The organism is Alteromonas sp. ABH2_165 (genome assembly GCF_056159945.1).
This window is the reverse complement of sequence record NZ_JBSWWF010000001.1, coordinates 115,343-173,013: the sequence shown is the minus strand read 5'-3', so window position 1 is coordinate 173,013 and position 57,671 is coordinate 115,343. Positions and strand designations below refer to the sequence as shown.

The following is a 57,671-nucleotide window of genomic DNA, read 5'->3' as shown; positions in this document are numbered from 1 at the left end:
TATCAGGTAAACGCTTTTTTGCTAGGCTCTTTCTTCCGTACTGACCTGTAAGGCTTCGAGTTGCTTTTTTCCAGAAGCGATATCCGTCATGTCATATACCATGACACTGATAAAATCCGTTTTTCCGTTAGCAGAGGTCAATGGCGCTAAAGTTACGTTTTGATACATATAAAGCTCATTGCCTGTAATCGGCCGATAGTTGTGAAACTTGAATAAATAGGGGCGTTGCTCCCAGGTCATGAACGCCCGCGTATTGAGTTCGAACACGGGTTTGCACTTTTTAGTAAACCACTTCTCTTCAACGTTAGGAAAAATGCTAAAAAGGGTTTTATCACGCACCTCACTGGGAAGCAGGCCGCTGTGACTTTCCATAAAACCGTTCCAAACCTGTATGCGGAAATGCTTATCAAGCACCACAATGCCCACATCTACACTCTGGAGCATATCCATCATCCAGTGGAACGACTGCATTTGCTCTAATTCGGTATCCTGCATTACATGTCCTCTAGTAAATGCGCCAGTTTGGCATTCATAGTCTGCATGGAGTCTTCAGTAAACAGGATTAGCAAGTCACATCGCACGTTGTATCCTTCTAGACCGTAGCTTAGCTCGATTGCCAAGGTACGTTTCCACTTGACCTGGTTCGTTTTTATGATTTCACTGATGGCCCTGTGCTGACCCAGAACAATGGGTTGGCCCTGTGCAAAAGTCACGTCCATCTGTTGTGCTAATCCGGTGAGGCAGGTACCTATAAGAATACTGGCCGCGTCCATGAGTAATTCCAGTTGCAGTTGATCGTCCACTTCTTCCTGTACATCGAGAATTTTCGCAACGTCACCAAAGCTAGAATCGCTAAGAATACAAAGTACTTCTCCGCGGATCCCAGAGCCAATAAAACCTTGGCATACCGCTGTTACTTGCTCTTGGGAATCGATATCAGACAACATCATGCGCATCTCAGAGGCTTCTATCAGATTCACATTGGGTATAGGCAGGTGAACAAAAACATTCATGGTACGGGCCAGGTGATCACCCGCACGTCCCATGGCAATGTTGGTGATTTCCTGATAACAATCGCGGATGTCGGGATCTAATTCAACCGTCTCTTCAACGGGCGCTTCACTTTCCATCAACTGATGTTTAATCAGCACTTGTTCAAGAGTAGTAGGATCAACGGGTTTGCGAATAAATTCAACGGCACCGAGCTTGGTTACGCGCTCGTGAGCTTCAGGCTGTACATCCCCTGAAATAACGACCACCTTAGTCTGCAAATTTTCATCGCGAATGGCCTGTAAGGTTTCGTAGCCATCCATCACTGGCATGTTAAGGTCGAGTAGAAGCAGTTGCCCTTTGCCTTGCCGTAAAAGTTCTACGGCTTCTTTGCCGTGTTTGGCAAAGTGAATCGCCACTTCCCAGTCTGGTGGCAAACACTTGGCAACCTGCTTTCGTGCAACCATTGAGTCGTCACAAACCAATACCGATATCATGTGAAAAGGTAACCTTCCTATAGCCGTTACAGAGATGAATGCCGCTTAAAATAAACACAAAACGCTGCAAAAATACGCAGTAATCTAATGAATATACGGTGTCCGTTAACCTATTAACTAATAGCAGGATTCCAGAAAAAAGCCATTGCACTTATGTTTAAATCTGCAGAACTTTCGCCCTTAAACGAACCAGGATAATTCAGGAAATCGAGGAAAACAGTAATGGTAAAATAATCGCCGTCATTATACCGTTCAAACACAATCCTAATGTAGCCAGTGCACCGGTTCGCTCGCTCATTTGCAGCGCTTTCGCCGTTCCTACTGCGTGGCAAACCGCTCCGAGCGCCATCCCCTGAGCCTGTGGCAAAGTAACATTTAACAGCTTATACATAACTGGCGCGATTACCGCACCAACGATACCGGTAGCAATGACGAAAACCGCAGCGAGTGCTGGAATGCCGCCAATATGCGCGGTCGCTTCCATAGCGAGTGGTGTGGTTATCGATTTTGCCAGCATAGTCATTTGCAATGCAGTAGGCGCATCGAAGTACCATACAGTGAACCAAGCGGTAAGCGGAGCAATAACACCGGCAATAAAAACAGAGGCAACTAACCGCCAACCAAGTTCACGTATTTTTTCCCACTGCGCATACATCGGGATAGCCAGCGCGACGGTTGCCGGTCCAAGCAGCCAATGTACTAGTCCGGCGAATTGCTGATACCCCCTCGCACTGGTTCCAGACACCATTAACATCGCGCCCACGAGAACGGCTGTTACCAAAACCGGGTTTGCGAGAGGATTACCTTTCGTTCGACGTCCAATATTTAACGCTAGCAGATAAGCGATTACCGTAAGTGATATCCATAATCCTCCCTGCCAGGAAAACGATAACTCCGTCAGGCTTACAATGGATTTTGCCCAGTCATCAAAGGCTTCTGTAATCGTCACGAATCATCCCTTACCACAACAGATTGCAAGATTTTTTGTGCAATCCAAGCCGCAATTCCAAGACTAACTGCCGTACTGACAATGATAGCTAGCGCAATACCGGTGATATTTTCACTGATCTCTTGCCAATACACACCCACACCCAAAACTGCCGGCACAAACAGCATTGCCATGTGCTTGAGAATAGGCTTACCTCCAGCAAGCAACAACATAGGGGTCTTACGACGAAAAAATTGCCATGCTAACAACATCAGTAAGCCCATCAATGTGCCCGGTAGCGGAATTGAGGCCACGCGAACCAGTATTTCTCCAGAGAAATAGAAAACGCAGATAAGGCTGAAACCCATCAAAAAACGAAAGAGAAGAGACATGTGAGCCCAAGAACGAAATAGAGAGCCCAGTGTATCTGAGAGCAGGCTTGGGGCTCAACCGACCATGGTCTTATAAGTGCATACCAAAAGCTGCTATTTCTGATATATTTATCATCACTCAACGTAATAACAGGGAAGTTATGCGGACTGCAGCGTTTTATAACGATATTAAGGACAGTATACGCCCGGGCGATCTCATCGCTTTTGGCGGCAATAGCCTGTTCTCCAAATGGGCTAAGCTCACGACACGCTCCAATGTAACTCACGTTGGGGCTATCACACACTGTCACACATGCCCAAATACCAATAGCCTCTTGCATCATGATGTTTTCGAAGCCACAGTGAGAAACAAAAAACGGGGAGTGATGGTCACCCCTCTTCATAAAAGACTGGATGAGTATGAAGGTGACATTTGGTGGCTACCGCTCCACCGTTCACCTCGTTCGCGCTTTTTAAACGCTTTACACGCCATGCAAGATTTCATCGATTCTGAAAGCGGCAGAAATTACGATATATGGCAACTTTTCGCCTCTACTGTAGATTTCTTTGACAACCACCCCTGGCTTTGGCGATTAACTCGCAATCTCAAATGTGAGCATGAGTGGTTCTGCTCAGAACTAATTGCCGAACTGTACAATCGTACTGGCGTAATAAAGCAGGTATGTGCAGCGGAAACCACACCGGTTGACTTGTGTAGATTTAAAATTTTCCAGCATGGGTACGTGCAGTTGAAAGGGGAAGAAAAAGAAATACGAAGGTTTAATTCGTATTTGCCCGATAACTGGGGGCAATGGCTCACCGAAGATGATGAGCCCGTTGATGAGCTTATTCGCTAATTAGAAAGCGCTGTCCTGGTGGACTTTAATAAACATCTGCGTTTCAGCTTTGCTGTAATCGATTTTGTATTCTTTGCCGTTCAACGTTTGAATAAACACCAATGTTTTTTCATCGCCAAAGATATCACCGGAAGTAAGATCAACCAATTCCATATCCATCATTTTAGCTTCGCGCTTGTTATCAGGGATTTTTCCCTCATAGCGCTTAATACCTTTGTGAGTGACAATCACCGGTGGATTGTCGTCGCCGTTCACGACAAGCAGGTCAAATTTTCTAACTTTATGTATCAGCGTATTACGACCGCTTACCAGGTAAGGCTTCTCAGTCATTATTGTCTCCGTGCTGGCAGGATAATTTAAACTAAAAGAAAGATAGCAAACAAAACAGATGCTTGCACTACAACACCCTTATTATTCGCAGGGTTTTGTTCATACGGTCAGGATTTCAGATATACCTTATCTGGTGCATCCCACTTAAGCCAATCCCTACCTGTAAGATTTTTCATCACTTTTTTACAGCTCTCGTCAGGGGCTTTCGCCATATTGCATTCTGCGACTTTATCTAAGTCTACTCTAAATAAAATTTGTTGTAGCTTGGCCAGCAAATTTAAGTCAGAAACATTCTGCGCCATAGGTAAGGTAACGGTAACGCGATTAGGTTTTGCACACGCAGATGGTGTGGTTTCTGGGGTACTGCCGTTGCAGCCGCCACTTGCCAGAAGAAAAGACCAAATTGATGATGGTTCCCGGGTATTTTGCAGTTCAACTCTGAAAAAATTGTGCCCGATATTAACTGACTGAAACATAGTTGGCTTATCAAGAGGCGCTACCTGATCAGCTTGCGCAGTATGATTTTCACCGAAATCTAAACCCAAAGTCAGACGTAACTCAGTTACCCGGTCGAGTAACGCCTCATTGATATCCAGCATGATGTGATCGCGGTTTTGCTTATCGTCACAGGCGTTCTGAAAATGCATAAAAGCCACATCTTTCGATTGCCAGTCATTCACTTTAAAATCCAACGGGATCCAACGCCCTTCGACTTTCACTTCCGGATTACTCAAATAGAACGCCAGATAGTTTACTTTCCAGGATGTTTTATCAACTGTTACCTCATAGGCACAATCTTCACCTCGGGTTAAGTCGGTAAATGTAACAGGGATATCGCCGGGAGCACGATCATTGCCAAAAAAGCCGCAGCCAGAAAGCAACGCGATAGCCGGAACAAAGCAACACCATTTCAAGTTCATAGGTATCAAATTCAACTGGGTAAAAAACTAAAGTAAGTGTGAGGCGCGTGACAGGTTACAGTCAATACAGCCTAGACTAACGGGGCAAAGAATCAGTTACTTGGAGAATCATGCTGTAATCCGCACCGCCATTTCATCAGGCGGCAGCCCACGCCACTGCCATGCAACGGCAATAACAGGTATATCAACGTTAGGGAAAATATCCGTTGGCGTGCGCATAGCAGACAACGGGCCGAGAATAAGAATGAGCAATGCCAGCACAACAAACGTGTAGGGCTTACTCAAAGCGATGCGGACGAGCGCGAGCATAGATTTATCTTATTTGTGAATAATGAAGTTTAATTTATCACCGGGGTGCACTAATGATTAGAGGCTATAACCTGCATAGACTTATTAGAAAAACAGATTAATCTGCTGGCTAATGCGAGAATTTCATTAATAGCGGAAGAGTCTTAAGAAGAGCGCTAGTGGTAACGGCATAAAGAAATGCTGTTTATTTACTCGCCGATTGAACGGTGATGTATGAATTCAGGGATGACTTTGGCGAAGAAGATGCATATACTACGCGGCAATCTTAGCTTGCCGCCCGGCAGGCCAGTTCGGAAGGCCCTATAGCTCAGTTGGTTAGAGCACACGACTCATAATCGTTAGGTCCCTGGTTCGAGTCCAGGTGGGGCCACCATTTCCTCGCTACATTTCTCTTAAATACAACCGCTGTACAGATCATTAGATTCATTTGTTCCATACAGATGGACATAAAGGCAACCACCGGAAGACAAAATCGGTTTGAATTGATTGATGACCCCCACTCTTTTGTAACCCAGCATCAACATTCACATTCTAAAAATCAGTATAAATTGTTCTCAAAATAAACATGCCCCAGATTCGCAGTTCATGAGCAACGAAGGTAATCTAACTGCAGGTTCAAACTGATTTTAGAAACACTAATGACAACAACACCATACAATCTGGTTGCCCGCATTCTGCACTGGACAATCGCAATATTAATCTTCTGGGCAATCGGTCTCGGCTTGATTGCCGAAGATATGCCGAACTCACCGGATAAAATTGAGTTATTTGTACTGCACAAATCTGCGGGCTTTACCGTTCTGGTACTGGCGGTTATTCGCCTGTTCTGGCGCTTGATGCATCCACCAGCGCCGCTAGGGCTCCCTCCTCTGCAAGAAAAAATGGCAGCAGCCGGACACTGGGGCTTGTACCTCTTGATGCTGGCCGTGCCGCTTAGTGGCTGGCTATTAAATTCTACCGCGGGTTATCCGTTTGCCTGGTTCAATTTAATTTCAATTCCCCATATTCCCGGGTTGGAAGGCGAAAGCCGGGATCTATATTCGTCACTGCATGTTTACCTGTTCTACGGAATCGCATTAATGGTGGCGGGCCATGTCGCGATGTTGGTGGTTCATAAGCTTTTTGATGGCGTTAATCTGCTGCCGCGCATGCTCCCTGGCAAGGTATTTGTTGGCGCAAGCCAACTGACGATCACGCTGGCGTTATTACTTGGCTTTACCTTCTACAAGGCGGAAAAAGCCACGCCGGAATTCACCGATTCACCGCAAGCGGCTGCACAATTACCTGCTGATTCTGAAGCAGAAGCTGATGCGACTCAGAGCGCGATCGAGACCGGTAGCCCCCTTTGGCAACTGGTCGCCAGTCCGGATAATTTCGCATTCACCAACAGCTACGCAGGCCAGCCATTTGTCGGTGCTATCCGCGAGTTTACACCTGAGATTTACTTCGACCCGGCTAACCCTGCAGATGGCATTATCGACGTGACCATTAATACGCAGAGTATTACCACCAATAATAAAGACTGGGACGGCACCATCAAAGGCGGCCAATGGTTCTCTACTGACGCTTTCCCTCAAGCGCATTATATTAGCCGTGATATTCGCGCTGAAGACGGCAAGTTTGTGGCTAACGGCGAACTCACGCTAAAAGGTATTACTAAACCAATCGCAGTCACTTTCGACTGGCAGGAAGATAACAGCACTGCGCAATTTGTTGGCTCAGCGACAATAGACAGACGTGAATTCGAAATAGGCAGCGGCAGCTGGGCTACCAACGACAGCGTCGCTTTCGAAGTTGTATTGGATATTGATTTGCAGTTGAGGAAACAAAATTAAACTGCAAGCAGGTTGCCAAATAGCAGTTTAATTCACGAGGCGGTCAGATATGCTTGTTAACCAATTTTTCGAGCATATCTTCCGCTTCTTCAACGCTTATCTTTATCCCCCACTTCAGCGACAACCATCCAGTACAGCACTAACATCACTACTACGAATACTACCGTAAATATCATTCCTAACACCGTGCCACCGCTTGCTTGGGCAGGTGCTGCCACTAATAAGGTTAAAATAAGTAGATACAGTTTCATGCGACACCCCATGTTTGTTTCCACGCGCTTCCTTTTTACAGATGGAAGGCTTGGTAGTTGACGGTATTCACAATATCCCGATTACATGCTTTCAAACAGATACAAACCAAAGGCACTTTTATATAACAGATAATAATCACAGCTGTTATAGTTTAATTCGCATCTGCATGAGGGGTGATAGGTGGCAAAGTACGAAACCTTAGCGAGTCAAATTAAGCAGCAAATTGAACATGGGATCTGGCAGGAGAATGAGAAACTGCCATCCTTACGCAAGCAAGCGCAAATCAGTGGCTATAGCTTGATGACAGTGCTGCATGCTTATCAGCTTCTTGAGAGCCAGGGCCTTATCAGTTCCCGGGAACGCTCCGGTTTTATCGTTACCGCCCCCACGCGCCCTTCTTCGATGAACAACGTGCAAGCGGCTGACGCAGTAAGTATTAATGACTTTGTGTATGAGGTACTCCAGGCTTCCCGAGATCCACACATGTTCAGCCTCGGATTTGCCTATCCCGATCCCACGCTGTACCCCAGGCAGCAACTTAACAAATCCATCGCCGCTGCCGCGCAGCAAATATCACGTACCAGTGCCATGGATAACTTTCCGCCGGGTAACGAAGAGTTAAGAAAAATTATCGCCAAACGGTATGCTGCCAGAGGCATGAATATATCACCCGACGAAGTAGTCATTACAGCAGGCGCATTAGAGGCCCTTAGTCTTAGCCTTCAATCCTGTACCCGGCCAGGTGACTGGGTTGTCATTGAATCACCGGCTTTTTATGGGGCGATGCAGGCACTGGAGCGTCTGGGCTTAAAAGCAATAACCGTTACCGTATCCCCCCAGAGCGGGTTAGATATTGCAGCGTTGGAACGCGCTCTTCAGAATCACCCGGTAAAAGCCTGCTGGTTAATGAGCAGCTTTCAGAATCCGGTGGGCTATTCACTAACCGACGATCAAAAAAAGCATGTTGCACGCCTTTTGCAACACTACGATGTAGCTTTAATTGAAGACGACGTTTATGCAGAGCTTTATGCTGATCCCCACCCGCCTTTGCCAATAAAGCATTTCGTGGATACTGGAACCGCCATGCTCTGTTCATCATTTTCAAAATCGTTAGTTGCTGGTTACCGAATAGGCTGGGTGGCAGCGGGTAAGGCGTGTTTGAATATTCAGAAACAACAGCTGATGAGTACCCTGGCCACCAGCGTCCCGGTGCAATTTGCGCTGGTTGATTACCTGTCGACAAAGAACTATGAGTTACACTTAAAACAGTTAAGGAAAGCGCTGATCATTAGAAAGAAGGCAATGACCGCTTATCTGAATGAACGACTTCAGGGCGTTGCCACCATTCATGCTGATAAAGGCGGCTACTTTCTGTGGATTGAATGTCAGCCTCATATTGATGCAATGGCGATTTACAATAAGGCATTGCAGCTACATATTACAATTGCGCCGGGTAAACTGTTTAGTCTGAGTGATACATTTTCTCATTGCTTCAGAGTGAACGCTTCGTATGAATTAACCCCAACCCGTCGCGCGCTTCTTGAAAAGCTAACCCGCTATATTGTTGACCTGTCGCAACAGAAAGCGTAAGCAGAGAACGCAACACTACAATCGCGCTAAATCAATTCCCTGTTCACGGTGTTATCATGCCAGGCAAAATGCAGCGGAAACAACCGACTGGCGAACCAATGTAGTAAAAGACTTTACGGCGCCACTGGTTTCGTTTTTCCTGCTCAACAGCATTGGCCATTCACCAATAGCATCTGCTATGAGGCGTTCGTCAAGACTATGAGCTAGGCTCGGCCAGTAACCCACGTCCAGTTCATCTGCCAGAATGGCAGCAGATTGCTGTTGAGGTGGCATTTCTCTTAACCTGACTTCAACATCGGGAACTTGCTGATGAAATGCGGTCAGATTATTCATTAACTGCCCGGTCATTGCTCCATACCCGGCAAATCCAATACGCACAGTACCGGTTTCTCCTTTAACGGACCGGCGCACCGTTTTTAAAGTATGGTCAGCCTGCTTAAGCGTCCGGTAGGCCTCCGGAAGAAATAGTCGCCCCGCTTCCGTTAGGGTAACCCTGCGACTCGTACGGGTAAAAAGCGGGCCGCCAATTTCATTTTCAAGCGCCTTGATCTGCATACTTAACGCCGGCTGAACAATGTGCAGCCTCGTGGCTGCGCGCCCGAAATGCCCCTCTTCAGCCACCGCGATAAAATAACGTAAATGACGTAGTTCCATAAGCCGTATTATCAGTATTTATGATTAATCCATCATATTAATATATTTTTTTGAATCAATAAAAAGTGCGATGCTCGTCTGGTGGCGTTACCTGACTGTAACCCCGAAAGAATGTTTTTAAATCGGAGAGTAAAAATGAATCAAACATTACAGCCAGCTGACCAGCTTGAAATAGCGAATTTAATGACCGGATGGATTTACCGAGATATCGCTGACTGGCAGGCTCTGGCAGCCCTATTTCATTCAGACGGCGAAATTGAAATAACCTGGTATGAAGGCAATTACACTGGCTTTATCGAGGGTTCGAAAAAGATGGGCGGTTCAGCGCTGAAAACGAATCATCTGGTCGCATCACCGATCATCACCAGTAATGGCAATCGTGCCCTGGTAGAAACAAAAGCCATGATTTCAGCAGATAACATCGAACTAAACCTCGGCAGTAATACGCATAATCGTTTCATAGACCGTGTTGAGAAACGTAACGGCGTATGGGGCATTGTTAAAAGACAAAGCATTTACGACATGAGTTGGTTTACTTTCCCCGCAGGCATGAAGGAGCTTGATGAACATAAATTAGGCCGCCATCCTCGCGAGTATGCGTCTTTAGCTTATTTACTCGCAGAGAGTGGTTTTCCGTTAAGCCGCGAATTTGCCACGCGAGGAAGCAAACAGGAACAAGAGATAAAGCAGTCAGGTTTAGCCTGGCTTCATGAATCCAGTTAACTCCATACCCCGTCAATTATCTATACGACTCTCGCAAACCAGCGGCATGCCGAAAATGAGAGTGATTGTGCCGAAAATGAGAGTTTAATTTAACGTAAATCAAGTTAAATTTTTGTTGCTAACGATTTACAGCCACTCGACTAATCAGTGGCTACCTGAACTAAACAAGTAAGGTGATATTCATGCAACAACAACCGAGTTTTGATTACGACATCATTCAGATTGGCTATGGCCCGGTAAGTAAAGTTTCTGCGCTCCTGTTAGAGCGCCTTGGGTGGAAAGTCGGCATTTTCGAGCGGTGGGGAGAAGTGTACCCGCTGCCCCGTGCAGTTTGTATAGACCATGAAATCTACCGGATGATGCACGCAGCAGGATTAGGTCCGCTTGTTGATAAAGTGACTCGCCCTGCCCCGCTCTACCGATGGTACAACGCCGACTGGCAGGAACTGCTTTGCCTGAACTGGCCAAATGGATCTGTTTCAGGGGGGGCAGAAGTAAACTTCGTGCATCAGCCCTCATTCGAGCGTGAACTGGATAAAGAAATCAAACGTCGCAGCAATATTTATCTGCATTTCGAACACGAATGCACAGGCGTTAGCCAGCATGCTGACCGAGCAGTGGTAGATGTACTCGATACGGTTTCCGGTGAATCCCGCAGCGTGTCAGCAAAGTATGTTCTGGGCATTGATGGCGCTAACAGCTTTGTACGCGAAAGTCTGGGTATTTCCCGAACTGATCTGGGCTTTGAAGCAGATTGGTTAGTGGTCGATTATATACTGTCTGAAGGATTAACCGCTAAAGACTTAGGCCTCATCGAATGTGGGCAGTATTGCAACCCTAAGCGTCCTACCACCATTGTACCAGGTGGTGCTGAAAATGGCCGTGAACTACGTCGCTGGGAGTTTATGCGCCTGCCTCACGAAACCCGGGAAGAAATGGTACAGGAAGCGAAGGTACAGCAATTGCTGGGAGACTGGATCAAACCTGAGCAGGGCGAGTTGGTTCGCCACGCCCTTTATACATTTCGCTCGCTGATCACGGACAAGTGGCGCGATAACCGCATTATTCTTGCTGGTGATGCCGCGCATCTGATGCCACCGTTTATGGGTCAGGGGATGTGCGCGGGATTACGGGATGTCTGGAACCTGAGCTGGAAACTCGACAAGGTCCTGCGTGGTGCAGCAAGCGATGCACTGCTCGACTCCTATGAACTGGAACGCAAGCCCCATGTTACTGAAGTGGTAAAACTCTCAATGTTCCTGGGATCTATTATCTGCATGCCAGATGAGCAGGATGCAGCGAAACGTGACGCCGAATTTTTATCAGTTACCCCGCCGCAAATGGCACCTTTTCCACAGTTAACTGATGGTCTGCTGGCCTTAGATAAGCAGGGGACTCCTATGCGCTGTGCAGGTTTATTATCGCCACATGGAACGGTTCGCCACCAGCGACGCACCCAAAGGCTCGACAATTTTGTACCAGCACAGCAGTTTACTTTACTACTGGGGAATGGACTTACCGCATCAGTGCTAAGTGAGCAAAGCCTTCAGATGTTGCAACACCTGGCGGTGAATATTGTGCAGGTTGAAGATAAGCACACCGCTTCCGATGACGGGTTTGCTGATACCCAGGGCCAACTGCTCAGTTTCATGCAAAATAATGGTGTAAATGCCCTGCTCGTTCGGCCTGACCATTATGTTTATGGTGGTGCCCAGGCAAGCGCTGATCTGAACTATCTGATTGCGCACTGTTTTGAAGCGCTGGAGCAATCGTTGCAAGTTCCCGCAGCAGTAGCCTGATGAGGAGCGATAACATGAACAGAACCTGGTCAGAATACGGCATTCATTCAATTAATCACTTTGCCCTAGCGGTTCCCGACATCAGTACCGTAAAGCATTTTACTGAAAATTTTGGTTTGACGCTTACTCAGCAAGGCCACTACTGGACTTTGTCAGCCAGCGATTCACATGAGTGGGCCCGCCTCACTGTAGGCCAATGCAAGAAGACATTGTATGTAAGCCTGAATTGCTATCCGCAGGATTTCGCCGGGTTGCAGGCCCAAATCCTCAACAATGGTGGTACAGCCCAGTCTCCCTGTGAAACCGGCCCACAGAATGGGTTCTGGTTTACCGATCCACATGGACAGTTGTTCCATTTACAAGCCGGTAATAAAACCATGCCGGACAGCAAGTCTCATCCGGTTATCGTGCCATCTGAGCCCGGTTTAGCGAATGCTCCTACCCGTGAAACAGTAACGCGGGTAAAACCAATTCGGCTCGCCCATCTGCTGCTTTTTACGCCCAGCGTAAATGCGTCTGTAACGTTTTTCGAAAAAGCACTGGGCCTGTTAGTGGCCGATCGCTCTGGTGATGGGGTTGCATTCATGTATGCCCGTTTTGGCTGCGATCACCATCTGATCGCACTCGCTAAAAGCACGGGGACAGGCTTACATCATTCTTCCTGGGATGTGGCAAACATTAATGATATCGGCGTGGGTGCCGAACATATGCGTCACAACGGCTATCCCAATCAGTGGGGCCTGGGTCGCCATGTTCTGGGCTCCAACTACTTCAATTACATTCAGGATGCTGACGGATTCTGGTGGGAGTACAACGTTGATATAGATTATGTGCCGGCTGGACTTACCTGGCCAAGCGGGGATTATGCACCTGAAGAGTCATTGTACCTGTGGGGACCGGAACTGCCGGTGAACTTTATCGAAAATACAGAAAATCCTTTGCCAGCAGAACAAACTGATTAAAAAGAAGAGAGCGCCTCACGCATAATGTGCAGGCTTCTCTTCATCGTTGCATTTACCACGCAACATCAAATTGCTTAACAATACACTTTTTCAGAGAAGATTATGAAATTAGCCCGAGTTCAGAAACAGAATTCCGATTATCTCGCAGTAGTGCGGGACAATGGTGTTATCTCTTTAGATGGCCTGAAAAACATCTTTCCTACCATGCAATCCATAATCAATGGCGGTGAACCAGCTCTTTCACGGATCCGTGATTATATAGCCGACAAGCCCAACACGGACAGCCTGGAAAATATCAGGCTACTGGCACCGATCACCCGACCCGGCAAAATACTCGCCATTGGTATGAATTATAAAAAGCACGAGGCAGAAGCAGCCAAACTGGGCATAGAGCGTCGTAGTCATCAAACCTGGTTTAACAAGCAAATTACCTGCATCACCGGGCCGTTTGATGATATTGATCCCGGCGTCACTGAGAAGCTCGACTACGAAGCTGAGTTGGCGCTGGTCATTGGCAGTCATTCAAAATACCTCACACGTGAAAATGCCATGGATGCAATCTTTGGCTACATGGTAATGAACGATGTGTCAGCCCGGGACTGGCAGGCTCACACCCCCACATTCACCATGGGTAAATCTTTTGATACACATGGCCCAATCGGCCCGTGGATAGTTACCAGTGACGAGCTTCCATCCCCGCAAATTCTTCAGTTACAATGTTTTGTAAACGGTGAGCGTCGACAACAAACCAATACCAGCGAGATGGTGCACAATATTGTTGATCAGCTAGTGTATCTTACTCAGGCTTTTTCACTGGAACCCGGCGATATTATTGCGACAGGTACCCCGGAGGGTGTGGGTGTTGCGATGGAGCCTCCGGTATTTCTGCAAGCCGGCGATGTTGTGCGTTGCGAAATAGAAGGTATCGGCGCCATTGAAAATACTGTGGTACCACCGCTCTCACGCTAAGCATTCCGAGGTTTTAATGATGTTACCTGCCACGCTTCAGGACGAATATGCAGTTGAGAAGCAAAAAGTTCTGCAGAGCTATTTTCAGGATTTACTGGACGTAATGGTTGAAAAGCTTGGGCTGCAACAGGCTAATGCCTGGTTTACACGGCACGGCGTGGCAACAACAGGCTTTCATGTGTCGGCCAGTCAGCTGACATTCAATGCCTATTTTAAAATACTTGCTGATATTGAAAGTGAGAATATGTACCCCGGAATTGGCTTACTACTGGGTAAAATGAAATCCGTACTGAATTTCGGTGTATATGGTTATGCCCTGCTATCAACATCGACTTACAGCCAGTTCACCGCTGTCGCAGACCGCATTTTCTATGCGATATATGAACACATAGCTATTGCCCACAAAGTGGTCGACAACTATTTGTATATCAGTTATTTGCCTGACAATGCGATCCGTGGTCCAGGCTATGTGGCTATAATGGAACAGGTGGTTATGTGCGGCATTTCGTTAATGCAATCGCAGCTGCCTCGCCACCTTTCCTGGCAGGATTGCCTTGTACATTGCAATTATAGTAAGCCCGCTCATTACCGTAAATTTAATGAGTTATTTGGCGGAGTCATTTGCTATGACAAACCGCTGATGCAATTGTGTGTGCCGGCCTCGTGGATGGATCTCCCCTTAACGTCAGGGGCGCCTTACATTGCCTCAATGTGTACGGAGCGATTCGAAGCGTTGTTAGGTGACTATGCCGAAGACATCAGCTATACCGGTCGCGTTAAACACATTTTATTGTCAGCGAATTTCAATCAGTTGCCTTCCATTTCGCAGATAAGCGCGCATTTTCACATGGCTGAGCGCACACTTCGTAAAAGACTCGCGGAGGAAGGTCAGTCATACCGTACTATTCTGATGCAGATAAGGCATGATCTTGCTAAGCGTTATCTTCTCAGCAGTGACTTGTCCATTCAGGAAATCGCCTTTTCACTGGGCTACACTCACCCACAGAATTTCTTTCGCGCGTTCCAGAAACTGGAGAACAAATCACCAGAAAAATTTCGCCAATCGGACAGGTTACACCAATCTGTTTAGCGCGGCAGACCGGAGGATTGTCGCTTAATAAGGGAAACGTTAACAATGCTGCGACACCGGGCAGCACTGCCATTGTTGATTCTGCCAAAAAGCATTTCCATTGCATTCTTCGCGATTTCTGCCAACGGAATGGAAATGGTTGTTAATAAGGGCCTATAAACGGCGCTGAAGGAAATATTATCAAACCCGACCACAGAAACTAGTTTGTTACTTGAGATGTGTCTGGACACGCATTTTGACGTGCCCACGTCACTTTTTCTAAAGTATCTCCCTGGCTAAACAGATTTATTTTAAGGTTGTTATTGTGCTTACTACATCGTAGCCAAACAAATTTCTGGCAAAACGCTGCCCTGGCCATTCCTACTTATCAGCACTGACCCGGTTTACAATCGCACCAATTTTCTCAACCTCGCATCGCACCACATCACCAGGTTGCAGGAAAATAGGCGGGTCCATTGCCACGCCGACCCCTTCTGGCGTACCAGTAGCAATCAAATCACCGGCTTCAAGGGTGAATGCCTGTGACAGGTAAGAAATTTGAGCGGCCACCGAATGAATCATCTGCGCCGTATTATTCGACTGACGCAACTCATCATTAACGTAACAGGCTAAATTCAGGTTTTGTGGGTCATCAATTTCATCTGCCGTGACAATCCACGGCCCTATCGGCCCATGTGTATCGAAGGACTTACCCATAGTGAAGGTAGGCGTGTGGAACTGCCAGTCACGGGCTGACACGTCATTCGCCACCAGATAACCAAATACGTAATCCAGCGCATCGTCTTCATTGACACCCTTAGCATTTTTGCCGATCACCAGACCCAGCTCCACTTCATAATCCAGCTTCTCTGTCACACCAGTTTCGATGTCATCATATGGGCCGGAAATACACGTGGTCTGCTTATTAAACCAGGTTTGATAAACCCGGCGTTCAACGCCCAGTTTGTCCGCTTCCTCTTCATGCTTTTTGAAATTCATGCCCACCGCGAGATATTTACCAGGACGTTCCACGGGTGCTAAAAGCTTTACCTCATCCAGCTTGAGGTCAGTTTTCCCGGTTTCTACCATGGTACGCAATAGGTCCAATGCCGCAGCACCGCCGTTGATAATGTCCAGCATGGTGGCAAACTGTGGCAGGAATGCCGGTATTGCAAACACGGCTTCGCCATGTACTACGCCAGGCATTACCTGCCCGTCTTTTTCAAATCGAATTAGTTTCATTTATATATCCTCAGGAACAATGCGCGCCTTTACGCAGGCGGCGTCATTGGTTTTTAACGTAAAATCGGGTTAATGCCAGCGTACTCAGTATTGCCAGTGAGGCCATCAGCACACACACTTCAGTACGACTGAACTGCATGGCGAACAGTGCGCCGCCTAGTAACGGCGCAAACGCACTCGCTACCCGCCCGGAGCCAATCACGAACCCCGTGCCAGAAGCCCGCATTTGTACCGGGAAAGTGCGCACGACAATGGCGTTTAATCCCACCATGCCGGCATACAGGGTAAATCCTGCAAATGCTGCAGCGGCGTGCAATAGCACCATCTGGTTGGCGAAGCTGAAGGTCACCACTGACAGTGCAAATAATGGCAACGCCACTAACGTCAGTGTTTTAACCGTTAAGCGGCGGGATAAATAGCCCAGCACGATACCGCCAAACACACCGGCTAAATCCCGGGAGACAGTGGTTTGTGCTGCGGCATCCTGGGCGAAACCAAGATCAACAATTAATTGAGGAGTCCAGCTCAGAAAGAAGTACACAGTCATCATGTAGAGGGAGTACAGCAATGTAATGTGTAACGTTACTGATAACTGAGCCGGACGAAACAGGTCGACTAGCGGAATTGCACTTACCCGTGCAGGCGGCGCAGGAAGTGCGTTCACTGTGGCAAAGCCACAGCGGGTCATGAATTGGTTGACCTTGTTAAGGCTACGTGTGGTGGGCTTGTTAATCAGCAGCGCGACAGGTTCTAACAACCAGATATACACCACCGGTAACATCAGCAAGGAACAGGCGCCACCAAACAGGAAAATGGTGCGCCAGTCATAGTGCGCCAGCAGATAACTGGCGATCACGCCGCCAAGTGTGCCGCCAATGGGAAAGCCTACCGCCATAAGGCCAATCACCAAATCGCGGTTCTTGCGGTTGGCATACTCAGCCCCCAACGGATTGACAATGCTGATCATGCCGCCAATCCCCAATCCCGTGAGTAACCGGTACAGCGCCAGCTCGGTGAGCGACGCACTGAAAGCACTGGCTACCATACCACCGGCCATCACCAGCAAACAGGTGAAGATCATCGGTCGACGCCCGTAGGCATCGGCTATGGGCGCCAGTACAAGGGAGCCAATAGCCATTCCCGCCAGCCCGGCGGACAATGCCAGCCCCAGTTCGGAACGGCTTAACTGCCACTCAGCCAGAAAGCCCGGCGCTGCATAGGTTACTGCCAGTACGTCAAAACCATCCAGGGCATACAGCAATATGCTAATGAAAATGGCGGTTTTCTGAAACCGGCTGAGTGGCGAGGCCAGCAAGACCTCGCGGGGATCAGATGGATTAACTATCATTGATACGCCCTCACTGGTGATCAAACTTCGTAGTTGTGTACAAAATCAGCGGGTGGATTTGGTCCCCACGAGTGCAGGGAATCTTCCAGCGGCCAGTTGGTGGGCTGCCATGCCGCGCTGTCTGCAATGTAATCCATGTCGCAGTAATATTCTAAGTAGCTGCCCCACGGGTCGCGTACATAGTAGAAAAAGTTAGAGCCAATGGAATGACGACCAAATCCCCAGCCCTGCTCGTAGCCTTGCAGCGCCATTTTACTGCCGCCCAGGCCCACATCGTCAGGCGTTGCCACTTCAAAACTGGCGTGATGAAAGCCAATGCCGGCAGACTTAGCAAACGCGATCACATGGTGATCACTGCCCCCATCACAGTGGGTAAAGGCCACCACATCCTCGGCACGATCAGAAAGGTGCATTCCCAGCACGTTTTCCACAAAGGCAACGGACTGGGTCACATCCGGACTAAACAACAGGCAATGACCAAGACGCAGCGGCTTCACCGGCCCGATTTGCGATTTAGGTGGCAGTACACCTTCATTCGTTCGGACTGTATTCCCCGGTGTGTTCATTTGCACGGCAGGCAGCGGGGTAAGCGGCTGTGGCCGTGCACATATACTCACGTTGTACTGAATACCGCACGGGTCGCGAAACCAGATCCCGTGTTCAATTTCACAGCAACCGGCACTTTCTAAGGGCACGTCCATCGCCTGCAGGCGTGCCTTTACAGCTTCTAATCCCGATTCTGTAGTTCCCAGTGCCACATACTGCAAACGCTTTTTGTCGCCACCGCTGATTAGTTTTAGTGCAGTTTCGTTAGTGTCTGCGCAGGTGAGATTGATCACGCCATCCAGCTTGTTAGACTGCAAACCAAAGGCATGATAGAACGCCAACGCGCTGTCTGTATCTGCCGGTGGCACCGACAGCGCCACATAGCGTAAATGCGTGACGCTCATACCGCCTCCTCGCGCAGCACATTGTTCACTGACGCACCGGTTACGGTTGCCATCACCTGAATAAAGCTATCGTCAATGTGGTCGCTTCGCCACGCCACATGGTGATCAGGACGAATAAGCACAAAACGCTTGCCATACAAAGCCTGAACACGCTCATCTTTTATCCGCAACACATCCAGCGGTACCGATACACTGTTAATGAAATCAGATTCTACGGACGTTAATTCATCCTGGCCGGTTTTGATCAGGGTAAAGGTATCGCCAAAGCAGTCCTGCAGTGCTAAATGCTCATTCAGCCACAGGTGCGGACTACGACTGCCCGGCACTGCTGATGGCGTGTACTCATTCCAGCTATCCTGAGGCTTAGTCTCGCCCGCAGAAACGACAATATCCGACTCAAAATAGCTGACGCCATAGGTAATGCCCGGAATATCAAATTCTTTCGACACATGTTCGGCCAGGGCAGCTTGCAGTGCATCCCGTGATTGCTGTCCCGCCGGGCTGTCTTCTTCAATGTTCTCAGGCACAGGTAAATTGCCAATACTTTCGGCCATGGCACGGGCGAACCGGGTATTGCGCTTGGCAATAGGCCGCCTTTCTTGTGCATAACTGGCAAGCAGGTTTTCACCTCCCCAGCCCTGGCACACCGCAGCAAGTTTCCAGCCCAGGTTCACCGCGTCGTCTACCGAGGTGTTATAGCCCTGCCCGCCGGTAGGCGTGAACAGGTGGGCGGCATCACCAACTAAAAACGCGTTCGGCCGCTGCTGACTGTTCGCCATTGCTTCTGCCACCAGTGCAAAACCGGCTGTCCATGCCTTCACACCGATAATAGAAAACAGGAAATCGTCGCCCATGGCAGCCTTCAGTGCTTTTGTTGCAAGAGCTTCGCTGGGTACTTCATCGCCCTTTAACTGCGTGTGCTGAACAAAATGATTGCGTTCGCGCAGTGCGCATAACAGTGCTCGTTGCTCTGTATTTATAGCCCAGTACTGCCAGGATGGCTGCGCCGTTTTGGTATAGAAATCATCAGAGGTAAAATAGGTCGCCATCATCTTGCCGCCGAAAAACGCACGATTGAGATCGCTCTGCCCCTCATAGCCAAAGCCCATGGCTTCCCTTACCAAGCTGCGAGGACCATCAGCACCCACAACGTAGGTAGCCTGAATTTCACGGCGCTCTGTTGTGTCGGCGTGTTGCACGACCACGGTTGAGATTTTACTGTTGAGATTGACCTGAATGGCCTCCCAGCCCCATAGTGTGGTTACTGAGGGATACTTCGCTAGCTGTTCCCGCATCACGCTTTCCACATCCATTTGCTGAACCCGCGCCAGCGGCTCTGCCGTAGGCCAGCGATGCAAATGGGCGTTACGCCAATCGTCGTTTTTTAGTTTTTTACCGCTCAGGCGAGTCAACTCTGTGCCGCTGTAGCGTGTCAGGTAAGTGATATCGTCAGGATACCCAGCCGGTAATGCCAGGCGCCGTACCTTGTTTGCAAAACCCAGGCGACGGTAATGCTCCATAGAGCGCGACGTGGTGGCATTAGCCTTTGGAAAAGATGGCGGAGTTGTTGCCAATTCAATAAGTACGGCACTCACACCTCGTCTGCCTAACTCGATAGCAGTGGTTAAACCCGCAGGGCCACCACCAATAATCACTACCGGTGTTTCAAGAAAGTCTGTCATCAACATCTCCCAAAATCTGCGATGGCGGCGTTTGCCCTCACCCTCGCAAGCTGAATTGGGACTGATAATAATTATGTAAAGCTAATGTAAAAAGATATCAATATATTCACACTGATACCGTTTAAGTATCGATCGTAAACTTTTCTTATAAGCAATTAAGCTTCCGGCTATACATCTTTACCAAAGTGATACCAAATAGGCATCAGTTACATTTAATTCACATCTTATTAACTGACAACCACCTATTTACACTGCGCAGCGAGAATCATACAAACCAACGCGGATTGCATATCCATATAAAATCAGGAGTCACCACCCGATGTTGAAGCGAAATTATTCCTCTGCCTTACCTTATAAACTGTCAGCGCTCTGTGTTGCTATGACGTGTTTTGCGCCGCTGGTAAATGCACAAACCGACGACGCCACCCCGCGTGAAATTGAACAGATAGTTGTTAACGCCCGCAAGAAAACCGAAAGCATTCAGGAAACCCCCGTTGCAGTAACAGCGATGTATGGTGGCAAACTTCAGGATGCGGGTATTGAAAACGTGCTTGATTTACAATCCCTGGCGCCGGGTATGCAGGTTTCCACTGCAGCAGGAACTGCGCGGATCTTCATTCGCGGTATTGGCCTGACAAACTTTGCTAATGGCGGTGAGGCCAGCGTAGCCTACCATGTCGACAATGCCGTAATTTCCCGCCCCTCAGCACAGATTTCCAGCTATTTTGACATCGCTCGTATAGAAGTATTGCGTGGTCCGCAGGGTAGTCTTTATGGGCGTAACGCCACGGGCGGTTCAGTGAACGTTTACACTAATCGTCCTGCTAACTACTTCGAAGGCTATATTAACGCCACACTAGGCAACTATCAGCAACGGGAACTGGAAGGTGCTATTAACCTGCCCCTCATCGGTGATGACTTACTGGGGCGCATTGCCTTTAAAACTGAAAAACGTGACGGATTTGGCCGCAACCTCACGGACGGCCGTGAACTGGATAATGCTGACAACACCAGTGTTCGCGCCAGCCTGAGTTATCTGGGTATTGATGATGTGGAGGTATTCCTTACCTATACTGACTTCGATGACAAGAGTACCAATGACTACCACATGCTTGGCGCGGCAAACCCTGCAGTAATTCCACCTGAAATTGCCATGGGCGGCACCATTGCCGATAATCCGCGGGACAATAATTCTGATGTGCCGCTGTATACGCCTAAAAACTATCAGTCCACCACGCTGGAAATCAGTTGGGACATTTCCAGCGATGTATCGCTTAAATCCGTTACCAACCTGTTCGATTTTGAACGCAATGCACAAACTGATTTAAACGGCACACCGGTGCCATTTTTCCGCAATGACATCAGTGAAACGTCGAAGCAAAAAAGCCAGGAGTTTCAGTTTAACTGGACAGGTGCACATCACTCTACTCTGATTGGCCTGTACTACTTTGATGAGGATATTGTTGCCGATACCTATATTTATGGTCCGCCTGCTTATTCTGAAATGCTGATGCGCCCGTTCATTGAGTTTTACGGTGAGCAAAGCAGTCAATCACAGGCAATTTTCTGGAATACCACCTGGGAACTGTCAGATGCCTGGTCGGTGACCACCGGCCTACGTTACAGCAAAGATGAAAAAGACGATGTTGGATTCACCCTGTTACCACCGGGCAACCAGCTAGATATCGATCGCGATGCTGACTGGAGCGCCTGGACGCCTACCCTGACAGCTGAGTATGAAGCGCGCCGCGACCTCTTTTTCTATGCCACAGCATCGCGGGGCTACAAAGCCGGGGTGATGAACATTGGCAGTGTCGGCCCGGTTGTTAACCCGGAATATATCTGGAACTACGAAGGGGGCATGAAAAGCCGCTGGTTAGATAATCAGGTACAGTTTAATGCCACGGTTTTTCACGCTGAAATTTCTGACCTGCAAGTACAGCGTCCGGTTGACGGCAACCTGATCACGGTAAATGCCGCCGAGGCCACCACTCAGGGGCTGGAGTTAGAAACCATCGCGTTTGTGTCAGACAGTATCAGTGTCAACCTGAACATGGCGTTGGTTGATGGCGAGTTTACCGACTTTGTTACCGCCAACACCACCTTCGCACCGGAAGAAGAAATTAACCTTAAAGGCAATCGCCTGCCAAACACGCCGGAAGTACAGCTTGATTTAGGCGTAAGGTACGACACTTCTTTAGGTGACTGGATGGTGAGCAGTTATGTGCAGGGTGTGTACACTAGTGAGCGTTGGTTTAATGAATTCCAGGAAGGCATTTCTTATCAGGACGCCACCACCGTCTTCAATGCCAATGTGTCGTTTACGTCACCAGACGACAAATGGAAAGTGAATGTCTGGGCGCGCAACCTTACCGACGAGTTTATCTATAGTCACATCAACGTGACATCCAGTGCCATCGGCCACATGCGTGCAGCAACATTTATGAATCCGCGCATGTTTGGCATTACCGTGGGCTATCATTTCTGATAGCCACACGTTGTTTTATTTTTCCTACACGCGTTAAAAGAGTTAACTATGAAAGTATTCCATAAGCTGGCAGCCGTCAGCAGTGTTGTTGGCCTGGTGATTTGTGCACCGGCCTGGGCTGACAAGCTCGTTTTTGCCGATGTTAACGTGATTGATGTAAAAAGCGGCACTGTGCTCGCTCACAGGGACGTTACTATCAACGACGGCATTATCGACAGTATCACCTCTCACAATGACGACCTTGCTTCAGTGGAAGGCACGGTAATCGACGGCGCCGGCCAATATCTCATGCCCGGCCTGATTGATGCCCACGCGCATTTATTGACCGATAACGGACAGATGCCTGCCCGGGGTGTGATGCTGGCAAACGGTGTCACCGGTTATCGGCAAATGAACGGTAGCGATGCGCTACTGAAACTTAAAGCCGAACATGCCTTGCCTGTTGACATGGCGCCAGAGATAATGGCCTTGCCGGGGTCGATTCTGAACGGTGGCTGGGTGCGCACACCCGAGCAAGCCGCTGCTGTGGTAAAAGATCAGCAAAGCAAAGGCGCCGACCTGATTAAGGTAGTTGATTTAGCGCCGGATGTGTACCGCGCCATGCTAGATACGGCTGAAGCAGCTCACATTGATGTTGCCGGCCACCTGCCCTCCACCATTTCTGTTAAGGAAGCAGCCAACCTGGGTATGGATGCCATTGAGCATCTTGGGCCGCGTAGCTCAGTACTATTAAGTTGCTCGGCCGATGAACAGGCAATCCGCGCCTATCTCAATCAACCCTCCACGCAAAAGCCCGCAGGCCCGCCTTCGCCGGCGATGCTGCGAGACATCATTTATAGCCCGATCCTGTTCTCAGATGAAAAAGAGATCACGGCGATGGCGAAAATCATTGCCAGTTTCGACCCGCAAAAATGTAGTCAAACTGCAGAATATCTGGCCGCAGAAGGCATGTGGCAGATACCAACACTGATTCGATTGAAAACCATGCAACTTGCCGACGATCCGCAGTTCACCGAACAGCCGGCACTCGCCGCAATGCCGCCGCCCATGGTTGCGCGCTGGCAGGAATTAGGCAAGCAGTTTGCCGACAAAATCACGCCTGAACAAAAGCAGACCTTGCGTGAATTTTTTAAATTACAACAACAGGTAACGCGTATTTTTGCCGAGGCCGGTGTGCAAATGGCGGCGGGTTCTGACGTCGGCGGCCAATGGGTTATTCCCGGAGTAAGTATGCATCAGGAGCTGGCACTATTAGCCGAAGCCGGCCTGAGCAATGCTACTATTATAAAAATGGCCACGCTGAACAGCGCACAGCTGACACATCATGATGATGTGGGTGAAATTGTAAAAGGTAAACGTGCCAATGTGCTGCTACTGGCCGCGAACCCACTGGAAAACCTGCATGCCCTGAAACAAATCAACGGCTTGTACTATCAGCAGCAATGGCTTTCTGCTGAGGCGGTGAAAAAACTCGTTCAACCAACACGATAATCTATACTCGAAACATTGCCTGTTAAGGATAATAAGCAAACAACATAACAGGAATTATTCATTAGGTAGTATTAATGAAGAGTAATCAACTCAGAGATTTACTGGCGGTTGCAGAACACGGGTCGCTGCGCGCAGCAGCCCGGGTGCTTGGTATTGCTCAGCCCGCCATTACCCGCAGTATTCGCGAACTGGAGCGCGACCTCGGGGTGGCGTTATTTGAGCGGCAAACTAAAGGGGTTGTGCCCACTGAAATGGGTAAGGTATTTATTCAGCGCGCGAAGGCTGCACAGAATGAACTGTCCCGAGCCAGAGAAGAAATAGCCTTATTGAAAGGTACCCAGGGCGGCAGTGTAACTGCTTGTTTATCTACCGCGCCTCAGCTCGCCCTGCTGCCCGATACGTTGTCGGCTTTCAAACAACGGTTTCCCGATGTCAGGCTTGATTTAACTGAGAGCCTGTTTCCTTCTGCGGAACCATTACTGCGAGACAGTAGCCTAGACTTTTACGTTGGCCCGCTTCCTGAAGCCCCCCTTTCCAGTGAGCTAGCTTACGAAACCCTGTTCTCTAATCATCGCGTCATTTTAGGGCGTGTTGACCATCCGAAAGCACACGCCACTTCTTTAGGCGAACTCGCCGACTGTGAATGGCTGACTACCTCTACCACAGTAAAAGCGGAACTGGAACTTAGCCCTGTTTTCGATATGTACGATTTACCACCCCCTAAAATCATGATGAAGGTGCGCTCTGCCCTGGGAATGATGATGGCCGTTGCGAGCAGCGATTTACTGATGATGTTACCTCATCAATGGGCAGAGCAAGACTGGCTGAAAGGCATCCTGCAGGAAATTAAAGTGAAAGAATACCTGCCAGGACCTGACGTATGTCTGGTGCACAGAGTCAACCTGCCCCTCACACCCGCAGCTGATTACTTCTGCGATCTGATACGCCGCGCCAGCAGTCAGTACCGTTAACCAAACAGGTAAATTTATGCAAACCAATACACTTACCTTGCGCCCGGAAGATCCTTACGTTTTAGCCGCTCTTGAAGCGGAGAAAACACTATTTGCGCACTACCATTTGAATGAAAAAACTACGGCGTTACTCGTTCCCGGGTTCCACGTTTCATTTCGTGTACAAACCTGGGGTGAAGGACCTCCTCTTATCGTAGTCCCGGGGAATACAGGAGATCTGTACCCACTCATTCCCTTACTCGCCGCGTTCAGTGGTCGTCAAATCATTGCCATTAACCGTCCTGGAGGTGGCCTGAGTGAAGGAATGAATCACTGTGAAGTGAATATTAACCGTTTCGCCCCACAGGTTATTGAGCGGGTTGTGGAACATTTTGGAATTGAACGGGCGGATTTATTGGCGCATTCCATGGGGGCGCATTGGGCAACGCTGTTTGCCCTTGCCCATCCGCAGCATGTGAAATCTCTCACGTTGCTGGGGAACCCGGGCAATATAGGCGCGGGTGCTCCGCCGTTTTTTCTGAAGATATTAGGAATGCCCGGCATTGGCAAAGCGATTACGAAGCGCCTTTTTCCCCATAACCCTGCAGAAGGGTTAAGGATCCTCAGTAAGATGGGTCACAAAGAAGAAGTATTGAAGGCGTTACCTGAAGCATTTATCCAGTGTGCCTTTCACTTTCGACGTTTACCTCATTACACCGTATCGCTGACGTCGTTAATCAGGAATATGCCTGACAACATTTCGTACCAGCAACTTTCCACGTTGCATATACCCGTTGCTCTGCTACTTGGTACAGAGGATAACTTTTTAACACAGGCGCAAGGCGAGCAGCTTATATCAGCCTGTCCCGCTGGCACGTTTTACCCTATTCCTTCTGCGGGTCATTTGCCATGGATAGAGTGTAACCAGCTTTGCCATGATGTAATTGAAGCGTTTATCAAAAATAGCTGAGATAAGGATACCGCCCGCGAACGCGGTGCGGCATTCAGCGCTAAAATTTACAGCGCTACTTCATTGATTGAGCGATATTTTCCACCAAAAAACAGCAGCGGACTTTCCTGCTGCCCTTCTCTGATATCAAGCACCTCGGCAATGAAGAGGTTGTGGTCACCCGCAGGATGAATATCAACAGTTTTAGCTACAATGTGTGCAAGATTCCCTTTTATGACTGGCGTTCCGTTTTCATCTTCGAAGGGCATCGGCAGGGTTTCATCTGGTCTGCCAGCGAAGAACAGGGCTTACGCATCTTGTTGCAAATGGGTCATAGTCAGCAAACTCTCAACCAGGTGTCTCCACTATTTCGCCGCTGTTACTTCTGCTTTCATTATCTGCCTAACGCCGAGATATCTACTATTTCGCTGATACAGAATATGCCTGATGCTATCGATGAGGCATTTTGCCGGCAGGTTGCTTCGAGAACACTGTTAATTCTGGGTAATAGCGATAACTTCCTGTCAGTGCCCAATGCAAGCACCTTTTTTAATCAGTTCGCTGACGGGCACATGAAGGTTTTTAAAGGTGCAGGACATTTGCCGTAGCTGGAGGATCCGCAACTGTGCGCTGATAACGTATCCGCATTTTTGAACCATTAACCCTCAGGCCAAACACGGAGCCCTTTCTCCCGTCACACGGTCTGGCCGCCGCTCCCCCCCGACATGAAGTTTAAAAGAGAGCCTCATCAGGCAGACAGCTCGATGTTTTGCAGTTTTTTAATCAGTAAATGTTTAAGCTCATCAGCCGGAAGTGCCTTGCTATAGTAGTACCCCTGATATTCCTGACCTTTCAACGAGCGTACAAATTCGAGTTGCTCTTCGGTTTCAATGCCCTCTGTTGTAACCTGAAGATTCAGGATCTGCGCCAATGCAATAACCGACTTCACGATAGCTGCATCCTGCTCGTTCACCACCGCCTCAGACATAAAGCTCTTATCAATTTTAAGTCTGTCGATAGGGAAACGTCGCAGTTGCGCCAGGTTTGAGTAACCCGTACCAAAATCATCAATGGATATCGATACACCAATATCACGAAGCTGAGACATCACTTCCTGGGCATATTTAGGGTCTTTAACCAGCGTACTTTCAGTTAATTCAAGTTCCAGCCTGCGGGGATTTAGTCCTGTATCTTCAAGTACCTGACGAACGCTTTCAATGAAACCGCGATGGCTTAATTGCATAGCGGAAATATTTACGGCTATCGGCAACGGCTTACCATTATCCTGCTCCCATTTCGCGGAAAATTGACATGCCGTTTTCAACACCCATTCACCAAGCGGTAAAATCAGGTTAGAGTCTTCAGCGAATGGAATAAGTTCGTCGGGCGTTACCACACCAAGCTCTTCGTCTTGCCAGCGGATAAGCGCCTCAACACCTGTGACCAAACCGGTTAATACATCCACTTTAGGCTGGTATGCCAGGTGAAGGCTGTCGTTAGCTAAAGCCAGACGCAAGCGTTCATCCATTTTTGCTCTGCGCTCAGTGCCGCTAGTCATATCTTGTTGATAAAACACATAACTGTTGCGCCCCGATTTTTTCGCTGCATACATGGCTGCATCGGCATAAACCATCAGTTCGTGCATGTGCTCTGCGTGTTCAGGATACATGCTCACGCCAACACTGCTCGACACATTTACCATCACATCTTCAATTTGAAACGGCTGCTGCAAGGTTTCGACAATACGGAATGCCAGACTTTCAGCGGTCTTTTTGGATGGATTTCCCTGAATGAGAACCATAAATTCATCACCACCCACTCGGGCGACAAGGTCGGTATCACGCACCGCTGCACTCAATCGCGCCGCAGATTGTTTGATGAGAATGTCGCCAACATGATGACCGAGCGAATCGTTTATTTTCTTGAAGTGATCAAGGTCGACAAAGAAAACACTAAAGGAATCGCAGCCCTCGCTGAGCAATTCGGTAATCTTCTCTTCAAAGAATAACCGGTTAGGTAATTTTGTTAGCGGGTCTCGATACACCATACCTTTAAGCTCGGTATTGGCTTCACTTAACGACGCCGCCAATTGTGCATTGGCCGAAGTGAGGTGTGTATCGTAAATAGAAAGCAGCAATGCACCAAGCATGATGATGACAGAAACCGTTGCCACATAAATCGCAAGCAGCGCGGGCGATAAGCCATCGGCATTGTTCATCATTGCATGTTCAGGATAAATGGTCGCAGCCATGCCGGTATAGTGCATACCGGTAATACCCAGCGCCATGACCAGCCCTGCGCCTGTGCGATACCACAACGATGGACGCTGCTTTGAAGTTGGGTTTAGTCTGAAAACCAGCCACAACGCGGCGCCAGATGCAGTAACGGCAATTAGCACGGAAAGCGCGAAGATAAACGGTCGATAACTGATTTCACCGTGAATTTGCATTGCCGCCATCCCGATGTAGTGCATCAGGCAAACACCCGCTCCCATGAGAGCAGCCCCGGAACATAAACGAGTCGCAGTTAACTTGCCGGTTTTCACCACCGTTAGTGCCAGTGCGGAAGACAGCACAGCAGCGCCAAAGGAGATAACGGTGAGAGGAATGTTGTAAGCAACGCCTGAAGACATGTCCATGGCTAGCATGCCCACGAAATGCATGGCCCAGATCCCGACGCCCATTGAAAAAGCACCACCTCCAAGCCACAACTTTGATGCCAAACCTTTCGTTGCTCTAAGGCGCCCCGCCATATCCAATGCGGTGAGTGAAGCGATAAACGCAACCCCCAGCGATAACGCCACGAGTCCAATATGATACTGTGCTTCCATTTCTTTGCCCTTTCGTTAGCAACTGTGCATGCCATTTCCTTCCAATTTTTTAAAAGACAGGAAGTATAGACAGTGACAAAACATCAGCCATAAATATTAGACTTAAGTCTAATTACCTGGATTTCATTTTAAAATCACTGCAATACAACGATGATATGAAAAGTTATACCTGTGAAAAAAGCGAGGGCTGACAAATGCACCAACAGTCTCGACTTAAGCACGTTCTGAATTTACTACAAACCCTCCTACCTACGAGTGTACAGCAAACAATTCAGACTGAATTATTCACGCATTTAGCGCAAAAAGTGTTTCACTTAGTCTCACTTAACCATGGGAAATTCCAGTTAGCGTTTTTCTCCGGTTATAAAATGTCCTTTCTTTTTTCATAGTAGAAAAAGCCATTTCCGGCCTCGAGACCGCGATGGATGTTCTAGGGTTTTACTTCCCTACGAACGACGTACCAGCCCCGGTCGCACTATAAACTCTGATTGAAGAAAGGACTGTTGATAATGCGATCTACACTCTTTTACAGATACCTGTATGCGACACTAAAAGAAACATGCGCCCGGCGGTTTGTCTCTGTCGGTAAATCATTAAATCTACTGTGGGCCGTTTTCGCGGTCTCAGCTATCACCTTCCCCGCTACCGCTGATGAACTCAGTAATGGGGGCTTCGTTGAGGGCGAAATTGCGGTTGCCCAAGAAGTTGATACTTGGACGTTTGAGGGGGATGAGGGGGAGTTTGTATCGCTCCAGATGACTGACGAAAACCAAGTCGAATTTGCCCCTCTACTTCGTGTTTATTCACCATCAGGCACACTTCTCAGTAGTGCCTATGCTCACAACGTGCCGCGTATTGATCGGTTGGAACTCCCTGAGTCTGGCAGTTATACCGTGACCGCCCAGGACGCAGATATTAGTGGTTCCAGCGGCGATGATGACACTGGCGCTTATCGCATCTATTTCGTAAAACCACCTGTTAGCGAGCATGGCGCTTTACTGAACGGCAGCTACGTAGAAGAAACCATCGAATTGGGCGATATCGATACTTGGCAGTTTGATGGCGATACAGGCGACATTATCTCCATGCAGATTACTGATGAAGATTTAGCAGGGCTGGCTCCGCTGGTTAGGATCTATACCCCTTCTGGCGCATTTCTGCAGAGCACCTTCGATCACAATGTTGCCCGCTTCGACCGTCTCGAACTCCCCGAATCAGGCAGCTACACCGTGGTCGTGCAAGATGCAGATATATCAGGTTCGAGTGGTTATCATCAAACCGGTGACTATCGCATCTACTTTGTTAAGCCCCCAATTAATGAACACGGCTTTCTGATTAACGGCAGTTATGTAGAGGAAACCATCGAATTAGGCGATATCGATACCTGGCAATTTGACGGTGACGTAGGCGATATTATCTCCATGCAGATTACTGATGAAGACTTAGCAGGGCTGGCGCCGCTGGTTCGAATTTATACTCCTTCAGGTGCATTTTTACAGAGTGCCTACGATCATAATGTTGCTCGATTCGACCGTCTCGAACTCCCCGAATCTGGCAGCTACACCGTGGTCATGCAAGATGCAAACATTTCCGGCTCGAGTGGTCATTACCAGACCGGTGACTATCGCATCTACTTTGTTAAGCCCCCAATCAATGAACATGGCTCCCTGATTAATGGCGGCTATGTGGAGGAAACCATCGAATTAGGTGATATTGATACCTGGCAGTTTGATGGTGACGCAGGCGACATTATCTCGATGCAGATTACTGATGAAGACTTAGCAGGGCTGGCGCCGCTGGTTCGGATTTATACTCCTTCAGGTGCATTTCTGCAAAGCGCCTACGATCACAATGTTGCTCGCTTCGACCGTCTCGAACTCCCCGAATCTGGCAGCTATACCGTGGTCATGCAGGATGCAAACATTTCGGGTTCCAGTGGTTATCATCAAACCGGTGACTATCGCATCTACTTCGTTAAGCCGCCAGTCAATGAACATGGTTCCCTGATTAACGGCGGCTATGTGGAGGAAACCATCGAATTAGGTGATATTGATACCTGGCAGTTTGATGGTGACGCAGGCGACATTATCTCCATGCAGATTACTGATGAAGACTTAGCAGGGCTGGCACCGCTAGTTCGGATTTATACTCCTTCAGGTGCATTTCTGCAAAGCGCCTACGATCACAATGTTGCTCGCTTCGACCGTCTAGAACTTCCCGAATCTGGTAGCTACACCGTGGTCATGCAGGATGCAAACATTTCGGGCTCCAGTGGTCATCACCAAACCGGTGACTATCGGATCTACTTTGTTAAGCCGCCAGTCAATGAGCATGGCTCCTTAATAAATGGTGGTTACGTGGAGGAAACCATCGAATTAGGCGATATCGATACTTGGCAATTTGATGGAGATGCAGGCGACATTATCTCCATGCAGATTACTGATGAAGACTTAGCAGGGCTGGCGCCGCTGGTTCGTATCTATACTCCTTCTGGTGCATTTCTACAAAGTACTTATGCCCACGGGGTCGCACGCGTTAACCGTCTAGAGCTCCCCGAGTCAGGCAATTACACCGTGGTGGTTCAGGACGCGGATATTTCCGGCTCGGGTGGTCATCATCAAACTGGCACCTACCGTATCTACTATGTTAAACCACCTGTAAGCGAACATGGTGCGCTCGTAAGTGATGGATATGTCGAGCAAGTCATTGATTTCGGCGATCTCGATACCTGGCATTTTGACGCAGCTAATGGCGACACTATCAGCATAGAAATATTCGACATTGACTTAGGCCCATTCGCGCCGTTTGGACAGCTATACGATCCGGACGGACTCTTCCTGACCAGATTTATAGATCACAACATTGCCTCACTAAGCGAATACCCGCTGCTCAAAAATGGTACTTACACCTTAGTAGTGCAAGATGCAGATATTTCAGGTTCTGGGGAGTATGATGACACAGGCCCCTACCGCATTGGCTTCAACCTTGAGCCAGGCGAACCTGAACCGGTACCACCGTCGGCGTCAATTTATACGCAAGGCAGTGTTTATCGCTTCGACACCATCACCCTGGATGGCTCTGGTTCAACCGATCCTGATGCCGCGCCATTACCGTTAACCTTCGACTGGACCATTGTTTCACTGCCCGCAGGTAGCGAACTAGACCCGTATGCACTTGATGATGTGGAAGCTGATTCAGCGACAATCGTTCCCGACGTGAGCGGTGAATATGTCTTCTCGTTAACGGTTGATGATGGCTTGTTCACCGATGCCACTGAAGTAACGGTAACCGTGATGAATCGCGCGCCGGTAGCCATTGCCGGTGAAGATCGTGAAATGGCCACCGGTGGTGTGGTAAGCCTCGACGGTAGCGATTCCTACGACCCGGAAGGTGACACCCTAACATACAGTTGGAGCCTTGTTGACGTGCCTGCCGGTAGTTCGGCTGACATCGATGAGCCAGCAGCGGTTATCACCAGCTTCGAAGCCGATATTCAAGGGGTATATGTGGTAGCCCTGGTTGTGAACGATGGCGAAGCGAATAGCGTTGCAGATACAGTAACCGTAACCGTAATTGATGAAAATGTGGCTCCGGTTGCGCTTTCTTCAGTGCCTCTGGAAGCATTGGTGGGTGATACCGTGATGCTTTTCGGCACTGACAGTTACGATCCGGATAACGGCCCATCCCCGCTCAGCTATGAATGGCACTTTGGCAGCATTCCGGCGGATAGCGGTTTAACCAACGCAGACATTGCCGACAACACTACTGATACGGCGAGCTTTGTCCCAGACGTAGACGGTAACTTCACTGTGTGGCTTACCGTCGGTGATGGCGAACTTAGCAACAGTGTGTCGGCAACCACGTACATTGGTGCATTGCCAGTCTGCTCCCTTAATGCTGAGGCCGGTTCCAACGTAACGGTAGATCTGGGCGATGTGGTGTCGCTGGATGGCTCAAACTCATCGTTCACGGATGCGTGTACTGATGTGGCGTTCTCCTGGCAGTTTGTCTCAGTGCCCAACGGCAGCGTGCTGGATAATGACGACATTGCCAACCGCAACGCAAGTGAAGCGTCGTTCATGCCTGATATAGACGGTACATTTGTTCTCAGACTCATGCTCGAAAGCGGTGAAACGATTTCAGCAGACAACGTGACGATTTCCGTTGAAGCGAATGAATCGCCCGTAGCGATAGCGGGGGAAGATCAAACGCAGGAAGTACAAAGCACTATCACGTTAGACGGTTCAGCCAGTTACGATCCGGATAACGGGCCATCGCCGCTCACGTATCTATGGCAGGTCGTCAGTCAGCCAGCAGGCAGCAATGTTGCCTTATCTACACCCAACGCTGCAGTTTCTGGCTTCTTTGCAATGCTGCCGGGAGACTACGTATTAAGTCTCACAGTGAGTGACAGTGTCGCCAGTGACATTGACGAAATTGTCATCAGCATAGAAGCCGAAGAAGAACCTCTGCGTTGTGACGTAAACGGTGATAATGTAGTCGATAACACCGACATCATGGCTATCTTCGCTAGCCGTTATTCGCCAGCGACGGGGCCTGACGACCCTGCTGATTTCAATGGTGATGGTGTGATCAACGTACTGGATGCAAGGGGCTGCGTATTACAGTGCACCTATACGAACTGTGCTGTTCAACAACCACAATAATGTTTTAACGGGGCTCACCTGAGCCCCCGAATATCAGACAAGGATTGACTATGAAACACTTATGTATTGTATCTTCGGTTATGTTAATGCTCGGTTCTGCAACAGCGAGTGCTGCGCCGGTGTTATCTTTTGGTGAGCTGGAACAGGATTATCTTTATAGCGCTTATGAGGGCGATAGCTTAGAGATCCCGGTTTGGATTTCTGGGTTAAATCCCGAAAACGTGGGTGGCTTCGATGTGACGTTTACCTTCGATGAACCCGTCACCGATCTTGTCAGCGTCGATTTCTCCCTCGACAGCGTTGGCACATTCATTTATGACAGCGTAGATTCCTATGGTGAGGTAACGCTTTCAGCTGTCAGTCTGGATTGGGATCTCAGCGGCCAACCATCTGCTTTCCAAATCGCATCACTGACATTTTCTGCGGTAAGTGCAGGATTAGGACAAATGATGTTTACCGATGTGCTGCTATCTGACGATTTTGGTTCTCCACTGAGCCTGGCCGACAGCTTTATCGCAGATATCAATGTAATGAGCGTGCAAGTACCACCAACACCGGTTCCTGCGCCACCAGCGGCAGGCCTGATGCTGTTCAGTCTGCTCATATTACCACTGCGAAAACGCCTGTTTAAATCGTAAAGTCTGGCGACGCAACAAATCCCGGGCAACTCCCCTCTATGGATTTTTTGAGGCGGATTGCCCGCTCTTTATCACCCATATACAACCAACTCAGACTCAGGTGAAATCGTGTCAGCATGTCCTTGTTTTCTTCAAGGACTAGGGCCTCTTTTTTCAAGGTGTCGAGCAGCGCTTCCGATGCCAGCGCTTTATCAATTTTCATCAATCGAACATACACACTAATACGCACGGCCTTTTGCATGTCGCTGGCCTCGCCTTTGGTTAAAATGGCATCGAGATAGTCCAGACTCTTAAGATACAACGCCCGCGCGTCATCAATTTGTCCCAGGTGATAATAAGTATCAGCCAAATTCACCCAATACTGGAACAGCTCAGTTTGATTAGATTCCTCACTTTCCAGTTTTTGGTACACGCTCAGCGCGTCGTCGTACTGCTCAAGATAATAATACAGCGTCGCAAGGTTTGACGTGATGACCGGATGTTCTGGCGATACGAGCAATGCGTGTTGATAGGTGTTACGGGCATCGGCTAAATCGCCGTGACAAAACTGATAAGTGCCAAGATTCGTAAGGGTTTCTAATCCCTCCCAATCCTGCACCGCTTCCTGAGACCAGGAAATCGCTTTCTCCACTTGACCGGTAAAAAAGTAAACCCTCGCTAGTGTGAAAGGCAGTTTCCATTGCTCTGGTTCAAGTGCAATCGCTTTGATTAACGCCTGCTCAGCAGACTTGATGTATTGCTCTTCTCCCGATTGACGAAAGCGCTGTACCTCGACTTCAGCAAACAATTGCAACGCCGTTGTATTGTCTGGGTCGCGTGCAAACAACTGTTGCAAGTATTGTGCAGCCAAGTTCGCGTCTCCCGCCTTGCGGGCAAGCGCTGAACTGGCCAACAGCACCGTTGGCGACTCTGTATTTAACGCGCGAGCTCGCTCGCACTCAGACTCAGCCTCTGCAAGATAACTTTTCTCGCCACTGAAAATATGTTGTTGCACCAGAACATTACACAGGGTGCCGTGTGCATCAGCAAAATCCGGGCTTTGACGTAGTACCCGGTGGAGGACATCAGATAATTTGAGCAACACGGCTTCGTTACGTTCACCCTCTAACAAGGTTAACCCATCGACATAGCGCTTGTAGTTTTCCCAGTCTGGCGTATCAGGAGTTGCCTCACCTTTATCGGCATGCTCAATGGCGGAAGAGATTGATTCACGGACATAGGTTGACGACGCCGACGCGATAAAGTGACCAGCCCAAAAATGTGACATCCCCTCTTCATCATAAAGCGATAGCCGCAGTAACACATGCTTGCCTATTTTGAGCAGTTCACCAGTAACAACCAATTCCGCCTTCTCATCTGAAATAATAGAGGGTGGACTCAGCGCAGCCCCATAGCGAAAGCCAGAGCCCGGCACAAATGTACTCACACTGGCTACGGCCTCTTCTAACATTTGTGTGTAGGTGAGTTGTTCATCGTCGCCCTCTATGGGCATCACGGCAACCACATTGCGGTGAAAAAGCCCTTGTTCTGAAGACACAATGTCTGATTTTTGTGGTGCAATGTCTTCTGGCATCTGATTCACGATACCGAAAGCAACGGCAATCACTACAGCAACAGAGGCCACTAACCATTTCCATCGACCCGGATGCTGCTGTACTGATTCGGCGTGCGGATCAGACGCAGTGACTGGCGAGTCAAGTGCATCTGAAGTGGCAGCTTGTGGAGAGGGAGATGTTGAGGCACCCGTTACGTCGTCTGCATTTGAATATAACGACCACGTGGGGCATGACAGCGCAGCGGCCACCCGTTCCAGACTTTTCAGATCGACTGGCTGGCTGAACACCCTGCTTACCAGCGAACGCGGGAGTTTATCTAATCCCTCAATTTCCTGAATTTTGCGGGCAAGTTCGGTTTTAGACCGAATTCCGGCTTGGGCCATGGCCTGATTAAGCTTAATCTGCGACGCAATAACGCCGCGTTCCCGACTGGCAGAAGCATCTGGCGCAGACGTGTCGGCGCTTCTGTTTTCGTTGCTTCTGTTGTCGTTGCTTTTGTTATCGTTGCTTTTGTTATCGTTGCTGGGATTGCTAGCACTAGGGTTACTCACTTGCTTATTACTGGTGCTATCGTCGTTACTTTTCACGATCACTCCTAATGTTCCATCATCAGGTGTACAGCATCACTCACCAATACGTTGTAATGTATTATCACGAGAACGCGCAGCATCACAACAAACAGCAACCGCGAATTCACGATTCCAAGTCAAAATAAAAAGAAGTATTTACACGAAACGTTGCTAATGATTTCTCATCGCATTTCATTAAAACTGAAAGCTGTATTTATCGTTATTCGATAAGTCGTTTTTCAACAAGTCGTTATTCAACAAATAAGGCTGCCACTTCCTGCCAGCGTGTTTCGCTCTCTGCCACCAGTAATTTACCGGTGATCTGAGGTGAATATTCGCTTCCATCAATCATTCGTGCCACAGCCCCAGCCTCCTGGGTAATGAGCAAACCCGCACCATGGTCCCAAATATTCAGCTTATTCTGGAAAATCACAAACGACACCGCACCGGTATTCAGCAGACGGTATTCGGCAGCAGCACAGCGGTAATCCATGATTCGGCCCATTTTGTTGGCCACTTCAATAGCTTGCTGACGCTCGGCGTCTTTAGTCACCCCGAAGGAATAGCAACACATGGTATCGGTAAGTGGCAGTGCGTTATGACGACCCGCGGTTAATGGTTGGTCAACACCATTAATGCGCTGAAAAGCACCCTGCCCTTTTATCGCCCACAGGTAATCACCCGTTACTGGTTCAAGAATAATGCCGCCAATCACTGTTCCTCGCGTGGCAATGGCAAGCATTACACCAAAATTTACCGACCCATTCGCGTAGTGCCAGGTGCCATCGATGGGGTCAAGCACGAAGGAAAGCGCTGCTTCAGCAAATTTATCCAGCGATGTAGGATCGTCGTACACGCTTTCCTCACCAATCAACAATGCATCGGGGTACAACGCCACTAACTTGGAGAGTATGAAGTCCTCAGCCGCTTTATCTGCCACCGTGACTAAATCGTGATGATTGAGCTTCTCTTCAATTTGTCCGCTTTGTAATTGCCTGAATCGCGGCATAATTTCCACTTCTGCCGCTTGCAAACAGATTTCCGCTAACTGATGAATTTGTTCTTGGGTGATCACGATGAATATCCTTATTTGGCATGGCTGATACTTAACACCTTATCATGACAGGTTGTCGATGATATGACAGCAGCTTTCCACTGCATTACTTCAACGCTGCTCTACCTTTCGCTGGAGAAGTACTTACCGACTAGTCTACAATGCCACACTCGCTTCCTTTCAGGTTTACCATGTTTAATAAATTGCTGTTGTTGCCCGTTAAGGGCTTAGTCACCATTCTGCCCTTCGCCATTACCATTTATTTTCTGGTGTGGCTGGTAAGCACCACCGAAGCCCTGCTCTCGCCCTTTATTCCGGCCGAATATTATTTTCCCGGGTTAGGCGTCGTTACCGTCATCATCACCCTTACTGGTGTCGGTATTCTGATTAATGCTTATCTGTTTAACTGGGTGATTTCGCTAGGTGAGCGTATTTTTGCCCGTCTGCCGGTTATAAAAACCCTGTTTGGCGCGGTAAAAGATGCGGTAGAGCTGTTTGAAGTTAAAAAGGGCGAAGAGACTAAAAAAGCCGTCGCCGTAGATATGGACAACGGCATTAAGCTAATTGGGTTCATGACCAACGACAAAGTGGCCAACAAGCTATTTCCGGGCGAAGATAAAGTTGCCGTTTATCTGCCCATGAGTTACCAGATTGGCGGTTATACTCTTTACCTTTCCCGGGACAAAATCACACCGCTGGATATTGATGTAGAAACCGCCATGCGCATTGCAGTAACAGGCGGTAATTCGATAGAAAAAGACTAATTCAGGCCTAGAGACAACCTAGAAAAAGTGCATTATCTCAATGTCCATTAGGGTGTGCTCTTTTGGACATTGAATGAAATCGATGATCCAGCCTCGCCCATTTTCTAGCGGCGGATGGGTCACGCTCATCGCGCTATTAGGATAATGCTTCTTACAGGTTACGCAGTAACTTTCACCAACCCCTGCCGCCACCATATTTCTGATGATATAGCGAAATTCCCCACGACAACCGGCGATTTCGCTGTAAAACTCGATACTACTGTCTGCACACTCGGCCCAGCGCTGGATAAGCTGCGTATCGCTTACCTCATCAGGATCGTCTTCCTGTAAATTAATAGTTAGTGTCTCGCTATTCTCAATTTCATAAGGCGAACCATGACGCCCGTCAGCCAAAAACGCCGCCACATCCTTGGCTTCGAAAATAAAGATTCCGCTGTCGTCTTTATCGAATCCTCTGAACCCACTGCCATATTCATAAATATATTTACCGCAGAAAGGCGGATTTTTGTAAACGCCCTGACGAAAAGCGATTCTTTTTCTCTCTTCTTCAGGGTCAATAGGCATGGGTTTTGGCAATCTAAAAGCTTTCGATTCTTCGAGAACCGGCTTAAAAGAACCTCGACTTAACGCTGCAATAAAGAATAACGGCCAGAACAGCACTTCGAAAGGAAAAAAGAATGCCAACGACTTTTTAGAATACGGCCGTTCGAGTGTTTTACGATAGTAAATATGAAACCCAAGGGTAACCGAGGCGGTTACCAGCCCGATGAGCAAATAATAAGAAAAAAAGCGCAGCAAACCCGGTTACTCCTTTATCCAGTTCGCGTTTTTTACACGTAATAACTCTACCTGAATTTGGACTTCAGTACCTCTTTAATCAGATTCCCTTCCACTTTCACAATGGAATTAAAGCTTTCACCAAAGGACTCGTAATAAATGTCTCCTTTCCAGTGAGCAAACTGAAAATTAAGAAACGGGTGCTCGAGTGTAATCACAAGATTACGTGTTCCTAACTCGTAGAACTCAATTTTACCCTCAATACTTCTTTCTGGCACAATAACTTTTCCATAGGCCGAAAATATATACTCTCGGGACGAGCTAAAACCCATTGTCATTCCATTTTGATTCCGAACCTCCCCAGTAAGGTTCACCCGATAAATATAACCCGTATCCATTCGTGATAATTGCGAAGCGCCTGCAACCTTCATCACTACATTTTTGCCATCATATTCGAATATATTGCCCTCGGACTGCACCACTATTACTCTTCCACCGACCATTCGGGTAACGGGTTTATCAAAAATCAGCACAAGCTTTCCTTTTGTATATTGATAAAGCCCGCTTTTTCCGGCCAAATAAATGCTGTCGTCAAATTTATTGGCGAGAGTAAAATTCAAGTCAGTCTTGATAAAGGTTTCTTGTCTTCGGTCACTTGATATCTGCAAAAGATTAACTCCCGCTTGCTCCTTGCGAAGCAACATTAGTTCTTCGGGAGTAGCAGATATCACACCGTCTTCAGAGAGAAATAACGCATTTGTTCCGCTACAAAATATAGCTGTGTTGTATTGAGTCCCGTTGAGAAAGTACAGTTGCCCATCTGAAAGCAAGGGTTGGTATGAAATATTTGGCGCGCCACTAATGATTGTCCTGTAAGAAAATTCAAAATTATCTTCTTCAACATCTTGAATGTTGGCAACTTGAACTTCGTTATAAGAATTGATGTTGACAAGAAAACCGTCATCAGAGACGTCGAAGTCAAATCCTACCTGCCTGGTCACTAACTTACTTGTAGTGTTAGAGAAATAATAAATTTCTATATCATCAATATAACTTTTTGTGATTCTGGCCACAAAAATGCCATCTTTATAAGGGCGAACAAGAAGATCGTTTTCGTCAGTACTTTCGTTATATCCAATGTCTTTATAATCGAGCTTTTCAACGGTTTTAGTAGACAGGTTATATATATACGGCCGCACCGGTTTTGCACTATCGACTTTATGGGTAAATAGCACCCGGTTATCGTCAAGCCAAACATAATTACTATGTTGCATCAGTTTATAACATGGCAATATGGAATGAACATCGTTGAACATTCCATTAAAGAAAGTGATTTCACAGTGATCGGGATGACTTACTCTTATTAATGATTTCCCACCTGGTGAGATACTAAAATCCTGTAAATAAGCTGAAGGCTCTTCTATGCGGAATACCTCTTCAGCAATTCCATATTCAACTTTCTTGATGTAAGCGACTTTTCTACTTGAGGTCTCTGGTAAAAAGTAGTGGGCGTTATTGTAAATCTGATGCCTCATTATTCCTGAAGAGAAACTTCCAATAGTCGTGTAGTCAGGAGTCTCAATCACCGTGACATCGTCAGATAGATTCCACGAGATCATAAGCATCACAGACAGTAATAGAAATGAAGCAGCAATAATAGTACGTCGACGGATAAAGCCTGATACCTTGGAAACTTGAGCTAAATCGCTGCGGTTGTCGATCTCAAAAGACAATCGATATCCTGCCCCTCGCTCGGTGATTAATACTTCGCCTTCCTTATCATTTATTTTTTGACGAAGAACAGAAATCAACTTTCGAAGTGAGCTATCCGAAACATGGATATGTCCCCAAACACGCTCAGTGAAATCTTTCTTTGAAATTATCGCTCCGCGCTCGCTGATAAGTACAACGAGTGCCTTTTGTTCTAGCTTAGTAAGCTCAACTTCCTTTGATACAAGCTTCTCGTCGACGATCGAAAAGCACATACCATTAATTACAATCTTAGAAATTCCATTTACCACGACTACTTTCCCAGATTACTAATTTTAGTAGATTTTTTATTTATGTTACCGAATAAGTAACAAAGTTTCACGCTTAAGAACATTAAAAATCTTCTGCATAATTTGACTAGCTGTATATTGGCTTCCGCTACAAAGATGTTTTTGAAAATTCATCACAGAATGAATTGCCGACAGGAAGTACGTGCACTTATTTATTCTAAGAAATAAAGAGTTGCAAAGTGGAAATGCATTATTTTGAAAACCAAAGGAAGTCTCATGAAAGCAGTATCAAAGCGGTTGCTTGTCAGCCTGTTCGTGTCGTCAGCATTAACTGCATGTGGAGGCGGTAGTAGCGATAGCGCCTCTCCTCAACCTTCAACAGGAACTACCCAACCAACAAATACAGCACCGACTGCAGAAATCACCGGTGAAGCATCGACGATGGTTGGCCAGAGCCTCACGTTATCGGCACAAGGTAGCAGTGACGCAGAGGGTGACAGCCTCACATACCGCTGGGAATTGGCAAGTCAGCCGTCTGATTCATCATTATCATTAACCAACGAAACATCAGAAGAAATCGAATTTACACCGGACGTTGCCGGTGATTATACGTTGGCCTTAGCGGTAAACGATGGAACTGCCGACAGCGCTGTAGTTGAAATTACCATTAACGTTGAGGAAGCTTTTAAAGAACCAACAGCTGTAATCTCCACATCAGGCGCCCAAAAGCAGGGCGTATCCGTATCCTTAAGTGGCAGTGACAGTACTTTTGATGAAAGAACCGGTGCAGATCTCACTTACACTTGGGCGCTTCAAAGTGGACCAGAGGGTGCAAACCCATCATTCAGTGCACCAAATGAAGCACAAACCTCTTTCGAGGCGGATGTGCCAGGTATCTATGTTGTTATTCTTGAGGTCAGTGACGCCACCAATGCAGTTTCATCTTCTACCGTAGAAGTTGAAATTACCGAAAATGATGCACCTACAGTAGTAACCGCTATCGACCATGACTATGTCGTTGGTACCGAAGTTTATGCTTATTCTCAGGCAACAGATACGGACAGCGACAATTTATCTTATGAATGGTCTTTTGTCTCAGTGCCGGAAGGCAGTAGCCTGGCAGGTTTTACTTTTACCAGACCATATTTAGCCTATGTACCGGATGTGGCGGGCGACTATGAAATTGCATTAACGGTTTCCGATGAAGCAAATGTTGTCGAGGCTGAAATACAGACAATGACTATCGTTGAGCGCGGCAACCCCAGCCTCAGGGTGGGAGCGCAAAGTCTATATTATGGAAAAATTAATGAGCCAATCCTGATTGATTTTGCGAGCTCAGTCTCTCCGACTGGCTCAGAGCTAACCTATACGAAAAGTGTTCGCAGTGGTCCTTCAGGAAGCAGACCAACTCTTACCACCTCTATCATCGATAGTGCAGAGACAGAGTTTGAAGCCAACGCTACAGGCACTTACGTTGTGAATATCACGGCAACCAACGAAGAAGGCGAAAGCGTTTCGAAAGACGTTACGATTAGACTTCGTAGTAGCAGTTACAACATGCCTCCGGAATTAAACGTTGATGTACCAAACCGTGTCGCTTTCGGCGAAGATATAGATATCGATGCTAGTTCAGCCGCAGATCCTGAAAATGATCTTCTGTCTTACTCCTGGCAGTTTTACATCAAGCCAAGTTTTTCAGAAGCCCGAATTGCATCGCTCTCAAAAGCAAAGACTGAAATTACCAATATTAATGTACCTGGTCTTTATTACGTCCGAAGTGAACCTACCGACAACACGTCACCGATTTCTTCTTACACTACCAATGCGATCATTGTCTATGATTCCTTTGAAGGGCTTGGCCTTGAAGACATGGGTGAGATTCAAGTACTAGCTGGAAATACTATTGAATTACCCGGCAGCATTTATGGTTCGTTAGAAGAAACGGATGAAGTTAGCTGGGATTTGCTAGCCGCTCCTTACAACTCAGCAGAAACAATTAGCGATTCATCAAGTCTGACACCTTCGTTTGTTGTTGATGCTCGGGGTAAGTTTGTATTTCAACTTAGATTGTTAAGAAATGGCGAGCTGTATGATGTTGAACATTTTGTCGTACGTGGCGTTGAGAATGCACCACCGGTTGCAAATGCAGGAAGCGATCTAACTGCACAAGCAGGTGAATCGCTAACTCTCGACGGCTCAGCAAGCAGCGATACAGATGATACGCTGTCGTACGAGTGGCTAGTGGTTGGCGCTGAAGGTTCACCGGCGCGTTTGCCTGAATTTGATGACAACACCTCAGTGCAACCTACACTCGCCCTTGATGGAGATTACACAGGCCAACTAGTTGTTCGTCTAACCGTTTCAGATGGTGTTAACGAGCCTTCCAGTGACGAAATACTCATCGAAGTCGGCGCTGCACCTGCAAGTGCCAGATTACAGAAATTGGTAAATCTGACTTGGAATGATGCTTCCCTACCCTATGAAGAAACCGACGTGGTAGAACCCCTCTCTTCAACAGCGGGAGATGGTGTTCAAATTGTTGGTTCATTTATGCTTTACGCCGACAATGCAGACCTGACAATGACTAATATTCAGTTGACTGATCTGAATGGTGTCATCACGCCGGATATGGATATCATAGACTTTAATTTTGCATTGCCTGCGGATGAACAAGTTAGCGAAGACTATTCCTCAGACATCGTAGTAGACAAAGATGACTTCGTTTCTATCTATGTGTTTTCTCCTGCAAACACGAATGGGCAAACCGCGCTTATCGAGCTCACGTTTACCATAAAAGAAACTGGTGAAACATTCACAGGGCGATTTGAGTTTACCTCTTAAGCTCTTAAAACGGGAGCCACATCTGTGGCTCTTCCTTCCCGAACCTCCAACCAAGATCCAGTCAATACAAAAAAAGCATTATTTCAAACCCCAAAATATTCAAATATCAACATTTGATGAAGTTTTATATTTATTTGATTGTCGGGAAAAACCATTTTTCGTAAGTTTGCATACAAAATTAAAAATAATTTAAGAAAAAGTAAGTAAGGAGGCAGAATGCGACTCGACCCTCGCATGCTCAGGCAGTTTTTGGCCGTCTGCCGCGAAGGAACGATAAGCGGCGCCGCCAAAGCTGAACATGTTTCTCAACCTTCTATCTCTATGGCCATGAACCAATTGGAGCGGGTATTAGAGGTAAAGCTGTTTCAACGCTCGTCAAAAGGCATGATGTTAACTTCTGCCGGCAAAGCCCTGAAGCTGAAAGCCATGAGCGTGGAAAACTTACTGCAAACTGCACAACACGAAATACGTTTATTAGCAGAACAGATTAATGGGCCCCTTCATATTGGCGGTACGCCAGGCGCACTTTCATCCGTGATGGGCCAGGTAATGAGCAGCTTTTGCGAAATGTACCCCACGTTCAATCTGCAACTGACAGAATGCGACGAAGACAATGCACACCACCTGCTACGAACCTATAAGTTAGACATCGCCATTCTGACGACTGGCATGGCCAGTCCGCCGGAAGAATTTTGTGAGGAAACCTTATATTCAGACGCCTTCTCACTGGTTGTCGGCCAGGCCAATAGCCATTTACCTAATGAGGTAAAGCTTGAATCACTGAGTACCATGCGTTGGTTAATGCCAAATAAGGTAGGCGGTTTCAGACACCAGTTGAATGCACTGTTTTTGGGGCATTATGCCAGCCTCCCGAAAAATATTGTGGTAACAGATTCGGTGCTTGCCACTAAGCAGATACTCATCAATACCGATTATATTGCGTTACTGCCCACAGAATTAGTGAAAACAGAACTGGAGCACGGCTTACTGCGCGCGATCAATATCGCCAATGTAACTGCCAACCGAAAGGTTGGCCTACTATGGCTGGCAGAGCGACAAATGAGCTCTTTTGCCCAGGCATTCATTGATCACGCGAGTCATTTTACCTATCGCTAATACAAGCTGTCTTTTGATTGCGCACGGTAAATTACCGGAATGCGGGCCAACCTTTCATAGTGTTCGGTGATTCTGCCGAACGCAGAAAAATCAAAACCAGCTTCTTTTAGTTGCCTAACCATGCAGAACAAGTAAACATCGAGCACACTCCAGTCTTCTTCGCACCAGAACATGGAATTTCTCAGGCGCTTCTGAATAACCTCGAAAGCAGATTTCAATTGCTCTTCAGCCTGATTTTTTAACACTAACGCATCGAAGGAGAGCCCACTGGCGTAGTTGCAATACTGCATACAGTGGGGCTGAATGTGGCTAGTTATCCAGGAGAGGAAGCAGGTCGACTCGATGAACGTTAACGACCGGGGTAAAATCTGCGCCACAGGATATTTCTTATGCAGGTAGAAAATAATACCTAACGCTTCGGTAATGGTACCATCTGGCGTAAGCAAAGACGGCACTCTTCCCTTAGGATTAACTTTTAAATACTCTGGGCTTTCATTCTCCAATTTATCAATATCAATGCTATTTAATTTGTACTCTACCCTCGCTTTTTCAAGCGCGACGGTAACTACCATAGAGCATGGGCTGTGAGAGGCAAATAACGTCAACATGCTTTGACTGCCCAACACAAAGCGAATTGTGCATCTGTCTTGCTCACCTTTCTAGTGAAGGTGTTTAAGCGCACCATAAACAACGGTCTAATTCCTATTTACAATCTTAAAACCGCGCCACACTACCCCGAAAAATAGCATCTGAATAGTATTGATTTTTATGTGTGATATAACTCATTTTGATACCGTAAGATCCGACCAGAAAAATGAAATTATGTGTTTTTTCAGTGTGATAAACAGAGTGAATATCAACCTGCAGTATCGGCAATCGGCGGTTCGAAACCCATTCACGGATATTATTTTATACTGTCGATAAAGTACTAAGGTTATACTGAAGGTAAGGTATAATTGCTGCGTTCAAGCGTTACAGAGAAACCGTCAGATATGTCGCAGTCGTTGACCTACCTTTCCCACTATCCGCAGCATTTACAAGATCAGATTCAACAACTGATAAACAAAAATCAGTTGGGCGACTGGCTGCGTTCCCGCTATACCAGTGTTCATAACATTAACAATGACAAGGATTTACGTGATTATGCGCTGGACATTAAGAATCACTACATGAAGAAAACCCAGCCATTAAGTAAGGTGATATACGACAGCAAAATTCATGTGGTTAACCACGCCCTCGGCCTGCACTCATATGTGTCACGCGTACAGGGTGGCAAATTAAAAAGTAAAAATGAATTGCGTGTCAGCGACCTTTTTAAACGCACCCCAGAACCATTTTTAAATATGATAGTGGTTCACGAGCTGGCGCACTTAAAAGAAAAAGATCATAACAAAGCATTCTATAAGCTGTGTCAGCACATGCTGCCCGACTACCATCAGATTGAATTCGATGTTCGGGTGTATCTCACCGAAATGGATGCCAATGGCACCGTGTTTTAATTTCAATAAAAAAACAGTAGTGAAAGAAGTATGGATTTTGAGTTTCTAACCGATGTCACCGGGCAACCTCTTGCGCGATGCGACATGGAAAGTGAATATTTTGGCGATTGGCTAAGTCATGACATTGGCAGCGACAAAGCGCTGATCACGTCAATACTGCATAATCTCGACCGTTTATTAGAAAGACAAATCTCCGACTACGAATTTGTTGGCAAAATTTATCACCTTACTATTGCCGATGAAGAAGTCGATTTGTTTCTCAATAACAATGATATTGCCGACAGCCAATTTGAAGATGAACAACTTGATGGCCCGGTCGCGGGCTGCGGCTTAGTGGAACTTAAGCACCTGCTGGCAAGTTGGCAGGCGTTTATAGCCTAACTGCAGCGTTCCTGCTAACGATAACGTGCTAATGATTCTCTGAATTGGCCAGTAACTTTACCAGTCCACCAAAGGCCAGCGCGGTACCCGCAGATAACAGCAAAAACAATATCGATTCCATTTCATTGCCTCCCAGTATCTAATAATCAACGTGATTTAACCAAAAAAACTCTGCCCAACTGGGCAGAGAACTACACGATTTACGTTTTGGATGGGTCCTGAACTACAATACGCCGGCGAGCGAACATTTGCAAATGATAATTATTAACATTTATAATTTTAACTAATCCAATGTCTGCGCATGGTAGATTTCCGTCTGCTCCTGTCGCCAGTTTCCCAACTTTGCACGAACATCAGCTGGCAGTGACGCCTCCGGCATCATCCACAGCCAAGGATAAACCTCACCATACGTATAATTAGACTCATAAAAATAGCGCTGATCCTGAGGATATGAGACCATTTTGCTGAAATCGCTTCCGGCACTTTCCTGTTCAGGTAACAAGCCCAGCTCAGCAGCACCAAACCAACGGTGCTGGTTAAGATAATTTACCGCGCCGCGCTGTTTCAGCCAGTCATCAGCAAAGACACGAAAAACGTCGTCATCGGGGTGCTCTGCGGTTTGCTGCTGCATATGGAACAATACGGGAAGCAAGCTGAATATACGGTTGTCCACAAGCGTCAGTTTACTCAACAAGGCAAAGCCAATATCACGGTCCTCACGCCAATACGCGAAACGTTCAAACTGCTGCCAGAAGCGGGCGTCATCGGTATTGCCATAAAGCACTGCAGTCCTGTCGAACCATTTCCTGGCCTCCCCGACAAGGCTTAGCTCAAGATAAAGCAGCCCTAAATAAGCATTGTTGGTCGGTGACGAATCATCAAGGGCGTTGCACCGTTCCATCGTCTTTATGGCTCTGGCCGTGTGTCCCATATGCTGCAGAATTTTAGCCTTCCACACATATGCCCACGTGTAATCGTTATCTACGCGAATAGCATCTTCTGCTGCGCTCAGCGCCTCTTTCAGTTCCCCACGCCAGAAATGCACAATCGCCAGGTTCACATTGACCCATGGCGATAAACCGTCTTTCTGCTTTGCTCTGAGGGCGTAATCCAGCGCTTTTTCAAAGTCGTTCCTCGCCAGTTCCAGCTCAGAGTACAAATATAACGCGGTGGTATTTTCCGGCAAAAATCTAAGCACTTTTCTTAGTGCGGCGTCTGCGCCTTCAAAGTCAGATGCTGAGGTGTTCAGAATAGCACTGGCGAACAGCGCGTTAGGCTCATCCGCTTCTAAAGAAAGGGCTTTATCAATGGCGCGCTTGGCTTTGGACTGCGCTTCCCCGGCGTCCATGAACGTGTCATGATAATTGTATCGGGCATAAACGTAAGCCAGCGAACCATATGCCTGCGCATACCCGGGATCGGCTTCAACCGCCTTTCTGAAAGATGATTCTGCGCGGTAAAACCACTCGCTGGTTTTTCCGTTCATCAACCAGTAAATGCCCTGCAGATAATGCTGATAAGCTTCTACGTTGTCGACGCCAGACTGCCGTTCTGATGCAGGACGCACTGCTTTGTCTGGTAGCAACGTCTGTTGCACCCGAACCGCAATTTCTCCCGGAATTTCATACAACCGTGAGGCGCTGTCCTCAAACCCTTCAGACCACATAACCCGGTCTTCAGCGGTATCCACCAGTCTCATCACGACTTTATAATCTGTGCCTGTGCGTCTTACACTGCCCTCAAGCAAATATCGCACATTCAGTGCTTCGGCAAGTTTACCTTCCTGATTTTCACGCTGCGATAATGCAAATGCAGAATAACGTGATGGCACCTTCAGTTCAGGCACCCGCGCCAGTTCATTCAGTAATTCTTCCGGTAAGCCTTCCGCCAGGTAAAGAGTGTCCTGATCTGCGCTTAGTTGCTCAAGGGGTAAAACTGCTATGCTCAATGGCTGCGTATCAGTTACAGAACCACCTACCGGTGAATTTCTGCTAACAGAAGTATCCCCCCATGATGATTCGCCTGAATTCAGATACAGCAGAACTGACGTCACCAGCGTAATTATAAGCATGCCCGCCCAGTATCGTGACTTGCTGACCGGCTTTACAGTCCGGGGATTTTCACCTTTCAACTTACCATGACTGAAATCGGATGCTCCCAATTCGCTTTGCGGGGACACGCGAGCATCCGTTGCAGTTTCCGAGCTGATAGCAATGTCTGATTGCTCAGCAGCCTTAGCCGTTTCAGTCTGGGCTTCAGCCAGAGAGGAAGCTTCCTTCTCATCGTCAGCAGGCTTCGCACTGCCAGGCAATGATTGCGTTACCTTAGCATTCAGCCGGTAGCCTTTTTTCGGAACAGTCTGAATAAGCTTACGGTTTTTGCTGTCATTAAAAGCAACCCGAAGCTGAGAAATAATCCGGGTCAGGGCTTCTTCCACTACAACTCGGTCTCCCCACACTTCGGTAAGCAGCGTAGAGCGCGTTACAGTTTCACCAGCAAGGCCTGACAATACCACTAAAACCTGCATCGCCCGGGGTTCAATCTGACGCTTTTCGTCGCCCTGGCTAACAGTATTTTCACCGGGATCGATTCGAAACTCGTTAATACAAAAGCTGTACTCTGGCTTAATTTTACCGGCTTGCAAACTTTCCCACCCATCTTTTGTAGAACATCAAGCAATTGTTTAATAAAAACAATTCACCATCATTAGCAAATCATTAGGTTTTTATTTTGTGTTCATCAGGTAGTTTTTTAACCCGACTGTTACAAATTTATTTCGATTTCGGACAACGCATCCGGGACAGTATAAACGGAGTCACCCAGCTACAGCAAAAGAACTGCCGATGCCTGGTAAAACTCTGCAAAATATAACGTGTTGAGGTGAATATCATGATTCTGATGAAAGCTATGTTTAAGAAAGCAGCTATTGCCACCGTATGTTTATCAGCGGCGTTCAGCGCCAATGCCAGTCAGTCACCTTCGATTGATAACCTGCAGCTTAAGACGAGCGTTCAGGATGTTAACGGTGTTCGTGAAATCGAAACCGGTAACTATCAGCACGGTATTACCCGTACATTAGCAGCGTTGGAAAAAACGACTGTGCCAGCGCTTCGTGCTCCACTGCTGAATAACCTTTGCGTTGCTCATATTGCACTTGGTCAGAGTGAAGAAGCAGAAGTAGCCTGCAATGAAGCCGTTAATGCCGGAAGCCGTAACGCGCTGGCGTTTAATAACCGCGCCATCTTTAACTACCTGCAAAAAGATTCAAAGGCGTGTGTGGAAGACATGGAAAAAGCGCAAGCGCTTGGCCGTTATAACCGCGTGATTCAGAAAAATGCCGAATTTATCGCCCAGCAAAATTTGCTGGCAAAAAACTAATTAAGACCCTCTCCCCAGGGAATTTTTGCCACGGATGATTCGTGGTTTCTACCAACCAAATCCTTAGTCGAACCTCAGCTCTGATTAAGGTGCCGGCGCTGCGCGCCTACTGCAGCGCCGGATTTTTTAGGACACTAGGTAAAAGGGCCAGCAGGCCCTTTTTTATTTGCTCGGTGAACAGCCCGATTCATGCTGAAGCTGCTTTTTCTGCAAATGCTTCATCTGCAACAGCACGGCACCGCGGGTAATTACGCTTGCCCCATTGAGTACGAGTAACGGCCAGGCTTGCGCAAAAGGCATCGTCAATCCAAACAATAAAGTACTGATATCTTTTGCTAAGATGCCGTAAAACAATCCGAATGAGAGTGAACCTATGTGCTGACGACGACGCAACAACAACCACTGATGCAGCGTACCTTGAATGAGGATCACCGTTACCAGCAACATCAGCGTGTTGGCCCCGAGTTGCGCCAAGGCTGGAAACGGCCGGAACCCCATAGAAATGAATCCGCCCACCAGCGCGGCAGACGCCAACAACGACACCCCAGCGGCCGTTCTCGTGCGCCTTAATCGCCAAATACGCACAAGAATGACCAATGTCAGCAAACAGGCGCCACAGCGTGTCCACACTAGATAATGATTAAACGGCTCAACCGCAATGCCAAAAATGAACATGGCGTAAAAGGCGAAGAAGCTGGAGCCAAACTGATTCAGCGACAGACTGTGGTTGTCATCGCTTACGTTTTGTTGCTGACGGCTGATACGACGAATCTGTGCAAACAAGCCCACCCAAGTAAAAATGAAAATGGCAGAACTGAGTAATCCCAGCAAGTGATAAAGCATAATGGTGAGGCATTACAAATAAAAAGAGCATGGATTATACCATGCTCTTTTTAATAAACCGCTTACGCGCTTAACTCACTTTTTCCGTGACTCAGGCACCTACACTATTGCGCACGCGGTTGATATCCGCCGCAGGCGGCGCACCAAACAGTCGGCTGTACTCCCGGCTAAACTGAGACGGGCTGCCATAACCTACTTTATAACCTGCCGTGGCGGCTTCCAACCCTTCATGAATCATAATTCGTCGCGCTTCATTTAAGCGTAACTGCTTTTGATATTGCAGCGGCGACATGCTGGTGACCAACTTAAAACTGTTGTAAAGCGCTGACTCACTCATGTTTACTGCGTTTGCCAAATGCTTAACTTTCAAAGGCTCATCAAAATTGTCGCGGATCATTTCAATCACCTTGCTCATTCTGCTCGCGTTGCTGTCGTGCATCAAAAACTGGCGCAACTGCACGCCGCCAGGGCCATTCAGCACGCGGTACATCAACTCCCGTTTCAACATGGGCAGCAGCACCGGAATGTCTTTTGGGGTTTCATGTAACTGTAGCAGCCGTTGAAATACTGAAAGAATGCCTTCATCCACGTCGTAATTATTCATGCAACAGCCATTCGGCCCGTTTGCATAAAAGCCTTCACCGATATCACTGACCAATTCCGACAAAATGCGCATATCCAGATCGATACTTACACCCACATAGGGTTTTTCGTTACAGGCATTCACTATTTCGCCGATAACCGGCAACATCACCGGTACCATGAGATAAGACATCTCTTTAAAATTGATTTCTTTTTCGCCCATTCGTAGCTTTTTCCCCCCCTGCAACAGAAGGCAGAACATGGGCTCGTATATGGTGGGGTGCGTGCAACTTGTGTGACAGGTGCGAACCGTTTTTAACCCCGGAACGTTAGTTTGCCTGACACCATCGCCATCGTTAATTCGCGACGTAATATCAATAAGCTCTTGCTGATAAAATTGGATTTTTTCATTCATTTTGGCGGTTCCGGTATTGCGTTCATGCGTCAGTATGATGATAAGATAGCGCAACAATAAAGAATTATGCAATTACACAATTTGCTGACCTAAAGTTATCTATAAAGTAAAAATTGTTAACCACGCTCAAATCTTAAACCCAAGATATTGATTTAAATAAAAATAACACTAAAACGACCGCTTTAAGCCATTTTTACCCTCACTTGTACAATTCTTTTCAATCATTGCACAATCCTACAAGCAAAACAGAATCGTGCAATCATCAACAAGTATCGTGTATTAAACAAACTGTTTAGAAACACTAAAATAGCTTCCATCAAATTTCTGCGATCAGCCTGTTTTATTTATCAGTGAAAACGGGGCGGGATCGTTTTCTCAAAATTTAAGGGAGTAACCCATGTCCAGATTTTTCACCCCCACACTCGTTACAAGTGCAATTTTGGCCAGCGCGGTACTTGGCGGTTGCAGTGATGCCAAAGATCCCGCTATGCAGGCAGCCACAGCCCCGGAAGTGAATGTGGCCAATGTTGTTTCAATGCGCCTCAGTGAATGGGATGAATTCAGCGGTCGTTTGCAGGCACCAGAATCCGTTACCCTGATCCCACGCATTTCAGGTTATGTTGAACAAATCCTGTTTGAAGAAGGTGCGCTGGTAAAGGCCGGTGACGTGCTGGTTAAAATTGACCCTCGCCCTTTTGAAGTGGATGTGGAGCGCTTACAAGCGCAGTTAGATAGCGCTGAAAGCCATATGAACCTCACTGAATCTTTATTTCAGCGGGGGGAGTCATTAGTCAGTAAAAATGCCATATCACAGGAAGCCCTTGATAATCGCCGTGCGGAATGGCTTGAAGCAAAAGCACAAACCGCGGCCATTCGCGCTGAGCTAAAGCAGGCTGAGCTTTCGTTATCCTACACCGAAGTGGTTGCTCCCGTGAGCGGACGAGTGTCAAACGCCACCATCACTAAAGGTAACTACGTGTCTGCGGGTAGCAGTGAACTCACTCGCATTGTGTCTACAGAAAAGATGTACGCCTGGTTCAGCGTGGATGAGCAAACCTACTTGCAATACGCCCGCAACGGCCTGATCAACAACCCGAAAACGGCAGCGCAAACCGTATCGATGGGTCTATCTGGTGACGACGATTTTCGTTATCACGGAGCGATTGAGTTCGTTGATAACCGCATCGATGCACAAACCGGTTCCATTCGTATTCGTGCCACTTTCCGTAACGAAGATGGCTCGCTGATGCCGGGCATGTACTCGAAAATCCGGCTTGCTGGCAGTGACGTTCACGACGGCATTCTGATTGATGAAAAAGCCATCGGCACCGACCTTAACAATAAATTCGTACTGGTTGTCGACAGCAATAACACCGTGACCTACCGGAAAATCGACCTTGGCGAATCGCTGGGTGATTTACGCATTGTTGAGAACGGCCTGAGCGAAGGCGAGAGTATAATCGTTAATGGTCTGCAACGTGTTATGCCCGGCATGCAAATCACCCCGGCAACCGTAGATATGGCCGATGAATCCACCCTGGCCGACATTCGCACTAGTCAGCAGCAACTTGAACCAGAAAGCCTGGCATTGAATGTGTCGGTTAATGGCGTAGTTGTAGAATAATAACAGGAACAAGCACACCTATGTTTTCACGATTTTTTATCCACCGGCCTATCTTTGCCACTGTGCTGTCACTGCTGTTTGTGATCACCGGTGGCATTGCGGTCTGGCAATTGCCCATTACAGAATATCCGGAAGTAGTACCGCCCACGGTGGTGGTGACTGCCAGCTATCCCGGAGCCAACCCGCAGATCATTGCTGAAACGGTGGCATCGCCACTGGAGCAGGAAATCAACGGCGTTGAGAATATGCTCTACATGTCGTCGCAATCTACAGCAGACGGCACCATGACACTTACCGTCACTTTCGCCATCGGCACCAATGCCGACCTGGCGCAGTCTCAGGTTCAAGCCCGGGTCGACCGTGCTGTACCCCGACTGCCACAGGAGGTGCAACGTCTGGGTGTGGTGGCTGAGAAGTCATCGCCAAATCTTACGCTGGTAGTGCATTTGTACTCGCCGGATGAACGTTACGACATGCTGTATTTGTCTAACTTCGCGACCCTGAACGTGCGTGATGAACTCGCTAAAATTAGCGGCGTGGGACAAGTGCGTCAGTTCGGAGCGGGTGAATTCAGTATGCGCGTTTGGCTTGATCCTTCGCGGGTTGCCGCTCTAGGGTTAACCCCGGTAGATATCTCCAATGCCATTCAGGAACAAAACCAGCAGGTGGTTGCCGGTAGTCTGGGGGCGCAGCCTGTTGAAAATGCCGATTTCAACATTCTGATGAATGTAAAAGGCCGTCTCGCTTCAGCGGATGAGTTTGAAGACATCATCATCAAAGTGGGCGAGAACGGTGAAATCAGCCGATTAAAAGATGTGGCACGGGTTGAGCTGGGTGCCGACTCCTACGCCCTGCGTTCTACTATTGATAACAACCCGGCCGTAGGCATGGGCGTGTTTCAGATGGCAGGCTCTAACGCCATTCAGATTTCCGAAAACGTACGCGCCACCATGGACAATTTGTCGCAAACCTTCCCGGAAGGCGTGAGCTATGAAATTGCCTACGATCCTACCGTGTTCGTTCGCGGCTCCATTCAGGCGGTGGTAAAAACACTACTCGAAGCCATCGTGCTAGTGGTGATTGTGGTTGTGCTGTTTTTGCAAACCTGGCGCGCCTCAATTATCCCTCTGGTAGCCGTGCCGGTATCGTTAATTGGTACCTTTGCTTTCATGCAAGTGATGGGTTTCTCGCTTAACGCCCTGTCGCTGTTCGGACTGGTACTGGCGATTGGTATCGTGGTAGACGACGCCATCGTGGTAGTGGAAAACGTTGAACGTAATATCAGTGAAGGTCTGGCACCGGTGGAAGCCACCATCAAGGCAATGAAAGAAGTGACCGGCCCTATTGTCGCCACTACTTTGGTGTTGGCGTCGGTATTCATTCCAACCGCTTTTATGACCGGACTCACAGGCCAGTTTTACAAGCAGTTCGCGCTCACTATTACCATCTCTACGTTTATTTCAGCGATTAACTCACTGACCTTAAGCCCTGCCCTGTCTGCCGTGCTGTTGAAAGGTCATGACGCCCCCAAAGACTGGCTGTCAAAAGGTATCGACACCCTGTTTGGACGCTGGTTGTTTGCGCCCTTTAACCGGTTCTTCAGCAAGCTTTCTGGCGGCTACGGTTTTGTGGTTAAACGCATCATCCGGGCTGGTGCACTGGTTCTGGTGGTGTATGCAGGACTGGTAGCGCTTACTGGCGTTCAGTTTCAATCTACGTCAACCGGTTATATCCCGGCACAGGACAAACAGTACCTGATTGCATTTGCACAACTGCCAAATGCAGCCTCGTTGGATCGCACCGATAAGGTAATTGAACAGATGTCGGCCATGGCGCTGGAGCATCCAGGTGTTGCCAATACCATTGCGTTCCCTGGTCTTAGCATTAATGGCTTCACCAATGCCACTAATAGCGGGATTGTGTTTGTGACCCTGGATGATTTTGACGACCGTAAAGATCCGTCGCTTTCTGCCAATGCCATCGCGGCACAGCTCAATGGGAAGTACAGCACCTTAAAAGATGCCTTCGTTGCTATATTCCCGCCGCCACCGGTGATGGGTCTGGGCACCATTGGTGGCTTCCGCCTGCAACTGGAAGACCGGGCCGGTTACGGCTTTGAGGAACTGAACCGGGTGACCATGGAGATCATGCAAAAAGCTGCCACGACGCCAGAACTGGCCGGTGTGTTCTCGGGATATCAGGTGAACGTGCCGCAAATCGATATCGATGTAGATCGCGAAAAAACCAAGCAACAAGGCATCGATTTAAACACGCTGTTCAGCACATTACAGGGCTATATGAGTTCGACTTATGTCAATGACTTCAACTTGTTTGGTCGCACCTACCAGGTGAACATGCAGGCTGATCAGCAGTTCCGTGCCTCGGCCCAGCAGGTTGGACAACTGAAGGTAAGCAATGCGCAGGGAGAAATGGTCTCGCTGGACTCGTTTATCCGCGTGAACGACACCGCTGCGCCAGACCGGGTAATGCACTACAACGGCTTTACTACCGCAGAGATTAACGGCGGTGCTGCACCGGGCTATAGTTCTGGTGAGGCGCAGGCTGCTATTGAGCGCATTCTCGATGAAACTCTACCAAACGGTATGACTTACGAGTGGACCGAGCTGACCTATCAGCAAATCCTCACCGGGGACGCCAATATGCTTGTGTTCCCACTGGTCATCGTACTGGTGTTCATGGTGCTGGCTGCACAATATGAAAGTCTGCGTTTGCCACTGGCCATTGTGTTGATTATTCCAATGACGCTGTTGTCGGCGCTAAGCGGCGTAATGCTGTATCACGGAGACAACAACATTCTCACGCAAATCGGACTCATCGTATTGGTAGGCCTTGCCACCAAAAACGCCATCCTAATTGTGGAATTTGCCAAAGAATTGCAGGAACAAGGGTTAAGCCGTATGGATGCCATTTTAGAAGCTGGACGCTTGCGTCTTCGCCCCATCCTCATGACCTCCATCGCTTTCATTATGGGCGTGGCACCGCTGGTATTTTCTACCGGTGCGGGTGCAGAAATGCGTCAGGCCATGGGTGTTGCCGTATTCTCAGGCATGATTGGCGTTACCTTGTTCGGCTTGTTACTTACCCCACTGTTTTACTATCTGCTCACGCGTGAAACGCCGACGCAGAAAACATTACAAGGAGAACAGGACAATGCGTAGTGCTGTTACTTTCCTGGCAACCGCAGTGGCGGTTGCCACCCTGGCGGGCTGCACGGTCGGCCCAGACTATGAAAAGCCGCAACAGGTTGCCAACGTAGCACTTGCTGATTACGTGGCTGCCCCGGCGTTACAAACCTGGTGGACTGAGTTTGAAGATCCCGCTCTGTCTGCGCTGATTGCTATCGCAATCAAGCAAAACCGCGATTTACAACAAGCGGCGGCCAATGTGGCAAAAGCGAATGCAGCTTTTCGTCAGGCTGGCGCGAATCGTTGGCCCGACGGTGACCTGTCGTCATCGTATCAGGTGAGTGAAAATGCCACCTTGTTTGCCGCCGACGATAACGTCATTAACCGCAGTTACACCAACGGCCTGTCGTTAAGCTGGAATGCTGACCTCGCCGGTGGCCTGAAGCGTGCGCAGGAAGCCGCTTCAGCCCAGGCGCAACAGGCAACCATGCTATGGCAAGACGCGAAATTGCAAATTATCAGCCAGGTAGCTGCCAGCTATGGCGACTATCGCGGAGCCCAGCGCCGCCTGTTTTACGCCGAGATGAACCGCAATTTTCTGCAACAAAGCATGGACGTGATCCAGGCACAGATTGAAGCGGGCAGCGCTACCGAATTTGAAAAAGCCCAGCTTGAAGTTCAGATGCGCCAGGTAGAAACGCAGATCCCCGCCATTCGGGTAACACAGAAAACCGCGCATAACACACTGGCGGCATTACTGGGCCAAACGGCTGAATCACTGACCATCGGCGGTGGCGCGGGTATTCCCGCCCTGCAAACCCCGGTAAAAATTGATG

47 protein-coding genes and 1 tRNA gene (1 of these 48 cut by a window edge) are annotated in these 57,671 nt (G+C 48.0%); 24 read left to right on the top strand and 24 right to left on the bottom strand.

The features are described 5' to 3' along the window. Positions 1 to 21 precede the first annotated feature (21 nt). From ACXAFQ_RS00655 to ACXAFQ_RS00640, 4 genes are all read right to left on the bottom strand, one after another. Positions 22 to 495 (bottom strand): PAS domain-containing protein, encoded by a 474-nt coding sequence (locus ACXAFQ_RS00655; RefSeq protein WP_474817691.1) that lies wholly within the window; start codon positions 493 to 495, stop codon positions 22 to 24. Continuing rightward, on the bottom strand, positions 495 to 1,487 hold the full coding sequence (locus ACXAFQ_RS00650) for a response regulator (protein WP_474817690.1): 993 nt from the start codon (positions 1,485 to 1,487) through the stop codon (positions 495 to 497). The genes ACXAFQ_RS00655 and ACXAFQ_RS00650 overlap by 1 nt, the downstream gene beginning before the upstream one ends. A gap of 199 nt (positions 1,488 to 1,686) precedes the next feature. After that, a complete protein-coding gene (locus ACXAFQ_RS00645; protein WP_474817689.1) occupies positions 1,687 to 2,436 on the bottom strand; it encodes an LrgB family protein in 750 nt (249 codons plus the stop codon). Beyond that, positions 2,433 to 2,807, bottom strand: coding sequence for a CidA/LrgA family protein (locus ACXAFQ_RS00640; protein ID WP_474817688.1), 375 nt, complete (start codon positions 2,805 to 2,807; stop codon positions 2,433 to 2,435). The genes ACXAFQ_RS00645 and ACXAFQ_RS00640 overlap by 4 nt, the downstream gene beginning before the upstream one ends. A gap of 29 nt (positions 2,808 to 2,836) precedes the next feature. Between ACXAFQ_RS00640 and ACXAFQ_RS00635 the strand changes: the two genes are divergently transcribed. Next, positions 2,837 to 3,643: a hypothetical protein gene (locus ACXAFQ_RS00635; protein ID WP_474817687.1), complete on the top strand. Its 807-nt coding sequence runs from the start codon at positions 2,837 to 2,839 to the stop codon at positions 3,641 to 3,643. On the opposite strand, the gene ACXAFQ_RS00630 is transcribed toward ACXAFQ_RS00635, so the two are convergent. The 3 genes from ACXAFQ_RS00630 to ACXAFQ_RS00620 all read right to left on the bottom strand — a co-directional run bounded on the left by ACXAFQ_RS00630 (position 3,644) and on the right by ACXAFQ_RS00620 (position 5,202). Continuing rightward, positions 3,644 to 3,973, bottom strand: coding sequence for a hypothetical protein (locus tag ACXAFQ_RS00630; protein ID WP_070127233.1), 330 nt, complete (start codon positions 3,971 to 3,973; stop codon positions 3,644 to 3,646). A 107-nt stretch (positions 3,974 to 4,080) separates the two neighbouring features. Next, positions 4,081 to 4,893, bottom strand: coding sequence for an MbnP family protein (locus ACXAFQ_RS00625; protein WP_083273190.1), 813 nt, complete (start codon positions 4,891 to 4,893; stop codon positions 4,081 to 4,083). 108 nt (positions 4,894 to 5,001) lie between these two features. Beyond that, the gene (locus ACXAFQ_RS00620) at positions 5,002 to 5,202 is read right to left on the bottom strand and encodes an efflux RND transporter permease subunit (RefSeq protein WP_474817686.1); all 201 of its coding nucleotides are present in this window, start codon (positions 5,200 to 5,202) and stop codon (positions 5,002 to 5,004) included. A gap of 296 nt (positions 5,203 to 5,498) precedes the next feature. Here ACXAFQ_RS00620 and ACXAFQ_RS00615 point away from each other — a divergent pair. Together ACXAFQ_RS00615 and ACXAFQ_RS00610 are read left to right on the top strand one after the other, a co-directional pair. After that, a tRNA-Ile gene (locus ACXAFQ_RS00615) sits at positions 5,499 to 5,575 on the top strand. 265 nt (positions 5,576 to 5,840) lie between these two features. Further along, positions 5,841 to 7,037, top strand: a complete 1,197-nt coding sequence (locus tag ACXAFQ_RS00610) for a cytochrome b/b6 domain-containing protein (protein ID WP_474817685.1) — start codon at positions 5,841 to 5,843, stop codon at positions 7,035 to 7,037. 89 nt (positions 7,038 to 7,126) lie between these two features. Here ACXAFQ_RS00610 and ACXAFQ_RS00605 read toward each other — a convergent pair whose 3' ends face one another. Then, positions 7,127 to 7,288: a hypothetical protein gene (locus tag ACXAFQ_RS00605; protein ID WP_474817684.1), complete on the bottom strand. Its 162-nt coding sequence runs from the start codon at positions 7,286 to 7,288 to the stop codon at positions 7,127 to 7,129. A 181-nt stretch (positions 7,289 to 7,469) separates the two neighbouring features. On the opposite strand from ACXAFQ_RS00605, the gene ACXAFQ_RS00600 reads away from it, so the two are divergent. Then, the gene (locus ACXAFQ_RS00600; protein ID WP_474817683.1) at positions 7,470 to 8,879 is read left to right on the top strand and encodes an aminotransferase-like domain-containing protein; all 1,410 of its coding nucleotides are present in this window, start codon (positions 7,470 to 7,472) and stop codon (positions 8,877 to 8,879) included. Between the two features lie 54 nt (positions 8,880 to 8,933). On the opposite strand, the gene ACXAFQ_RS00595 is transcribed toward ACXAFQ_RS00600, so the two are convergent. Then, entirely contained in the window at positions 8,934 to 9,533 is a 600-nt protein-coding gene (locus tag ACXAFQ_RS00595) for a LysR family transcriptional regulator (RefSeq protein ID WP_474817682.1), read from the bottom strand. Between the two features lie 135 nt (positions 9,534 to 9,668). On the opposite strand from ACXAFQ_RS00595, the gene ACXAFQ_RS00590 reads away from it, so the two are divergent. From ACXAFQ_RS00590 to ACXAFQ_RS00570, 5 genes are all read left to right on the top strand, one after another. After that, complete coding sequence (locus ACXAFQ_RS00590) at positions 9,669 to 10,256, top strand: nuclear transport factor 2 family protein (RefSeq protein WP_474817681.1); 588 nt, start codon at positions 9,669 to 9,671, stop codon at positions 10,254 to 10,256. A 182-nt stretch (positions 10,257 to 10,438) separates the two neighbouring features. Then, positions 10,439 to 12,055, top strand: a complete 1,617-nt coding sequence (gene mhpA / locus ACXAFQ_RS00585) for a bifunctional 3-(3-hydroxy-phenyl)propionate/3-hydroxycinnamic acid hydroxylase MhpA (protein WP_474817680.1) — start codon at positions 10,439 to 10,441, stop codon at positions 12,053 to 12,055. A gap of 14 nt (positions 12,056 to 12,069) precedes the next feature. Continuing rightward, a complete protein-coding gene (locus ACXAFQ_RS00580; protein ID WP_474817679.1) occupies positions 12,070 to 13,017 on the top strand; it encodes a VOC family protein in 948 nt (315 codons plus the stop codon). A gap of 102 nt (positions 13,018 to 13,119) precedes the next feature. Further along, complete coding sequence (locus ACXAFQ_RS00575; RefSeq protein WP_474817678.1) at positions 13,120 to 13,986, top strand: fumarylacetoacetate hydrolase family protein; 867 nt, start codon at positions 13,120 to 13,122, stop codon at positions 13,984 to 13,986. Between the two features lie 16 nt (positions 13,987 to 14,002). After that, positions 14,003 to 15,076: a helix-turn-helix transcriptional regulator gene (locus ACXAFQ_RS00570; RefSeq protein WP_474817677.1), complete on the top strand. Its 1,074-nt coding sequence runs from the start codon at positions 14,003 to 14,005 to the stop codon at positions 15,074 to 15,076. Here the strand turns inward: ACXAFQ_RS00570 and ACXAFQ_RS00565 are convergent. The 5 genes from ACXAFQ_RS00565 to ACXAFQ_RS00545 all read right to left on the bottom strand — a co-directional run bounded on the left by ACXAFQ_RS00565 (position 15,073) and on the right by ACXAFQ_RS00545 (position 20,277). Further along, on the bottom strand, positions 15,073 to 15,270 hold the full coding sequence (locus ACXAFQ_RS00565) for a substrate-binding domain-containing protein (protein WP_474818381.1): 198 nt from the start codon (positions 15,268 to 15,270) through the stop codon (positions 15,073 to 15,075). The genes ACXAFQ_RS00570 and ACXAFQ_RS00565 overlap by 4 nt on opposite strands. Before the next feature lie 166 nt (positions 15,271 to 15,436). Then, positions 15,437 to 16,297 (bottom strand): fumarylacetoacetate hydrolase family protein, encoded by an 861-nt coding sequence (locus ACXAFQ_RS00560; protein ID WP_474817676.1) that lies wholly within the window; start codon positions 16,295 to 16,297, stop codon positions 15,437 to 15,439. 43 nt (positions 16,298 to 16,340) lie between these two features. Next, positions 16,341 to 17,645 (bottom strand): MFS transporter, encoded by a 1,305-nt coding sequence (locus ACXAFQ_RS00555; RefSeq protein ID WP_474817675.1) that lies wholly within the window; start codon positions 17,643 to 17,645, stop codon positions 16,341 to 16,343. Between the two features lie 20 nt (positions 17,646 to 17,665). Beyond that, positions 17,666 to 18,595: a VOC family protein gene (locus ACXAFQ_RS00550; protein ID WP_474817673.1), complete on the bottom strand. Its 930-nt coding sequence runs from the start codon at positions 18,593 to 18,595 to the stop codon at positions 17,666 to 17,668. Beyond that, positions 18,592 to 20,277 (bottom strand): FAD-dependent monooxygenase, encoded by a 1,686-nt coding sequence (locus ACXAFQ_RS00545; protein WP_474817672.1) that lies wholly within the window; start codon positions 20,275 to 20,277, stop codon positions 18,592 to 18,594. Before ACXAFQ_RS00545 ends, ACXAFQ_RS00550 begins: the two co-directional genes overlap by 4 nt. 319 nt (positions 20,278 to 20,596) lie before the next feature. On the opposite strand from ACXAFQ_RS00545, the gene ACXAFQ_RS00540 reads away from it, so the two are divergent. The 4 genes from ACXAFQ_RS00540 (at position 20,597) to ACXAFQ_RS00525 (ending at position 26,176) form a co-directional block, all read left to right on the top strand. Next, a complete protein-coding gene (locus ACXAFQ_RS00540; RefSeq protein ID WP_474817671.1) occupies positions 20,597 to 22,765 on the top strand; it encodes a TonB-dependent receptor in 2,169 nt (722 codons plus the stop codon). 48 nt (positions 22,766 to 22,813) lie between these two features. After that, positions 22,814 to 24,256, top strand: a complete 1,443-nt coding sequence (locus tag ACXAFQ_RS00535; protein WP_474817670.1) for an amidohydrolase family protein — start codon at positions 22,814 to 22,816, stop codon at positions 24,254 to 24,256. Between the two features lie 74 nt (positions 24,257 to 24,330). After that, positions 24,331 to 25,227, top strand: coding sequence for a LysR family transcriptional regulator (locus tag ACXAFQ_RS00530; RefSeq protein WP_474817669.1), 897 nt, complete (start codon positions 24,331 to 24,333; stop codon positions 25,225 to 25,227). Positions 25,228 to 25,243: 16 nt separating this feature from the next. After that, complete coding sequence (locus ACXAFQ_RS00525) at positions 25,244 to 26,176, top strand: alpha/beta fold hydrolase (protein ID WP_474817668.1); 933 nt, start codon at positions 25,244 to 25,246, stop codon at positions 26,174 to 26,176. 47 nt (positions 26,177 to 26,223) lie between these two features. On the opposite strand, the gene ACXAFQ_RS00520 is transcribed toward ACXAFQ_RS00525, so the two are convergent. Together ACXAFQ_RS00520 and ACXAFQ_RS00515 are read right to left on the bottom strand one after the other, a co-directional pair. After that, positions 26,224 to 26,424 carry a flavin reductase gene (locus tag ACXAFQ_RS00520; RefSeq protein WP_474817667.1) on the bottom strand — a complete coding sequence of 67 codons (201 nt, stop codon included), beginning with the start codon at positions 26,422 to 26,424 and terminating at the stop codon, positions 26,224 to 26,226. Between the two features lie 479 nt (positions 26,425 to 26,903). Beyond that, positions 26,904 to 28,985 carry a putative bifunctional diguanylate cyclase/phosphodiesterase gene (locus ACXAFQ_RS00515; RefSeq protein WP_474817666.1) on the bottom strand — a complete coding sequence of 694 codons (2,082 nt, stop codon included), beginning with the start codon at positions 28,983 to 28,985 and terminating at the stop codon, positions 26,904 to 26,906. 509 nt (positions 28,986 to 29,494) lie between these two features. Here ACXAFQ_RS00515 and ACXAFQ_RS00510 point away from each other — a divergent pair. Both ACXAFQ_RS00510 and ACXAFQ_RS00505 read left to right on the top strand, forming a co-directional pair. Beyond that, positions 29,495 to 33,652 (top strand): PKD domain-containing protein, encoded by a 4,158-nt coding sequence (locus ACXAFQ_RS00510; protein WP_474817665.1) that lies wholly within the window; start codon positions 29,495 to 29,497, stop codon positions 33,650 to 33,652. Positions 33,653 to 33,702: 50 nt separating this feature from the next. Then, positions 33,703 to 34,290: a hypothetical protein gene (locus ACXAFQ_RS00505; protein WP_474817664.1), complete on the top strand. Its 588-nt coding sequence runs from the start codon at positions 33,703 to 33,705 to the stop codon at positions 34,288 to 34,290. Here the strand turns inward: ACXAFQ_RS00505 and ACXAFQ_RS00500 are convergent. Both ACXAFQ_RS00500 and ACXAFQ_RS00495 read right to left on the bottom strand, forming a co-directional pair. Continuing rightward, positions 34,280 to 36,433 carry a tetratricopeptide repeat protein gene (locus tag ACXAFQ_RS00500; protein ID WP_474817663.1) on the bottom strand — a complete coding sequence of 718 codons (2,154 nt, stop codon included), beginning with the start codon at positions 36,431 to 36,433 and terminating at the stop codon, positions 34,280 to 34,282. The two genes, ACXAFQ_RS00505 and ACXAFQ_RS00500, sit on opposite strands and share 11 nt — an antisense overlap. Positions 36,434 to 36,665: 232 nt before the next feature. Next, the gene (locus tag ACXAFQ_RS00495; RefSeq protein WP_474817662.1) at positions 36,666 to 37,490 is read right to left on the bottom strand and encodes an inositol monophosphatase family protein; all 825 of its coding nucleotides are present in this window, start codon (positions 37,488 to 37,490) and stop codon (positions 36,666 to 36,668) included. 170 nt (positions 37,491 to 37,660) lie between these two features. On the opposite strand from ACXAFQ_RS00495, the gene ACXAFQ_RS00490 reads away from it, so the two are divergent. Beyond that, a complete protein-coding gene (locus ACXAFQ_RS00490) occupies positions 37,661 to 38,233 on the top strand; it encodes a DUF502 domain-containing protein (protein WP_474817661.1) in 573 nt (190 codons plus the stop codon). Positions 38,234 to 38,251: 18 nt separating this feature from the next. On the opposite strand, the gene ACXAFQ_RS00485 is transcribed toward ACXAFQ_RS00490, so the two are convergent. Then, a complete protein-coding gene (locus ACXAFQ_RS00485; protein WP_474817660.1) occupies positions 38,252 to 39,031 on the bottom strand; it encodes a hypothetical protein in 780 nt (259 codons plus the stop codon). A gap of 47 nt (positions 39,032 to 39,078) precedes the next feature. Beyond that, positions 39,079 to 41,031 carry a winged helix-turn-helix domain-containing protein gene (locus ACXAFQ_RS00480; protein WP_474817659.1) on the bottom strand — a complete coding sequence of 651 codons (1,953 nt, stop codon included), beginning with the start codon at positions 41,029 to 41,031 and terminating at the stop codon, positions 39,079 to 39,081. A gap of 255 nt (positions 41,032 to 41,286) precedes the next feature. On the opposite strand from ACXAFQ_RS00480, the gene ACXAFQ_RS00475 reads away from it, so the two are divergent. Both ACXAFQ_RS00475 and ACXAFQ_RS00470 read left to right on the top strand, forming a co-directional pair. Continuing rightward, positions 41,287 to 43,851, top strand: coding sequence for a PKD domain-containing protein (locus ACXAFQ_RS00475; RefSeq protein ID WP_474817658.1), 2,565 nt, complete (start codon positions 41,287 to 41,289; stop codon positions 43,849 to 43,851). A gap of 216 nt (positions 43,852 to 44,067) precedes the next feature. Then, positions 44,068 to 44,967, top strand: a complete 900-nt coding sequence (locus tag ACXAFQ_RS00470) for a LysR family transcriptional regulator (protein ID WP_474817657.1) — start codon at positions 44,068 to 44,070, stop codon at positions 44,965 to 44,967. Here the strand turns inward: ACXAFQ_RS00470 and ACXAFQ_RS00465 are convergent. Further along, on the bottom strand, positions 44,964 to 45,575 hold the full coding sequence (locus ACXAFQ_RS00465; protein WP_474817655.1) for a glutathione S-transferase family protein: 612 nt from the start codon (positions 45,573 to 45,575) through the stop codon (positions 44,964 to 44,966). The genes ACXAFQ_RS00470 and ACXAFQ_RS00465 overlap by 4 nt on opposite strands. Positions 45,576 to 45,959: 384 nt before the next feature. Here ACXAFQ_RS00465 and ACXAFQ_RS00460 point away from each other — a divergent pair, with 384 nt between their 5' ends. Continuing rightward, complete coding sequence (locus tag ACXAFQ_RS00460; RefSeq protein ID WP_474817654.1) at positions 45,960 to 46,466, top strand: YgjP-like metallopeptidase domain-containing protein; 507 nt, start codon at positions 45,960 to 45,962, stop codon at positions 46,464 to 46,466. A 30-nt stretch (positions 46,467 to 46,496) separates the two neighbouring features. Further along, the gene (locus ACXAFQ_RS00455) at positions 46,497 to 46,847 is read left to right on the top strand and encodes a YacL family protein (RefSeq protein WP_474817653.1); all 351 of its coding nucleotides are present in this window, start codon (positions 46,497 to 46,499) and stop codon (positions 46,845 to 46,847) included. Between the two features lie 283 nt (positions 46,848 to 47,130). On the opposite strand, the gene ACXAFQ_RS00450 is transcribed toward ACXAFQ_RS00455, so the two are convergent. Further along, a complete protein-coding gene (locus ACXAFQ_RS00450) occupies positions 47,131 to 49,491 on the bottom strand; it encodes a winged helix-turn-helix domain-containing protein (RefSeq protein ID WP_474817652.1) in 2,361 nt (786 codons plus the stop codon). Positions 49,492 to 49,736: 245 nt separating this feature from the next. Here ACXAFQ_RS00450 and ACXAFQ_RS00445 point away from each other — a divergent pair, with 245 nt between their 5' ends. Continuing rightward, complete coding sequence (locus ACXAFQ_RS00445) at positions 49,737 to 50,225, top strand: hypothetical protein (protein WP_474817651.1); 489 nt, start codon at positions 49,737 to 49,739, stop codon at positions 50,223 to 50,225. A 162-nt stretch (positions 50,226 to 50,387) separates the two neighbouring features. On the opposite strand, the gene ACXAFQ_RS00440 is transcribed toward ACXAFQ_RS00445, so the two are convergent. Both ACXAFQ_RS00440 and ACXAFQ_RS00435 read right to left on the bottom strand, forming a co-directional pair. Next, positions 50,388 to 51,068, bottom strand: a complete 681-nt coding sequence (locus ACXAFQ_RS00440; protein WP_474817650.1) for a hypothetical protein — start codon at positions 51,066 to 51,068, stop codon at positions 50,388 to 50,390. A gap of 91 nt (positions 51,069 to 51,159) precedes the next feature. After that, the gene (locus ACXAFQ_RS00435) at positions 51,160 to 52,065 is read right to left on the bottom strand and encodes an AraC family transcriptional regulator (RefSeq protein ID WP_474817649.1); all 906 of its coding nucleotides are present in this window, start codon (positions 52,063 to 52,065) and stop codon (positions 51,160 to 51,162) included. Positions 52,066 to 52,462: 397 nt separating this feature from the next. Between ACXAFQ_RS00435 and ACXAFQ_RS00430 the strand changes: the two genes are divergently transcribed. The 3 genes in view from ACXAFQ_RS00430 to ACXAFQ_RS00420 are tightly spaced (at most 20 nt apart) and all read left to right on the top strand, a layout consistent with a single transcriptional unit that may run on beyond the window. Next, the gene (locus tag ACXAFQ_RS00430) at positions 52,463 to 53,689 is read left to right on the top strand and encodes an efflux RND transporter periplasmic adaptor subunit (RefSeq protein ID WP_474817648.1); all 1,227 of its coding nucleotides are present in this window, start codon (positions 52,463 to 52,465) and stop codon (positions 53,687 to 53,689) included. Positions 53,690 to 53,709: 20 nt separating this feature from the next. After that, a complete protein-coding gene (locus ACXAFQ_RS00425) occupies positions 53,710 to 56,868 on the top strand; it encodes an efflux RND transporter permease subunit (protein ID WP_474817647.1) in 3,159 nt (1,052 codons plus the stop codon). Continuing rightward, a protein-coding gene (locus ACXAFQ_RS00420; RefSeq protein WP_474817646.1) for an efflux transporter outer membrane subunit crosses the window boundary here: on the top strand, positions 56,861 to 57,671 show its 5' portion. 593 nt of this gene lie beyond the right edge of the window; 811 of the gene's 1,404 nt are visible here — the first part of the coding sequence; its start codon is at positions 56,861 to 56,863; its stop codon lies beyond the right edge, outside the window. The genes ACXAFQ_RS00425 and ACXAFQ_RS00420 overlap by 8 nt, the downstream gene beginning before the upstream one ends.

Bases quoted from the DNA above. Each gene is read 5' to 3' on its own strand.
- ACXAFQ_RS00655 (WP_474817691.1), bottom strand. From the start codon at position 495: ATGCAGGATACCGAATTAGAGCAAATGCAGTCGTTCCACTGGATGATG.
- ACXAFQ_RS00650 (WP_474817690.1), bottom strand. From the start codon at position 1,487: ATGATATCGGTATTGGTTTGTGACGACTCAATGGTTGCACGAAAGCAG.
- ACXAFQ_RS00640 (WP_474817688.1), bottom strand. From the start codon at position 2,807: ATGTCTCTTCTCTTTCGTTTTTTGATGGGTTTCAGCCTTATCTGCGTT.
- ACXAFQ_RS00630 (WP_070127233.1), bottom strand. From the start codon at position 3,973: ATGACTGAGAAGCCTTACCTGGTAAGCGGTCGTAATACGCTGATACAT.
- ACXAFQ_RS00625 (WP_083273190.1), bottom strand. From the start codon at position 4,893: ATGAACTTGAAATGGTGTTGCTTTGTTCCGGCTATCGCGTTGCTTTCT.
- ACXAFQ_RS00620 (WP_474817686.1), bottom strand. From the start codon at position 5,202: ATGCTCGCGCTCGTCCGCATCGCTTTGAGTAAGCCCTACACGTTTGTT.
- ACXAFQ_RS00610 (WP_474817685.1), top strand. From the start codon at position 5,841: ATGACAACAACACCATACAATCTGGTTGCCCGCATTCTGCACTGGACA.
- ACXAFQ_RS00605 (WP_474817684.1), bottom strand. From the start codon at position 7,288: ATGAAACTGTATCTACTTATTTTAACCTTATTAGTGGCAGCACCTGCC.
- ACXAFQ_RS00595 (WP_474817682.1), bottom strand. From the start codon at position 9,533: ATGGAACTACGTCATTTACGTTATTTTATCGCGGTGGCTGAAGAGGGG.
- ACXAFQ_RS00590 (WP_474817681.1), top strand. From the start codon at position 9,669: ATGAATCAAACATTACAGCCAGCTGACCAGCTTGAAATAGCGAATTTA.
- mhpA (WP_474817680.1), top strand. From the start codon at position 10,439: ATGCAACAACAACCGAGTTTTGATTACGACATCATTCAGATTGGCTAT.
- ACXAFQ_RS00580 (WP_474817679.1), top strand. From the start codon at position 12,070: ATGAACAGAACCTGGTCAGAATACGGCATTCATTCAATTAATCACTTT.
- ACXAFQ_RS00575 (WP_474817678.1), top strand. From the start codon at position 13,120: ATGAAATTAGCCCGAGTTCAGAAACAGAATTCCGATTATCTCGCAGTA.
- ACXAFQ_RS00570 (WP_474817677.1), top strand. From the start codon at position 14,003: ATGATGTTACCTGCCACGCTTCAGGACGAATATGCAGTTGAGAAGCAA.
- ACXAFQ_RS00560 (WP_474817676.1), bottom strand. From the start codon at position 16,297: ATGAAACTAATTCGATTTGAAAAAGACGGGCAGGTAATGCCTGGCGTA.
- ACXAFQ_RS00555 (WP_474817675.1), bottom strand. From the start codon at position 17,645: ATGATAGTTAATCCATCTGATCCCCGCGAGGTCTTGCTGGCCTCGCCA.
- ACXAFQ_RS00550 (WP_474817673.1), bottom strand. From the start codon at position 18,595: ATGAGCGTCACGCATTTACGCTATGTGGCGCTGTCGGTGCCACCGGCA.
- ACXAFQ_RS00545 (WP_474817672.1), bottom strand. From the start codon at position 20,277: ATGACAGACTTTCTTGAAACACCGGTAGTGATTATTGGTGGTGGCCCT.
- ACXAFQ_RS00540 (WP_474817671.1), top strand. From the start codon at position 20,597: ATGTTGAAGCGAAATTATTCCTCTGCCTTACCTTATAAACTGTCAGCG.
- ACXAFQ_RS00535 (WP_474817670.1), top strand. From the start codon at position 22,814: ATGAAAGTATTCCATAAGCTGGCAGCCGTCAGCAGTGTTGTTGGCCTG.
- ACXAFQ_RS00530 (WP_474817669.1), top strand. From the start codon at position 24,331: ATGAAGAGTAATCAACTCAGAGATTTACTGGCGGTTGCAGAACACGGG.
- ACXAFQ_RS00525 (WP_474817668.1), top strand. From the start codon at position 25,244: ATGCAAACCAATACACTTACCTTGCGCCCGGAAGATCCTTACGTTTTA.
- ACXAFQ_RS00520 (WP_474817667.1), bottom strand. From the start codon at position 26,424: ATGCCCTTCGAAGATGAAAACGGAACGCCAGTCATAAAAGGGAATCTT.
- ACXAFQ_RS00515 (WP_474817666.1), bottom strand. From the start codon at position 28,985: ATGGAAGCACAGTATCATATTGGACTCGTGGCGTTATCGCTGGGGGTT.
- ACXAFQ_RS00510 (WP_474817665.1), top strand. From the start codon at position 29,495: ATGCGATCTACACTCTTTTACAGATACCTGTATGCGACACTAAAAGAA.
- ACXAFQ_RS00505 (WP_474817664.1), top strand. From the start codon at position 33,703: ATGAAACACTTATGTATTGTATCTTCGGTTATGTTAATGCTCGGTTCT.
- ACXAFQ_RS00490 (WP_474817661.1), top strand. From the start codon at position 37,661: ATGTTTAATAAATTGCTGTTGTTGCCCGTTAAGGGCTTAGTCACCATT.
- ACXAFQ_RS00475 (WP_474817658.1), top strand. From the start codon at position 41,287: ATGAAAGCAGTATCAAAGCGGTTGCTTGTCAGCCTGTTCGTGTCGTCA.
- ACXAFQ_RS00470 (WP_474817657.1), top strand. From the start codon at position 44,068: ATGCGACTCGACCCTCGCATGCTCAGGCAGTTTTTGGCCGTCTGCCGC.
- ACXAFQ_RS00465 (WP_474817655.1), bottom strand. From the start codon at position 45,575: ATGTTGACGTTATTTGCCTCTCACAGCCCATGCTCTATGGTAGTTACC.
- ACXAFQ_RS00460 (WP_474817654.1), top strand. From the start codon at position 45,960: ATGTCGCAGTCGTTGACCTACCTTTCCCACTATCCGCAGCATTTACAA.
- ACXAFQ_RS00455 (WP_474817653.1), top strand. From the start codon at position 46,497: ATGGATTTTGAGTTTCTAACCGATGTCACCGGGCAACCTCTTGCGCGA.
- ACXAFQ_RS00445 (WP_474817651.1), top strand. From the start codon at position 49,737: ATGATTCTGATGAAAGCTATGTTTAAGAAAGCAGCTATTGCCACCGTA.
- ACXAFQ_RS00440 (WP_474817650.1), bottom strand. From the start codon at position 51,068: ATGCTTTATCACTTGCTGGGATTACTCAGTTCTGCCATTTTCATTTTT.
- ACXAFQ_RS00435 (WP_474817649.1), bottom strand. From the start codon at position 52,065: ATGAATGAAAAAATCCAATTTTATCAGCAAGAGCTTATTGATATTACG.
- ACXAFQ_RS00430 (WP_474817648.1), top strand. From the start codon at position 52,463: ATGTCCAGATTTTTCACCCCCACACTCGTTACAAGTGCAATTTTGGCC.
- ACXAFQ_RS00425 (WP_474817647.1), top strand. From the start codon at position 53,710: ATGTTTTCACGATTTTTTATCCACCGGCCTATCTTTGCCACTGTGCTG.